Origin of the sequence: Deinococcus piscis, from assembly GCF_014653275.1 — a bacterium.
GTDB lineage: Bacteria > Deinococcota > Deinococci > Deinococcales > Deinococcaceae > Deinococcus > Deinococcus piscis.
This window is the reverse complement of record NZ_BNAL01000021.1, coordinates 1-57,671: the sequence shown is the minus strand read 5'-3', so window position 1 is coordinate 57,671 and position 57,671 is coordinate 1. Positions and strand designations below refer to the sequence as shown.

The window sequence follows — 57,671 nt, the reverse complement described above, 5'->3', positions numbered from 1 at the left end:
CGTCATGCACGCGGAGCTGGAACCGATGATTATCGGGCGGGGCTTCCGGGTCAAGGTGAATGCCAACATCGGCAATTCGGTGGTGCGGGCCAGCATCGTGGACGAGGTGGAAAAGCTGGTCTGGGCCACCCGCTGGGGAGCGGACACCGTCATGGACCTGTCTACCGGCCCGCAGATTCACCAGACGCGGGAATGGATTATTCGCAACAGCCCCGTGCCCATCGGTACGGTGCCGATTTATCAGGCACTGGAAAAGGTGGGCGGCGTGGCCGAGGAGCTGAGCTGGGACGTGTTCCGCGACACCCTGATCGAGCAGGCCGAGCAGGGCGTGGACTATTTCACCATTCACGCGGGCGTGCGGCTGGCCCATCTGCCGCTGACGGCGCGGCGGCGCACCGGTATCGTGTCGCGGGGCGGCTCTATCCTGGCGCGCTGGTGCCTGGCCCACCACCGCGAGAACTTCCTGCACACCCACTTCCGCGACATCTGCGAAATCATGCGCGAGTACGACATCACCTTCAGCCTGGGCGACGGCCTGCGCCCTGGCAGCATCGAGGACGCCAACGACGCCGCGCAGTTTGCCGAGCTGGGCACGCTGGGCGAGCTGACCCGCGTGGCCTGGGAAGAAGGCATTCAGACCATGATCGAAGGCCCCGGCCATGTGCCGCTGCACCTGATTGCCGAGAATATGACCCGCGAGCTGGAGGCCTGTCTGGAAGCGCCCTTTTATACGCTGGGACCGCTCACCACTGACATTGCGCCCGGCTATGACCACATCACCAGCGCGATTGGGGCGGCGCAAATCGCCTGGCACGGCACCGCGATGCTGTGCTACGTCACCCCCAAGGAGCACCTGGGCCTGCCGGACCGGAACGATGTGCGCGAAGGCGTGGTCACCTACAAGCTGGCCGCCCACGCCGCCGACCTTGCCAAAGGCTTTCCGGGCGCGCAGGTCCGTGACAACGCCGTCAGCAAGGCCCGCTTCGAGTTCAGATGGAATGACCAGTTCAACCTCGGTTTGGACCCGGAAAAGGCCCGCTCCTTCCACGACGAAACCCTGCCTGCCGAGGCCGCCAAGACCGCGCATTTCTGCTCGATGTGCGGCCCGCAGTTCTGCTCCATGAAGCTGAGCCAGGACCTCGCGGGCGACCTGCGGGCGTTCATGGAGGAGGGCTTGGCGGAGAAGGCGCAGGAGTTCCGGGCGGGCGGCAGTGAGCTTTACGTGCCCGCAGAGGCGGGAGCGGATGACTGAAGCCACGAGGCCGTTAGGCGTGCTCTACCTCGTCGCCACCCCGCGCCCCGAGCAGAGCGAAGCCGAGTTGCTGGCCCGCATCGGCGCGGCGCTAGACGGCGGAGTGGACACCCTGCAACTCCGCTGCAAGGCCGAAGACCCCCGCTACGGCGAAGCGCGGCCATACATTGCGCTGGCGGAAAAGGTGCGCGACCTGGCGCACAGGCGCGGCATTCCCTTTTTTGTGAATGACCGCGTGGACGTGGCGCTGGCCGCCGGTGCCGACGGCGTGCATCTGGGCCAAAACGACCTGCCGGGCCGCTGGGCACACGAAATCGCCCCGTCGCTGATGATAGGCCGCTCCACCCACGCTCCTGAGCAGGCCGCCGCCGCCCTGGCCGAAGCCCCCGCCTACTTCGCCTGCGGCCCGGTTCACGCTACGCCCACCAAGCCGGGCCGGGCTGCCGTGGGGCTGGACTATATCCGCGCCGTGGCCGCACTGAATCCCCCGCTGCCCTGGTACGCCATCGGTGGGATAGACACGCAGACCATTCACGCAGCGCTGGACGCGGGTGCGCGGCGGGTGGCCGTGGTGCGGGCTGTGCTGGACGCGGCGGACCCGGCGGCGGCGGCGGCGGAGCTGAGGAGCTGTCTAAGGGTCTGAGGGTCGAAAAGTCTAAGGGAACCTACTTAGACCCTTAGACCTTTCGACTCTTTGACCTCACAAGGAAAAATGCCATGACTGACAACTTACCTCCCCAAGCCACTTTCACTCTCAACGGCGAAGCCTACCCCCTCACCCCTGGCCTCACCCTGCTGGCGCTGGTGCATTCGCTGGAGCTGGACCCGGCGCGGGTGGCAGCGGCGGTGAACGATGACTTTTACGCCGCTGGACAGCTCTCAGACCGCCCCCTCTGCCCCGGCGACGTGGTGGATGTGGTGCGGATGATGGTCGGCGGGTAAGGCGCTGACGCGCTGTCTAAGGGTCTAGAAGTCTAAGGGTCGAAGCACCGTCCTCTTAAACCTTTCGACCTTTGGACCCTTCGACTGTTCAACTTCTGAAAGGAACGAAAATGCACAACGACTCCCTCACCATTGCCGGTAAGCCATTTTCCAGCCGCCTGATGCTGGGCACCGGCAAATACCCCGATTTCAGCGTGATGCGCGAGGCCATTGAGGCGAGCGGCGCGGAGATCGTCACCGTCTCCATTCGGCGGGTGGAGCTGAAGAGCGCGGGCCATGACGGCCTGTTGGACGCGCTGGACTGGGATCGCTACCAGCTGTTGCCCAACACGGCGGGCTGCCGCACCGCCGCTGAAGCTGTGCGCGTGGCGAAACTGGCGCGGGCCACCACTGGCACGAACTGGGTCAAGCTGGAAGTGATTCCCGATGCCCGCTACCTGCTGCCCGACTCCACCGGCACGCTGCGGGCCGCTGAAGAACTGGTAGATGAAGGCTTTACGGTGCTCCCCTACGTACAGCCCGACGCCGTGCTGGCGCGGCAGCTGGAAGCCGCTGGCTGCGCCACGGTGATGCCGCTGGCTTCCCCCATCGGCTCTGGGCGGGGCCTGCAAAACTCCGCGCTGATCGCCACCGTGCTGGACGGGGCCAGGGTCCCGATTGTGGTCGACGCGGGCCTGGGCGTGCCCAGTGAAGCCGCAGCCGCACTGGAAATGGGCGCAGACGCCGTGCTGGTCAACACCGCCGTGGCCGAGGCCCGCGACCCGGTGGCGATGGCGCAGGCCTTTGCGCTGGGTGTACGGGCAGGGCGAATGGCGTACCTGGCTGGACGGATGCAGGTGCGCGCGACATCCAGTCCGAGCAGCCCCGAAATGGGCGTGGTCCGCCTGCCCGACCCCGAGGTTCCAACATGACGGTCCCGACATGATTGCCATTGTGGGCGGCGGACTTATCGGAGCCAGCATCGCTTTTGAGCTTGCACGGGCAGGCGCAGACATTGTGGTGCTGGACGCGGGCAAACGCGGCGCAGCCTGGCGGGCGGGTGCGGGCATGCTGACCCCAACGGGCGAGCGCCTGCACGGCACCCCGCTAGACGAACTGGCAGAACACAGCCTGCGCCTGTGGCCCGACTTTGCCCGCAGCCTGGCGCGGGCCTCCGGGCTGGATGTGCCTTTTCGTAGCGGCATCGAGCATGTGAACTCTCCCTGTCTTAGACCTTTAGACCCTTCGACCCTCAGACCCCACGAAGCGACCACCCATCCCCCTACCGTCGTCCGGGCTGCGCTGCACAGGCTGGACGTGCGCCGTGCCGAGGTGCTAGAGCTGGAGCAGGTGCGTGGAGGCGTGCGACTCATCACCGACGCTGGCCCACTGACCGCCGAGCGCGTGGTCCTGGCTGCTGGAGCCTGGTCCGGGCGCTTTGGGCTGCCGGTCTTCCCGGTGCGCGGGCAGGCGCTGCTGCTGACCGGCTCCCCAGGACTACCGGCCCGCTACAGCGGCAAGCGGCGCGGCTTTCCGCTGTACGGCCTGCCGCGTCCCGACGGACACTACATCGGGGCTACGGTGCGCCCGCACTGCTGGGACCCGGCCCCCCGGCCCAGTGACGCCCGCTGGCTCCACCGGGCGGCCTGCGTCCTTTGGCCGGAAGCCGACACCCTGCGGCCCCAAACCGCCTTGGTTGGCCTGCGTCCGGGCACGGCGGACGACCTGCCCATCGTGGGCGCACTACCTGGCTGGGACCGGCGCGTGCTGGTCGCCACTGGGCACGGTAGACACGGCGCACTGCTGGCTCCCGCCACAGCGCAGCACATCGCCAAGGAGCTGTTATGACACGAAAACCTATCGCCCTGACCATCGCTGGCTCGGACTCGGGCGGCGGGGCGGGCCTTCAGGCCGACCTCAAGACCTTTCAGGCGTTCGGGGTGTTCGGTACCTCTGCGGTCACCCTCATCACTGCGCAAAATACATTGGGTGTGCAGCGTACCTTTCTCCTGCCGCCAGATGTGGTCGCCGCACAGATTCGCTCGGTCCTGGCCGACCTGCCCCCAGCCGCCATCAAAATCGGAGCGCTGGGCGGAGCCGACATCATCCGGGCGGTGGCCGCCGAGCTGCGCGGGGCAGAGGTGCCCATCATCCTTGACCCCGTGATGGTTGCCAAAGGAGGCGCGTCCCTGCTTGACCCCAGAGGGATGACCGCCCTGATGGATGACCTGCTGCCCCTCGCGGCACTCACCACCCCCAATCTGCCCGAAGCCGAGGCCCTGGGCGCAGCGCTGAGCGGGCGGAACGTGCTGCTCAAAGGAGGCCATGCGGCGGGCGACACGGTGGTGGACCGCCTGCACTGGCAGGGGCGCGAGTACCGGTTCACAGTGCCCCGCCAGCAGACCCACCACACCCACGGCACCGGCTGCACCCTCTCCAGCGCCATCGCTGCCGGGTTGGCGCTGGGACAGCCTATGCCGCAGGCGGTGGCCCAGGCGCAGGCATACGTGGCGCGGGCGATGGCCGCTGCCCCTGGGCTGGGGGGAGGGCACGGCCCGCTGGAGCACGGCGTCAGCGGCGTGGACTGAACGCAGGAGGTCCAGCTGTCAAGAGATAGGACAAAGGGTTCTGACCTATTCTGACCCTATGTCGCGAGGCCTGGTTGTTGCTCTCACACTCTGTGTCATGCTCAGCGGACCTGCTTCAGAAGTGATGCCTTTAGCCCGTCCATCTGTGACCTTGCCGCAGGAGGTTCCCTTGTCCATCTCAGTCACGTCCCTTCCTTCTCCGCTCGCTGAAGATGCTCCGCTCTCTGCTGTGCTGGAGCGCCTGGACGCTTGGTATGCCCAGTATGCGCCCGCTATCGCTGCCACACTGCGCCCCGGAGCGACCGAAGCCGAATTGGACGCTCTGGAAGCGCAGCTCGGGCAGGAACTTCCGTCAGATTTCCGTGCCCTGTACCGCTGGCACGACGGCCAAAACTGGTCGGTGGGCGGAGTCTTTGGGCTGGACTGGATGCCACTTGCGGAGGTAGGCAGCCAATGGCAAATGTGGGCTGACATTGCCCGCGAAAATAGCGACATGAACCTCTCCATTCACCCGCTGTCGTACCCGACCGGGGCCATCCGTGAGCAGTACGCTTCTGCCGTATGGGTGCCCTTCCTGCACGATGGAGGCGGCAACAATGTTGCCCTGGATCTGGGGCCAGACGTGGTGGGCCAGGCCGGGCAAGTGGTGACCACCGGGCGCGACGAGAATCACCGTTACGTGCTCGCCAGCAGCGTAGAAGGCTTCCTGCGCGAGTACCTCCGCCGCCTGGAAAGTGGGCAGGTTGTCGTGCAGGCACTGGACGGCTTTGAAGGCGAGATGTGGGACGTGACCCTGACTGACGCGGCGGGGCAAGCCCACGACGGCTACTATCAGCTGGGCAACCTCTTTCCCGGTTTTGGTGCCGCGCCCGCTACGCCCAGCAAGAACCCTCAGAGCGGCGGGATGCCCCTGTCCGAGGCGTTGCCCCGCCTGGAAGCCTTTTTGGCTGCGCATCACCCAGACTTGCTGACTGCACTGCCGCCAGGAGCAAGCGAAGCTGAGCTTAATGCCGCCGAAGCTCGTCTAGGAAAGCCGCTGCCCCCCGAAGTGCGCTTGTGGTACGCGCATCACCGCGACTGGGGCGAGTTGTTCGGACTGCGGTCCATCCCACTAGATGAGCTGGGCACAGCGGATCCGGCCACCTTTGGACCGCCAGACGCGCGGGGCACCGTAGAGCCGTTCAGTCCTTATTCCGATCCTAGCAGCGCTGCCAATTGGCTGCCGCTGTGGGAAGACGGCATGGGCGGTTATGTGGGCCTAAATCTGGCGAATTACGGCGATGTACGCACTTTTGGGGCCAGCGTCAGCCCGCGTCATCTCCTAAACGAGCGCTTGGACGGCTTGCTGCACCGCTACGTCCGCTTTGCCGAAGCGGGCCTGCTCATCCGTGACGGTTTCAGCCTACGTGTACCGGACGTGCAAGGCCAAACAGGCACGGGGGCCGCAGCGGCATTCCCCGGCTTCGGTGTGGCACCTGCTCAGCTGGACTTCAGCGCACCCTGACACCTTTGGTAGCGGGCTGCTTGCGAATCCAGGCCACAAATTTCTGTACACCCTCATGCTCACGCAGTGCGGCCAGCGAAGAGTATTGGTTTTCCAACTCCTGATTTGAAAAGGTGGTGTGCAGGTACTTGTGGCAAGCTAGGCACAACAGCGCTGTAGGGAGTGAGGCCACCTTCAGGCCACGCCGCCGCCCCTGCGAGCGCGGCACCAGATGGTGCTCGGTCAGATGCGGCACCTCGCGGCCGCACAGGGCGCATGCCTCTGGAAGCGCGGCGGGTGGGGGCCAGGCCGACCTACTCTGGCGACGTGCCATCCACGCCCTGACGCTGGGGCAAAGCCTGGATCCCAAGGCGCAACCGGCCCAGCAGATGGATCAGCTGCGCCTGCTCAGCTGGGCTCAGCGCCGACATGGTGCGCAGGTTGTGCTCTGCCAGTGGGCGGTCCATGTCGGCCAGCAGCTCCAGGCCCCGCGCCGTGATGTGCACGGGCACCAGGCGCTGGTCTTCACCCTCAGGGCGCGCATGGTCCCGCCTGACCAACTGGGCCTTTTCTAGTCGGGTCAACATCCGCGAGACATCGGGGGACACCCGGTCAATCAGTCGGCGGCGGATTTCGTTGCGGCCCAGCTGCTCACCGGCGCGGTGTGCCCCGCGCAAAATCCGCAGGATGTTGTACTGCGCTGGTGTAATCCCAAACTGCCGCACAAACTGATCAAACTCGGCCATGACAACAGAATGGGTCCGCAGCAGGCTTACCATCGCCTCTTCCGAAGTTTCTGGATATTCAACATTTTGCAGCAACTCTTCGTAAAGGGTCATGTCCGGCACACAGTGTAGAGGCTGTAGGAGCCCAGATTAGAGTTATAGGAGACGGTCCACTTTGGCGCGCCCCTGCTATGCATGCGGCCTCCGCGCCTGCTCCGGCAAGGCACCTCGCTCGCCCTCAGCGCCTTCAGCCACGATATGTTCCAGCATCGCCACCACGCCCCGGCGCATGGTGTCCAGCGGCAAAGTATAGGGTGCACGTTGCCCAGGCAACTTGGGCACATGGACAAACCCGTACTTGACATGCTGAAGGTCGCTGGACTGCGCCAGCAGATAGCCCAGCTCGTAGGTCACGTTGTTGCAGACAAAGGAGCCGGGGTCCTGAGACACCTCGGCAGGGACGCCGTAGGCCAGCGCTGCCGCCGCCAGCGCCTGAGGCGTACTCAGGGTGGTATGCCAGGCCAGGGGGCCGTCCGGTTCCAGCAGTTGCCGGGTCAGCTTGACCCCAGCATTGTCGGCAATGCTGACATCGGCCCAGTTGTAGCCCCGCGTTTCGGGGCATAGGCCAGGCCGCGAGCCGTCCATGCCCAGGCACAGCACGTGGGTGGCCCCCACTTCACGGATGGCGGCCAAGATGGCCTGCGTGGCGGCGCGGTACTGGGTCGGGATTTCGCGCCCCACTACGGCCACGCCCCCGATCTGGTCCGGCAAAGACTGAGCGATCAGACCAGCCGGATTCTCATCTTGTTGGTTGAACGGGTCAAAGCCCGTCACCAGGATTTTCATGCCCGCTGCTCCTGCCCGTTCAGGCTGCCGATCATCTCCCGAATCCGCAGCAGGTCCAGGCCCTGACGCACCGCCGCCGGGTCGCTGTCAGGCGAGACCCCAGCAGCGTCAGCCAGAGCATGCAGGGCCTGCGGCCACTCCTCATCGGTGGAGCGCTCGGCGGCCTCAAGCAGCGCCGCTGCCTGCCGGACATTCAGCTGGTAGATGTCCTCCGGTTGGCTGATGGTCCGTAGCCCAGCATCGGTCACTGCGCCCCCTTGCTGAGCCGCTTCCAGAACAAGCCCGAAATCACGTTGTAGTCCTGTCCGCCCACGCCCCGCAAATCATCCCGGTAAGCCTGGATACCGGCACCAATTGGCAGCACGATGTAGTAGCCTTCCTCGGCGGCGCGGCGGGCCACCTGAGCGTACAGTTCCCCGGCACGCTCCGGGTCGGTGGCTGCGGCTTTGCGGGCTTCGTCAATCCAGCTGTCTATCTGCGCGTCGTTGATATGACTCTTGAGGCCGTGGTAGCCAGCGCTGTGGTAAAAGGGCCGGAAATAGTTGTCTGGATCAGCGTAGCCTGATCCCCAGCTGGCGTAGGCCATCGGCTCAATGTTGGCCGCGCTGATCAGCTCACTCCACTGCTTCTCGATCAGGTTCACCTTGAACTTGGGGTTCATCGCCTCAATATTCATTTTGAGAATTTCGATGGCGGCCTGAATCTGGGGGCTGCCCTCGCGGTAAGCGGCATTCAGGGTAAAGCCTTTCTCCCAGGCTTCGCCGCCGTGCGCCTTCTCGCAGTGCTGGCGCGCTTCATCGAGGTTCAGGCCGGGATTGGCGAGCGTCTGGTCATAGCCCGCCAGTTGCGGCGGCATCAGGGTGTTGCGGCGCTCGGCTTTGCCCAGGAAAATCTGCTCCACATAGGTGTCATAGTCAAAAGCCTTCACGAAGCACAGCCGCATGTCCCGGTCCGCGAAGAAGTTGGCCGGAACCCCATCTCCCCAGGTGCCGCTGCCGATGTTCTGGCTCTTGGCCGTGTCCTGGTTGAGCGCCAAGGCATAAGCGACCAGGTTGGGCAGGTCGTCCACCACCTGAATGCCCGGCTGACCGGCCACCTGCGACTGAATCACTTCACGCGAACCGATTTCGGCAATGTCGGTGTCGCCTTTGAGCAGCGCCTGGATGCGGCTGGCCTGCTCCGGCACCTTGCGGCGCACGACGTTCTTGATGGCTGGCTCGCCTCCCCAGTAGTCCGGGAAGCTGACAAACGTGAGCGCGTCGTCCTCGGCGCTGACGATGCGGTAGGGGCCGGTGCCGCTGGCATCCTTGCTCAGCGGACTTTCCGACAGGTCTTTGGACACCCAGTCTTTCCAGGTGGCTTCGGTGCCGTCCCACTCGCCCAGGGCCACCGTATGTTTGCGGTCCACAATCGCCTGACCGGGATAGGTCAGCCGGGCCAGCAGGTAGGGCTCCGGCTGGGCCAGGTTGAGCACCAGTTCCTCGCCCTCGCATTCCACCGCTTGGTCAATCCGCTTCCAGGTGATGGAAGGGTCTTTTTCGGCGTTGTCGCGGGTGCCCAGTAACGGCTCGGAAATGTACCAGCTTCCACCGTCCGCAGCGTTGGTCACCAGATTGCGCTCGAAGGTGTACTCTGCGTCGGCGCAGCTGAACGGGTTGCCAGAGTGGAACTTGACCCCGGAGCGCAGCTTGAAGCGGTACTGTAGGCCGTCTTCCGACGTGGTCCAGCTTTCGGCCAGCAGCGGCTCGTATTCGGTCAGCGAGCCAGCGGGGTACGCCACCAACGTTTCGTAAGCATTCTGCACCAGGCGGCTACTTGTTCCATCAAAGACTGCGCCCGGATCAAGCGTGGGAATATCGGAGGCTTCCATGATGACCAGGGTGTCCCCACGCCCCGTAGCAGAGGTGGTGCCACTGGCCTGAGCCGAGGCTGCGCCGCTGGCCCCCGCCGGAGCCCCAGCGTCGGCACTGGCAGCTCCAGAGGCCGATACCCCGGACGCCGTCGCCCCAGAGTCGCCAGACGTTTTGGGCGCAGTGCAACCCGCGAGAAGTAAAGCAAGCGTAAGAAACATTCCGGTGCGCTGAGTCATATGTTGTCCTCCTGCGAAATATCGTTCACTATATGGCAATGATCAGAATATTGCCCAGGTGGCTACCGGTTGCAGTTCCGCCTATCAGGGAAAAGCACCCTGACATGCTCCACTTTCACGGGCAGCCACTTTTTTCTGACTCCCGTTGGTCGGGGTTCCGAAGTGGATAGCCACTTCTACACCCGGAATTTACTTAGCTCCGCAGTTCCTGTGGCTGGGACACCCACCGCGCCGGTCCGGTCCTCCTGATGGGCGCTCTCCCAAAGGCGGCGGTATGGAGTTGGCAGGGGCTCACCGACAGCGCCCAGGTGCGGCACCTGCTGGAGCAGTGGGAGCACGCGCCGCAGCCTCCACAGCAGATTGAGGTCTGGATTTCGGAAGGCCCCGAGGCACGCGCCGCTTTGCAGGCCGAAGTGCAGGCCCGCTGGCCAGAGTGCACTGTGCAGGTCTGGAACTGCTACAAGCCGCTGGTCAGCCGCCTGCTGGACTCCTGGGCGGCGTGGCAACAGCACCCGCCAGAGCGTCTGGAACTGCGGTATCCCACCGTGCCGCACGCCCACCCGGAACGGTTCTTGCTAGAGGCTTATCCCCTGGCCGCCTGGGCACGGCAGTGGGGCTGTGAGCTGATCACTGCACCCCACAGCCCCGCTGAGCCGGGCTATGTCCTGAACGTAGATGGAAACACGCTGGACATTCCAGTGCCGCTGCGTGAAGCTGCTGCCGTCACAGGTGAACCCGTGCAGCGCATGACCGGGCGGCTGCGTGTAGACGGGCTCACGCTGGATTTCCCCACCGCGCCTGAGCAGCTCTGGGAGGCTTATCTCGGCTGGCTGGCAGAGCAGGCGTGGCCCGAGCGCCCTCCTTATTTCGGCTGCCTACAGCCGGTGGCCCACTTCCCATTCTCGCGTGAGTCCCTGCACCACGGTCACGAGGCGCTGGACCTGGGAGAAGCGCTGAGTGAGGAACTGTATTTCGGCACTCAGGAATTCTTCGAGCAGCGGCAGCCTGGTGCCCCAACGCAGCGCACTTTGCAACTGGGGCAAGTGGTCCCGCTGGTCCTGAGCAGCGACCAGGTGCAGCTGGAGGTACTGAACAGCGGTCCCGCCCTTGCCGCTTCTGCCTCACACAGCCCGGCTGCCGCCACACCAGACCTCACGGCGCTGGACCGGCCCCTCTCCCCTGCCGAAGCTCTGGCCTGGCAGGAGCGGCTCCGGCCAGAGCGTGCCCCGCGTGACCTTAGTGTGCAGGGGCGGCCAGTGGTGACTTTTCTGCAGCCCAGCGAGCAACCTGGCGGACTACTGGTCACTGCCGGGCAGCACGCCAACGAAGCCACAGGTGTGGTGGCGGCGCTCCGGGCCGTGGCCGAGCTGGAAGGCCACCCTCTGCTCACAGTCATTCCGCAGGAAAATCCGGATGGATACGCCCTGTTCAGCTGGCTGCAGGAGGCTCAGCACCCCGAGCATATGCATCACGCGGCACGCTACACCGCCCTGGGCGACGATCTGGAATACCGCTGTGATGCCCCCTGGTACGAACGAGCGGCACGCAGGCGGGCACTGGCCCAGTTTGCCCCACAGCTGCACGTCAACCTGCACGGCTACCCGTCGCACGAGTGGACCCGGCCCATGAACGGGTATGTTCCCCAGGGCTTTGAAGCGTGGACCCTGCCCAAAGGCTTTTGTCTGATTTTCCGGGCGCAGCCTGGGCAAGAGGAGCTGGCCGAAGCCCTGGCGGACACCGTAACCGCCGACCTCGCGCAGTGGCCAGAGCTGACCGCCTTCAACGCCGCGCAGTGTCAGGTCTACGAAGCCCACACCAGTGCGCGGCCCTACCGCATGATTCACGGCACACCCTGCCTGTTTGCCGTGCGCGAAAGCCTGAGCTGTCCCCTCGAACTTGTGACCGAATTCCCCGACGAAACCGTGACCGGAGCAGACTTCCGGCTGGGGCAGCAGGCCCAGCTGGAAGTCATCCGCTCGGCCCTGCGCTGGGTGGAGAGGCACACCTTCAGGTAAATAGTGGGGTCTTAGGCTGGTGACCACAGCGGGCCAACGCCAAGCTGAGCCAGCACCTCCAGGCTCAGTTCAAAGCGGCAGGTTTTCTGGGGATCAACCACCTGGCTGATCTGCAGATGCCCCGCCGCGCTCATCAGCCCGATTGCCTCAGCGCGGCTCAGTCCAGCCTCTTGCTGCAACAGGGCGCTCATGTGTTTGGCAGCCCGCTGGGCGGCCTCATCAAGCGTCACGGCGCTGGCAATGGTGTACAGATGCTGCGGTGTCTGCACCAGCGGCAAGGGCCAGCGGCACTGCGGCACCACACTCACCCGGACGGTCACTTTGCCCGGCACTTCCAGCCCGCAAACACTGACTTCGCCGTCTCCCATAGCGGCGTGCAGGTCGCCCAGAGCCAGGAGCCCGCCCTCCACATTCACCGGCAAAAAGAGGGTATGACCGGCGCAGATTACCGTGGTGTCCATGTTGCCTCCATGATCGTCCGGGGTGCCGTTGGGCACCGGCTCGCCAGCAGGAGCGGTGCCGATCACGCCGATCATGGGCCTGACAGGAAGCTTGACCCGGCCCAGAGAAACTTGCCCATCCTGCACCGCAAACAGAGAGACGCTCGACTCTTCCAGGGCGTCGCCTTCAACCCCCAGGCCGGGGCCAGTCACCATCACGGCGCGGTCCCCCACCTCAATACTCAGAATCTCAATGGCAAGCGCATCCCCCGGCTGAGCGCCCTCAATAAAGACCGGCCCAGTGGCAGGATTGACCCGGTCCCAGTTCAGCCCGGTGTAGTCGGCGGGCTGCTGGATCTGATCCTCAAAGCAGTCGCGGGTATGAAAGATCAGGGTGCTGCCGCCTGGAGCGCGTAGGGCCGGTTCGTGACGGCGGTCCATGCTGTAGATCAGCCGGTCATTGGGAATTTCAAATACGGTCATGACACCTCCTGGGGCGCCTGAACAGCCTCGCCTGACACTGGCTTAGCCACATTTCCTAGCGGCATTTCCTGGCCGCACTGTCTAGCGGCGAGGTATGGAAGCACAGCAGCAGTTCAGGTGTCTGAACTATAAAGGCCAGAACGCCGCTCCCCTCACTCCATCACAAAGCAGTTGCGCCCCAGCGCCTTGGCGCGGTACAGCCGCTCGTCCGCTCGCTGGAGCACTTCTTCGGGGGTTTGTCCCTCGGAGAAGGTGGCGGCCCCGATACTGACGGTCACGCCCGGCAGGTTGCTGGTGGCCGGTCTGGGTTGGCGCGCCAGGTGCAGTAGACGCTCGATACTTTGTTGCCGCACATGACCGGGAATATCCAGCATCAGGATCATGAACTCCTCGCCTCCCCAGCGACCAACCAAGTCTGGGTCCTGCACGCCATGAATCAGCCGCTGGGCCACATGCCGCAGGACCTGGTCGCCCGCCGCGTGACCGAAACGGTCATTCAGCTGCTTGAAATGATCGATATCTACCATCAGGAGCATGCCCGAGGGTGCCGGCTGCGACATCACTGCCCTGAACCGCTCCTCGATACTTCTGCGGCTGGCTGCGCCTGTCAGGGCATCTGTCGAAAGTTGATCCCGCAGCAGCCAGTTCTGCCAGCGCTCCTCAATGATCAGGCGGCTATAAACAGTGCTGAAGTAGATCACCAGCAGTGTAATCCCCATCATGGAGATGGCCAGCAGATCAAACTGGCCAGAGGCAAGAGCCACGATGACAAACAGGGCAAAAAACCCCGCTAGGCCCCGGACCGCCAGTGGTAGGGGGAGCAGGTTCAGCATCAGCAAGGCCAGGATCAGCAACTCAAGGCTCAGCAGGATGCCTGGAGGAAGCCTCTGCCAGAGGGTCTGTAGCATATCGCCCAGCAGGCGAAAAGCCAGCGCAATAATAGCCAGCAGATGAATATGGTCCGCCTGCGTATTGCCCCTGCGGTTGAGCCACCAGATGTAAAGCATGACCAGTGTGGTGGCGCTGCCCAGCAGCAGCTGGAACAAGTCACCCTCTAACCCGAACCGCACGCCGGCCAGCAGATTGAGAGCGGCGGCACCGATAGCGAGCCGTTCAATCCAGTTCCGGTACTGTTCGTCAGTCGGGTGCTCGAAGGATGCGCTGAGCTGCACCCCTCGACTTTACGCCCGCCACTGTCTCGAAAACTCTACAAATGCCCTCAGACGGCCCCTGAGTCGCCGCTGAGTCATCAGTGGGTCGCCACCAGGCAGTTGCCCTACTGCACGTCCTATTGCGGCAGTGACCAGTCCACCGGTGCCTCGCCCGCTTCCTCCAAGGCCTGGTTCACCGCACTGAAAGGCCGGGTGCCTGCGAAATGCCGCACGCTCAGCGGGCTAGGGTGCCCACTTTCGATCACGGTGTGCTGCGGGGCCGTCACAAGTTTTTTCTTTTTGCGGGCGTACGCTCCCCACAGCACGAAGACCACTCGCTCCTCTTTGTCGTTCAGGGCGCGGATCACGGCGTCAGTGAAGTCCTCCCAGCCCTGGCCCGCGTGGCTGTTGGGCTCGGCCTCACGCACGGTCAGCACAGCGTTGAGCAGCAGCACCCCACGCTCGGCCCAGGCTTCCAGGTTGCCATGGCGGGGCGCAGTCACACCCACATCTTCATGCAGCTCCTGGTAGATGTTGCGTAAGGACGGCGGCACCCGCACACCCCGGCGCACGCTAAAGGCCAGCCCGTGCGCCTGCCCCGCCCCGTGATAAGGGTCCTGTCCCAGAATCAGCACTTTGGCGTCACGGTAAGGGGTGAGCCGCAGGGCCGTGAACACGTCCTCAGGCGGCGGGTACACGGCAGCCGTCTGCCGCTCGTGCGCCACGAATTCCAGCAGGCGGTGAAAGGAGGGCCGGCTGACGGCGTCCGCCAGCACCGCGCCCCAATCCTGAGGCAGTTCTACGGCAGGCTGGGCAGCAGGCGGGTCGAACAGGTTGGGTTGGTCAGACATGGGGTGCCTCCTTGGGGGCCGGGAGCGGCGTGAATGTTCGGCTGGCGGACGCTCAGGCCGGGGCGGGAGGCCGCGCTTCTCCCGCTCAGCACGAATCACGGCCTTTTTGCGGCTGCCGTGCAGGGCGTAGATTCTGCGTGCCTCGGCGGCGAACAGCGGGGTGGCCCGCACGGCCTGCAAGCGGCGGTGGGCTTCACGGGCCGGGGCATGCTCGTCCACCACAGGATAGGGATAATCGCGCCCCAACCGCAGGCCCAGGCCGCACGCCGTCAGCGGGGGCAGTTCCCAGGGCCGCCAGATATGCGGGGCGGGCACACCCTCAAGCTCCGGCACCCAGCGGCGGATAAATTCGCCGTCAGGGTCCTGGTCGCGGGCCTGGCGGGTAGGCGAATAGATGCGGCTGCGGTTGATGCCTACTGTGCCGCTCTGCATCTGCATCTGTGACCAGTGAATACCCGGCTCGTTGTCCAGCCACTGCCGCGCCAGAAACAGCCCAGGACTGCGCCAGTGCAGCCACAGGTGCTGCGCGGCAAAGCTGACCAGCATGGCCCGCATCCGGAAGTTCAGCCAGCCGGTAGCCCGCAGCATCCGCATACAGGCGTCAATGAGTGGGTAGCCGGTCTGGCCTGCACACCAGCGCTGAAAATGCTCTTCATTCCAGTGCGGTTCACGCAGGCCGTCATACGCCCGGTTGAGGTTCTCAAACTCCATACGCGGCTCGGATTCCAGGCGCTGGGTGAAGTGGTCGCGCCAGTGCAGTCGGCTCTCGAAGGACCGCAGCGAGCGCTCCCAGCGGGCGTCCTTTTCGGCCACAGCACGCGCCAACCCCTGGCGGGTCGCCAGCAGCACGGTCCGTGCCGAGACGGTCCCGAACGCCAGCGGCGCACTCAGCCGGGAGCAGGCGTCCTCGGCGGTCAGCGGGCTGCTCATCGCCCACATGTAGTCACGTCCCCGGCGCTGAAGGAACGATTCCAGCACGTCGTGGGCCGCCGTTTCGCCGCCCTGTGGAATGACTTTGCGGCTGGGCTTCACTCCCAGCGCAGCGTGATCCATCACGCCCACGCTGCCCAGCGCACTCTGCACACCCCGCAGCGTGGGCACCGGCAGGGGCGGAGCCCCCATGCGCTCTTCCCAGGCGTCGGCCCAGCCGTCACGGTTCACCATCCGCCGGATCACGCCCTGCTGCGGCGGCTCGTAAAAGGGAATGCCCTTTGAGCGCGCCCAGGCATGGACCCGCAAGTCACGGGCAAAGCTCACACCATTCCCGGTTTCCTGATGCGCCCACAGGCTCCCGATAGGCACCTCGCGGCTGAGTGCGTCCAGCACGGCAACTGCTTCGCCACGCCGAATCACCAGCGGCGCTCCCAGCTCGGCCAGGCGGGCCGACAGGTCACGCAGGCACTCGTGCAAATAGGTCAGATGGTGCCCGCTGAACTCCTCATGTTCCAGCTGCTCGGGCTCGTAAATGTACAGCGGCAGCACCGGCCCCCGCTCTGCCGCCCGGCTGAGGGCAGCATGGTCGGACACCCGCAGGTCTTTTTTGAACCAGACAACGGCCAGCGGCTGCATCCGGTCAGTCTGAGGCAAGGCCGCAGCGCCGGGGTGAAGCGGGCGTTGCGGCAACTTTCAGAAGGCGGCGGCCTCCGCCTGCGCCCTAGCCCAGCGAACCGAACTTGTTTTCGGGGATAATGCGGGCCAGTTCGCTGCGAATCTGACCGAAGTCGCCGGAGCGGGCTGCCGCTTCCAGGCCCGCGATGTCACGGTCTAGCGTTTCAGGGTCCACCTGCTCCAACCGGGCACTGAAAATCTCAGCGTGGGTGGTGGCGTCGGTGCCCTCAGAGGAAGTCAGCAGCTCCTCGTACAGCTTTTCGCCGGGCCGCACGCCGCTGTACACCACTTCAATGTCCTGCGCGCCACTCAGGCGAATCACGTCGCGGGCCAGGTCCGAGATGTTGACCGGGTTGCCCATGTTCAGCACGTAGACTTTGCCGTTTTCGGCGAGGCCCCCAGCTTGCAGCACCAGCCGCGCCGCTTCGGGAATCGTCATAAAGTAGCGGGTCATCTCTGGGTGGGTCACCGTGACCGGGCCGCCCTGCCGAATCTGGTGCATGAAGGTGGGCACCACGCTGCCCCGGCTGCCCAGCACATTGCCAAAGCGCACCGACACGAACGCCTGCCCCGGCTTGGCCCGCGCCGCTCCCGCCGAGACAGTCTTTTCGGCCATGCGCTTGCTGGCTCCCATCACACTGGTGGGGTTCACGGCCTTGTCGGTGGAGACATTGACCAGCCGCTCCACGCCGTATTTCAGGCCCATCTCTACCACATTGCGGGTGCCGATCACGTTGTTCAGAATCGCTTCGGAAGGGGCGGCTTCCATCAGCGGAACGTGCTTGTGGGCCGCCGCGTGAAACACCACCTGCGGACGGGTTTCACGGAAGACCTGTTCTACCCGGTCACGGTCCCGCACGTCACCGATGAGTGCAACCTGCGGCAGCTCTGGAGCCAAGCGGCGTAGCTCCTGCTGCACGGCAAAAATGCTGCCTTCCCCCCGGCCCATCAGGACAATCCGGCCAGGACCGAACTGCAGAATCTGGCGCACAATTTCCGAGCCGATGCTGCCGCCAGCGCCCGTGACCAGCACGGTGCGGTCCCGCAGGTAGCCAGCAATCTCGGCGGTATTCAGCTGGACCGGGGGCCGCCGCAACAAGTCTTCGAGATTCACGTCCCGAATCTGGCCCAGAGACACGTTGCCCGACAGAATTTCAAAGACACCCGGAATGATACGGTAGCTGACGCCAGTATCTTTGGCGAGGTCCACCACCCGGCGCACGAAGGTGCCCGCCGCCGAGGGCACCGCAATCAGAATTTCTTCTACCCCTTCGCGCCGGACCACTTCTGGCAGGCTGGACACGCCGCCAAAGACTGGCAGGCCCACCAGCGAGGTGCCGCGCTTGTCAGGGTCATCATCCACAAAGCCCACCGGGTGCAGCTGCGCTTCGGGGTGCCGCAGCATCTCGCGGGCAATCAGGCTGCCGGCGTCGCCCGCGCCCACAATCAGCACCCGCCGCTGGTCCGTGCGGCTCCCACGGGGCACCCGCTCATGCAGCACGCGGGCCAGCAGGCGCACCCCACTGAGCAGCAGCAGCCCTAGCCCGCCGGTCAGCAGCGGCACACTGCGCGGCAGGTCCAAAAAGCCGTACAGCAAGAAGGCCGCGGCCAACCCCAGCACGGTCGCCAGCACGACCGCCCGCAGCAGCAGCAGCAGGTCCGGCACCCCGATACGCCGCCAGGTCTGACGGTACAGCCCGTAATAACTGCTCAGCGCCCCCATAATCAGCGCACTAAGCAGGAAATAAGCCAGCACGCCTTCACTCAGCGCCGTGCTGCTCAGTCCTCCGGTCAGCGCACTCGGCTTGCGGTACAGATAAGCCAGCACGGCGGCCAGCGTCCACAGGCCCAGGTCAATGGCGAACTTCTGCAACTGGTGTGAGCGAACCGTCTCGTGCGGGGTCTGATCTGGCAGCGAAGATGGGGGAAGCATTTCAGAAGGCTGCGACATCACACGGCTCCCTTAGCGGGTCGCCTCTTCCAGCACCGCGCAGATGATGTCGGCCATTGCCTCCATATCGGCCCCGCTCAGCGTGGGATGCACCAGAAACATCAGCGCGGTCTCGCCCAGTTCGCGGGCCACCGGCAAGCGCTCCTGCGGACCGTAGCCAGCGTGCGTGAAGGCCCGCTCCAGGTAAATCTCGGAGCAAGAACCGCTGAACGCGGGCACGCCGCGTGCCACGATCTCATTCATGATGCGGTCACGGTCCCAGCCTTCCCGCAGCGCTTCTGGCTGCACGAACGCGTAGTACTTGTAGTACGAGTGGTAGATCTCTTCTGGGGGCAGGGTCAGGCGAATGCTGGCGTACTCGCCCAGGCGGCGGTTCAGAACAGACGCATTCTCGCGGCGCTGCTTGATCCACTCGGGCAGCTTGCGCAGCTGCAACCGGCCAATCACCGCCTGCATTTCCAACATGCGCCAGTTGGTGCCGAACGACTCGTGCAACCAGCGGAAGCCAGGCGGGTGGTCGCGGTGATAGACCGCGTCGTAGCTTTTGCCGTGGTCTTTAAACGCCCAGGCTTTTTTCCAGACGTCCTCACCGGCCAGCTCATCATGGAAGGCCAGCAGGCCACCCTCACCGCCAGTGGTCATGATCTTGTCCTGGCAAAAGGAAAACGCTCCCGCGTGCCCGATGCTGCCCACGGGACGGCCCTTGTAGAAAGCGCCGTGTGCCTGGGCACAGTCCTCAATCACGATCAGGTCGTGTTCGCGGGCCAGTTCCATAATTGGGTCCATGTCGCAGGGCCAGCCGGCCAGGTGGACCGCGATGATGGCGCGGGTGCGCTCATTGATCAGCGGGCGGATGGTGTCGGCGGTGATGTTCTGGGTCACTGGGTCCACGTCGGCAATCACCGGCACACAGCCGCGCATCACGGCTGCACTGGCCGAAGCGATGAACGTGCGCGTGGTGGTAATGACCTCTCCCTCGCTGATGCCAAACGCTTCTAGGGCCAGTTCCAGCGCCAGGGTACCGTTGTGCAGAGCAATCGTGTGCCTAACGCCCAGATATTCGGCGTACTCGCGCTCGAATTCGCGGGCCTCGGTCCCGGTCCAGTAGTTGACCCGCCCCGAAACCAGAACGTCCATCACCGCCTGGCGTTCATCCTCAGGAAAGACGGGCCAGCCGGGCCAGGTCTGTGCCCCCCCCTGCCGAGACACCTCGCTTGCGCTCACCTTATTCATCACGGGTCTCAGCATACTGTGTTTTTCCTGACGGGCTTCTGCTTTTTTCTGACTGTTTTCCGAAATGCACTGTGCTTCCCAAAAATGCACTGTGCTTCCCGGAAATACGCTGTGCCGAGAGCAGTGCGGCTGGCTGACCGGCTGAAAAATCCACTCTCTGCAGCAGAGCGCGTGGCACCAGCGCCCCGCTATAGTGCGGCTCGTGACTGCCGCACCCTCCGCACAGACGTCATCCGGCTCCCCAGTACTGGCGGCCTGGCTCGCGTTGCTGCCCCCCGTGCTGGGGCTGGGGCTGCTGGGGCTGGCCGGGTGGCCTGGCCTGCGCCGGCTTCCAGCAGCAGCGCTGTGGGTGCTGGGCTTTTATGCCCTCAGCCAAATGGTACCGGCCCTGCTCGCCCCTGACCCCGGCCTGGCCCTGGCCGGTGCCACTGTCAGAACTGGACTGATGGGCGGCCTGATTGGCCTGGGGGCTTGGCTGGGAAGTGGGCGTGGGCTGGCCCCACTGGGGCTGGGGCTGCTGGCGGTCTATGCCACGGCCCTGTACGGCGCAGTCAGTCATCCACAGGACATTTACATCACACGTCTGACCCACCCGTACATGACATCAACCACACTGGGGCTGGCCGGCACCCTGGGAGTGTGGCTGGCGCTGTTCAGCTCCCACGAACCAGGCACGGACCCCGCAGGAGAGCAGCCTTCTGCACCCGCATTCCCCTGGCTGGCGTGGCTGTCCGCCCCAGCGTGGCGTCTGTTGTTGGGCCTGAGCGGTGCCCTGATCATTCTGGCTTCAGGGAGCCGGGGGGCGCTGCTGGCGGCCATCATCGGCGCAGCGGCAGGAAGTGTGCAGCAGCGCAGCCGCCTGGGGGCCGCTGCCATTGCCCTGCTCGGCGCTCTGGGCGCGGCTGGCGTGTGGCTGGGTGAGCGGCTCGGGATCAGTGCCCTGGCCCGGTTCAGCGACACCTCTTCCAGTGGACGCGACCTGGTCTGGGGCACTACAGCCGAAGTCATCCAGACTTATCCCCTGGGCGGCGTGGGCAGCTACGGCCTGGGGCGCTTTCTTCAGTTGCCGCAGCCCTGCCAGCTTTGGCCCGATGCCAGCGGCGTCGCTCCCCCCTGCCCAGATTGGATGAGCGACCTGACCGCCCGGATAGGCAGCCCCTGGCTCATCGCCCACAACGGCTTTTTGCAGCAGCTGGCCGAAACCGGGCCGCTGGGCACGGCAGGCCTGATGACCCTGCTGGGACTGGTCATCTATGCCGCCTGGCACAGCCGTGAGGCCCTGCTGATAGCGGTGGTCGCTGGCCTGCTGGTCGCCACCGTCAACGACAATCTGCTGCTGGTGCCCAGTCCTTTTTTTGCAGAGGTCTTCTGGCTGGCGGCTGGGGCGGCCCTTTACCGTCTGGGGCGTGAACCTGCCGCTTTTGCCTCCCCTGCACCACTTCGGGTGGGCCTGCTAGGGGCAGGAGCCGCAGCCCTGCTGGCCTTCCCCGTCTGGGCAACTCCTCAGATGACCCAGGCCGCCGCACCTCCAGAGGCCCCCCGGCTGATGTTTCTGGACGCTCCAGCGACAATCGCTCCAGACAGCTCCAGCAAGACCTACGCAGTAACGGCCCAGTTTCAGGGGCCGGACGGCAGCTACCGGGCGGTCCTGAGCAGCTGCCAGGACACCTGCGTGCCAGTCAGCAGCGCAGTGGTCCGCATCAAAGCTGGACAATCGGACTTTGTTGACCTGCCTGCGCGGCTTCGCCCGGATGCCCGCCAAACCCTGAGCCTGCGGCTGTATGCCGCTGCGGGCAGATCGAATGCGCCTTTGCTGGGAGAGCACCGCTGGGAGGTGAGTCAGTGAACTCTGGTCCACTCCACCCAGAAGGGGTCCAGCCTGCTTCAGCTGCCCGCCTGTCAAAGCCGGGGCAGTTGCTCTGGACTGCCTTGCTGCCCCTGCTGGTTTGTGGTGGGCTGAGTGCTCTGGTGCTGCGGCCCCAGACGGGACAAGTGCCCGAACTGTACACCGCGCCCAGCCTGGAGGGCTGCGCTCAGGCGGGTCAGCCGATTGCCTTTGAGCCCGGCTATCCCGACGATGGAGCCACCGCCACCCTGCGCGAAGACGGTTTCCACCTGCTGGGGCGCTCGTGGTTGCGGGCACAGGCCTGTGGGCCAGGCACCCTCACGGTGACCGGCGACGGCGACCAGGCGGGCGACGAGCCGCCCAGGCTCGAGATCAGCCTGGGCGGCAAGCAGCTGGCCAGTGAAGCTTTCGCGCAGCCGCGCACGGTAGAGGTTGCTGTCCCAGAAGCTGGAGAACTGACTTTGGCCTATCTGAACGACTACTACCAGTCGGAGTACCGGCTTGTGGGCATGGAAAATATCAACCTTCAAGGACCGTCCTGTGCGCCACCAATCACCGTAGCCCCCGAACAAGCAGGACAGTGGGACGCCGAGCTTGGCAGTGCCCACGTGGTCTACGAAGCGCCGCTGGTGTTCAATCTTTGTGGCGACGGCACCCTGGAAATGAAGCTCTGGGGGATGGACGCTGACGGTCAGTTCCCGCAGGTACGGTTTGAACAAGGCGGACAAGTCCTGTATGAGGGGCAGCCGTCTGGCGAGCGGCAACTGATCCGCCTACCCGTCAAGGCGGGCAAGCTCGCTGCACAGCTGCTCAATCCTTATATCAAGCAGACTGAAGACCGCAACCTGTACCTCCGCCGCGTCGAATTCACACCCAAGGCTCCATAAGGGAGCAGCAGTGAGACACAGCGGATGACAGAGCGTGACCCAGCCGGGCGGTTAGAGCCACGCTCAGCCTGCGCTGCGCAACCAGGTCTCCAACTGCGAAATAAGCTCAGCCACACTGCGGGCTTCTGCCTGAGGCCGCGCTTCTTCAGAAGCTGGCTCCAGAAGTTCCCGAACTTGCCCAGGCAGCCGCAGGCGAACAGTGTGCCAACCCAGCGCGCGCGGGGCGATAAAGTCTTTCAGGACATTGTCGCCTATGTAAATCAGCTGCGGTCCCTGGAGGCCACTGACCTGCTGCATCAGTTCATAGGCCCGCCGGTGGGGTTTCCAGAATTCCCGGCCAAGTTGATCGGTCAAGATCAGATGGTCGAAGAGTGATTCCAGCTCTAAGACATTGACCTTATTTTGCTGTCCAATCAGGGCACCGTCACTGATCAGGCCCAGAAACACCCCCGCATCCCGCCACTTTTGCAGCTGCTCACGCCACACTTGGTCCAATTCCAGGGTGGGCATGTGCGAACGGTAGACCTCCACCAATTGCTGCACAGTCAGGCCCTCAGTGGCCTGAGGAAACTCTTCGAGCAAATGATCAAAGGCGCGGCCATCCCCGAACTGCTGAACGTAGCTGTGCAGCTTCTGGGCGTAGAGGGCCGCCTGCTCCGGTTCAGGAGACAAGTGGCTCCCTACGGCCCCAAAGCCACTTGTCACATACTGCTGTTCCAAATAAAGAGTGTCATCCAGATCAAAGATCAGGCCTTTTTTCCAACTCATCCGTCTGCACTCACCATTTGGGTTCCCGGGTAAAAATTTCGGTGTTGGCCCGCGTCATGTACAGTCCGACCTCATACTGGCCCAGGCGGGGCAAGATTCGCTCTCCAGCCAACTCCTGCAACAGCCATTCCGGGTATGCGCCTCCGGCAGCATGACCCAGCGGATAGCCTCCGCCGAAGCGGGGGTTGATTTCCAGCAGGATGTATTCCGAACCCGTATCAAAGGCCTGGAGCGTGATGGCTCCGCGTCCGCCCAGCTTCGCAGCCGCCACCAAGACCGTATTCAAGAACGCGGTCAGGCGCTCCTCGCCAGGCAAGGTGACTCCCTGAATGGATTCTCCACCCAGCGTCCTGATACGCGCTCTGGGCACGAAGTGAACCGGCGTGCCGTCCTGCCCAATAAACGCGTCAATGGTGATTTCTTTGCCGACAATTTCTTCTTGCACAATGGCATTGGGCACCTGCTGAAGCATGTCCAGAAGGTTGCTGCGCTGCACACTATAGGTATGCATGCTGGCACTGCCGTCCCGGGGTTTCAAAAACAGTTTATCGGGGAGGTCCTGCGCCGTAGACAGCGGTCCAGACACCTGCTCCGGCAGCCATGACCTCGGCACCCTGATGCCCTGCTCAGCAAATTCCTGAGCTGTTAGCCACTTGTCCCCCGTAATCTGGACAAATTGAGCACTGGAAATATGCACCCGGCAGCCCAGAGCGCGGAACTGTTCTTGCGCCTCAGCCAACACCGGCAATTCGGTATCAATGGTAGGCACCAGCAAGTTCACGGCGTGACGCTCCACCAGCTTCAGCAGCTCGGGAATATATTCAGGAGCGGTGACTCGGGGCACCCGGACCGCCTGATCAGCGAGATACAGAGCGGGAGCCAGCGGGTCCATGTCGGCGGCAATGACCCGCCCGCCCAGCGGCTGGACCGCCGTACGGAAGAGGTTGACCAAAGAAGTGCGCCGACCCGCACTACTGACCAGGACATTCATATGTTCCCCTTAAATTCCGGCATCGTCGCGTGATCTCCCGCACTGATGCCGTCACGCGCCAGCACTTTTTGCAGGGTCATCAGCAGGATGCGCAGGTCAAGGCGCAGTCCAGCATGGTCGACATACCAACTGTCGTACTTGAATTTCTGCTCCCAGGAGATGGCATTGCGGCCATTCACCTGCGCCCAACCCGTGATTCCGGGCCGCACCGCGTGCCTGCGGGCCTGCTCTTCAGAGTACAGCGGAATGTACTCGCTCAGCAGCGGGCGGGGACCGACCAGGCTCATATCGCCGCGCAGCACATTGAACAGTTCTGGGAGCTCATCCAGAGAGGTGGAGCGCAGAAAGCGGCCAAAAGGTGTCAGGCGGACGCTGTCTGGCAACAGTTTGCCGTCCGGACCGCGCTCGTCTGTCATGCTGCGGAACTTGTACATGGTAAAGGTGTCACCGTACTGGCCTGGACGCTGCTGGCTGAACAGCACGGGGCTTCCCAGTTTGGTGCGGACCAGGGCGGCCAGCGCCAGCATGGGCACCCCCAGCGCAGCCAGACCCAGGGCGGAGGCAGCGACATCCAGCACCCGTTTCAGCGGCAGGTACGGCGTGCTGCCCGCAGCAGCCTGCTCTAGCACCCGCGCAAAGTGGGCCGCACCCACCCGCAGCGAGAGGTGTTCTTCGTAGTACCGTGCCCCACTCACCCCCATCTCTGCACGCTGCTGGGCCGACAAGCCCATCAGCTCGCGCACCGCGGCGGCCAGCGCCTGACTGTCCTGCGGAGTGAAGGTCACCCCAGCGCCAGCGTCCTTGACCATCTGCGCGGCGTCTCCACGCACGCCCATCAGCAGGGGCTTGCCGGCCCGCAGATTGGCCTGCGTCTTGCCGGGAATGGTGATGGCAAACAGCGGATCATCCTTCAGATGCACCAGCAGAGCGTCAGCCAGAGCGAGAATCTCCCCTATCTCGCTCGGTGGGCGGCGCGGCAGAAATTCAACATTGGGCAAGTTCAGCTCGCGGGCACGCGCCTGCAACCGGTCCTGCTCCACACCGCCGCCGATCATCACGAAGCGGGTGTTTTCATCACGCAATTCCTGGGCGGCGTCCAGCACCGTATCCAGCGCCTGCGCCTTGCCCATATTGCCCGCAAAGACCACGTTGAACTTGTCCGCGAAGCCAAGCTCACGGGCACGCTCTGGCGTGGGCGGGGTCAGGTCCGTCTTGTCCTCGTTGGTCCAGTTGGGAATCACACTGATTTTGTGCTCAGGCACGCCGCGTTCGGCCAGCCGCTGCCGGAATCCGGGCGAGAGCACCGCAATGTGGGCCGCTTGCCGGTACACCATGTCCATCGCCCTACTCACCCCGCGCAGCACGGCAGCATTTTCCATCATGCCGGTTGCAGCCAGGGTATCGGGCCACAAATCCTGGATGTCATAGACGAAAGGCACGCCCTTGAGCGCCCGCAGCACCACAGCAGGCAGCGCCACCGTCGCAGGTGGATGATACACATACGCCACGTCCGGGCGGCGCATCAGCAGTGCGCCCAGCGTGGCCGACGCGGCGTACGACAGGTAGTTGGCAGCCCGCTTGACCCCGGAACCGTCATGGCTGGGATACAGCGGGACACGCAGCACCGGCACACCACTGACCACCTCGCGCTGCCAGGGACGCACGCGGTAACCGGGATAGACCTTGCCGCCCGGATAGTTGGGAAAGCCCGTCAGCACCTCCACTTCGTGCCCCAGCCGCTGCAATTCACGGGCGAACAGCACGCCTTTGAAGGTCGGCTCCGGGTCAAACCACTGCGAGATGATCAGGATGCGCACGGCTCAGTTCACATCCTTGCGCCACACCACCCGGTTCACGTAGTCGGTGTAGCTGTGCAAAATCCGCACGACCTTGTCTGAAACGTTGGGCATCGAGTAGTCGGCCACCCGCCGCAGCAAGCGCTCTTCACCGCGGGGCTGATCTTCCAGGATGCTCAGGGCCTGCATGATGCGTTCAGGGCTGAGGCCCACCATCATCACGCTGGCTTCTTCCATGCCTTCGGGACGCTCGTGGGCCTCGCGGATGTTCAGGGCGGGGAAGTTCAGAATGCTCGACTCTTCGGTGATGGTCCCCGAATCCGACAGCACCGTCCGGGCGTGCATTTGCAAGTGGTTGTAGTCGTGGAATCCCAGCGGCTTCATCAGTTCCACCAGCGGGTGAAACTTGGCTCCAGTCGCGTCAAAGCGCTTCTGGGTGCGGGGGTGGGTCGAGACGATCACGCGCTGGCCGTAGCGCTCAGCAATGCTGTTGAGCGACTCGACCAAGCCCGCCAGGTTGCGGTCGGAATCAATATTTTCCTCGCGGTGAGCGCTCACCAGGAAGTACTCGCCCGCCGTGAGTTCCAGGCGCTCCAGCACGTCCGACGCCTCAATCTGGGGCATGTAGTGACCCAACACTTCGAACATCGGGCTGCCGGTCTTGATGATGCGGTCCGGCGGCAGGCCTTCGCGCAGCAGATACTCGCGGGCAATATCGCTGTAGGTCAGGTTGATGTCGGCGGTATGGTCCACGATGCGGCGGTTGGTCTCCTCCGGCACGCGCTGGTCAAAGCAGCGGTTGCCCGCTTCCATGTGGAAAATCGGAATCTTGCGGCGCTTGGCTGGAATGGCCGACAGGCAGGAGTTGGTGTCGCCCAGAATCAGCACAGCGTCGGGCTGCTCTTCGGCCAGCACCGCGTCCACCTTGATCAGAATGTTGCCGATGGTTTCGGCAGCCGTGCCCACAGCGGCGTCCAGGAAGTGGTCAGGCTTCTTGACTCCCAGATCACGGAAAAAGATTTCGTTCAGCTCGTAATCGTAGTTCTGGCCGGTATGCACCAACACGTGCTCGGTGTACTGATCAAGCCGCGCCAGCACCCGCGACAGACGGATGATTTCCGGGCGGGTGCCCACCACACTCATGACCTTCAGTTTTTTCGGAGTCTTTGCTTCGCTCATTGGGGTTCCACCATTTCCATAACCTGATCGGGGTTTGCGGGATCGAACAGTTCATTGGTCCAGAACATCGTCAGCAGGGTCTCTGTGCCCACATTGGTGATGTTGTGGGTGTGAAGGGTCGGAATATCCACGTAAGAAGGCTGCTCGCCCGACACGCGGAACACCTGCACCTCATCACCAAAGATGTGCCGCAGGCGAATCTCAGCTTCTCCGCCCGACACCAAGAAGCGCTCTACTTTGCGCGTATGAAAGTGATTGCCACGGGTGATGCCCGGATGAGTAGTGGACATAAACGTCTGCCCACCGCTTGGGCTCTTGATCGCTTCAAAGAGGCTGCCGCGTGGGTCGGTATGCAGCTTCAGCGGGACCGGATAGTGCGCCGGGTACAGGTAGGAGCGGTACATATTGAACAGATCGCGCCGGAAAGGAGCGCTGATGTCGGGAATGATGTGCTCGGCGTAGGTGCGGCGCATCTCTCTCAGGGTGTCCAGCAACTCCTGCACGGTCAGCCGGGTGCCTTCGACCCGCACGGTGCCGGTCTGGCCGTCCTGAACCATCTGCCACATTCGCCGCGACACTTCCTGAGCGTGAATCTGCTCAATAGGCGCGTCACTGTCCACAGCTGGCTCCTCACCAGCCGCCAGCTGATGGCAGAACGTAGCCACCACCGAGTTGTAAAAGGGCTTGCCGCCCTCTCCAAACACACCGGGCAGGATGACGTTGGTAAAGCGGCCCCCGCTGCGCTGGGCCCAGGCCTCCAGCAGGTCCGCCGCCTGGCGCTTGGACTGACCATAAGGGGTGTCCCGCTCCACATGGGTTGAGGAAGAAAACAGCACATGCGGCTGACCGCCCACCTCTTCCAGAGCGGCAATCAGTTGCTCGGTCAGGGCCACGTTGGTCTGCGCCACCTCCTGCTCATCGCCCCGGTTCATACCGGCCAGATGAACAACCACATCGCAGCCACGCAGCGCACTACTCAGGTCACTGGCGAACTCCGCACGCCCGATAGGCTGCACTTCCACATCTTCAAAAGCCCGCAGGTAAGCGCGCAGGTGCGTGCCCAGCATCCCCTGTGCGCCCGTGACGGCAACCTTCACCGCGCTCTCCAGGCGGCCAGTTCCTGCTGCACCGCAGGCAGCGTCAGCAGCAGCTGCTCGACCTGCTGCACGTTCAGCCGTTCGGTGTTGTGAGAGTGGTAGTCCTCCAGAGCGATCTCCTCGCGGTTGCCTTCACTGAAGTACTTGGCGTAATTGAGGTCACGCACATCCATGCGGACTCGCAGGTACTCGCCCATGTCTTCGCTCTGGGCAATCTCGCCGGAGGTCGCCAGGACCTCAAACAGCTTCTCGGCGTGCCGGGTGCCAATCACGTCAATTGGCACATCGGCCTCGAATAGGTTGACCAGCGCCTGCGCCAGGTCGGCCACGGTGCTGGCCGGGGCCTTCCTCACGAAAATGTCTCCCTGCTGGGCGTGCTCAAAGGCAAACAGCACCAGATCAATCGCGCTGCGCAGCGACAGCAAGAAGCGGGTCATGTTGGGGTCGGTCACGGTCAGCGGCTTGCCCGCCTTGATCTGCTCAATAAACAGCGGAATCACCGAGCCACGCGAGTACATCACGTTGCCGTAGCGCACGCTGGAAATGGTGGTGGCCCCTTCCACATCCACCAGGCGGCGGGCTGCGGCTGTGGCGACTTTCTCCATCAGGCCTTTGCTCATGCCCATGGCATTGACCGGCTGCACGGCCTTGTCGGTGCTCAGGCACACCAGCGAGCCGACACCATGATCAATGGCCGACTCGATGACGTTGTGCGAGCCCACGACATTGGTCAGCACGGCCTGCATGGGGAAAAATTCGCAGCTGGGCACCTGCTTGAGCGCCGCCGCGTGAAAGGCCAGGTCCACACCCGCCATCGCCTGATCCACCGAAGCGCGGTCACGAATATCCCCGATATAGAACTTGACTTTGGGGTTTTTCATGCGAACCCGCATGTGCTCCTGCTTCAGCTCGTCGCGGCTAAAGATACGGATTTCCCGGACATCAGTGTCTTTGATCAGTTGCAGCAACTCATTCCCGAACGACCCGGTTCCCCCGGTGATCAGGACTGTTTTGCCAGCTATGTTCTGTAGGTTGGTCATGAGTGAATCCCTCCGATTTCACCATATCTCACTATGCTCATTCTTGTTTTATTGTTTCACACGCCTAGGCGCGGCGCACCCGCAGTTTGTAGGTCCGTGTGAGCAGCCAGGCACAGGTGATGAGAAGAAAAGCCGCCAGCGAATCAAGCGCGATTCCGACCTGGTTGTTGGCCGACAGGAACAGCGACATCGTGGTCATGAAGCTGAACACCGCCGTGGCCAGCAAAGACCCGCGCAACACGGCGTCTTTCCACGACAGGGCCGTGACCCAGCCCACCAGGAACATCACGAACGGCACCAGCCAGAAGCTGATATCACTGGCCCAAGACGTGTAGGCGGTAGACCAGCGGGTTCCGTTGTCCCAGCCACGGCGGTCAATCTTGTTGAGGTAGCTGCGGTCCAGGTAGTCCTCACCCATCACCACATCCGAAAGCGGCTTGAGCGCCGGAGCATTCCCAAAGGGGAAGGTGGTGTTGAAGTCTTCTTGCAGGGCCAGACTCATGCCGTAGTAGCCGTGCGACATGTACGAAGAGGTCATGCCGTACATGTAGCCCAGCGGCGTATCGGTGCCGCGCGCACAGACGCCCGCTTCCACCAGACACACCGCCGTGTTGCCGCCCATGCGGGTTAGCTTGCGCTGCGAGAACAGGCTCAGGAAGCCGACCAGCGTAACCACCGCAACCCCGATAAACAGCAGGCTGCGGGCCAACTGCATCAGGCTGACGCGGCCCGTCAGCGAGCGGTAGTAATTGACGGCCATGGCCGTGAGAAAAATCACTGCGATGTCGAAAATCTCTTTGTCGGTGCCCCGAAAGACCGAAAACAGCACCCAGAACAGGTAGACAGCCAGCAAAGCGCCCTTTTCTGCCGTCTTCAGCCGCTTGAAGTTCATGGTGGCGTAGATCAGCGCCAGGGTAATCAGGGGCTGCGCAGCGATCTTGAGCAGGCCAAAAGGTGCATTGAGGAGGCGGCTAGATGTCTCGCCAAAGTGCAGGGTGTCGTAGTAGTTTTTCTGCTGGTCGCCGAAGATGCGGGCGGTATTCCAGAAAAATTCGCCCGTATACACATAGATAGAAGTTGCAAAAATCAGTGCGCCCAGAGGCAGCAAAATACGCAGGTGACGGACGACCCACTGGCTAACTTCCTGAGCCGAACGCCCCGCCTTACGCTGCACACCGAAGACGTATCCAGCGGTATAGAACACCAGAAATGTCCCCAGCAAGCCCGACATCAGCCCGGTGTTGTGGACCGGCCAATTGAAGGGACCATACAAAAACAGCAGATAGGTACAGAGATTGAACAACACGAACACCAGATAGGGCAAAAAGAGCTTGCCCAGATTGCTCTGCACGTCTGCCTGCCCCCGGCCTGTGGCCTGCGTTGCCGAGCCGGGTAGGGGAGCAAAGGAGGTTCGGCGCAGCTGGGTCACGGCTGGGCCTTGGCAGGCTGCGCCGCCCAGTCTTCAAGTTGCTTGGCAATGCGGTCCGCCGTCATATGGGCATAGTAGTACTCATGCCCCCGGCGGCCCCACTCGGCACGCTCAGGGCTGCCGATCATCTCGCTGATGACCGCCGCAATCTGCTGCGGGTCTTCGCTGTGCAGCTTGCGGCCCGCCCGCGCTGTGTCCTGCACGAAACTGCCAAAGTCCGAGCTGGCTTCGGTGATGGCCAGCACTGGCAGGGCCACCCGGAAATAGTCAATGACCTTGGAGGGAAACGAATCGGTCTTGGCGCCCGGGTCAGTAATGATCAGTCCCAGCCAGGCCCCCGCGATATCGCGCTGATACTGTTCGCGGCTCACCTGGCCCATCAGCCGGACATTGCTCAGGCTGCGTTCACGAATCAGGGCTTTTAGTGCGGGCTGCAAAGGGCCACGCCCATAAATCCTTAGCTCGATGTCATCCGGTAGGAACTCGGCGGCCTTCACCAGCGCTTCAATGTTGCGGCCCGCTGACAGTTGCCCGCCAAATACGCAGTATTTCTGAGGGTCCAGCTCACGCAGCGGCAACTGCTCACCGCCGCCCCAGATCGGGAGCAGGCGCAGCTTGGCATCATCCTTCCAGCCAAACACACGTTTAAACGATTCGCGGTTGCCTGGCGACATCAGGGCCACCACATCCAGCTGCCGCAACAGGTGCAGCTCAGCCGCGTGCAAGCCCTGTTCCACCGGCCCACGCGGTATCAGGCCCATCTCGACTTGATGGTACGGAAAAAAGTCCCAGTACACGCCCACCTTGAACCGTGCCTTGAGGCGGTGCAGGGCCAGCAGCGGATAAGCCACAAACAGCGGGGAATAATAGATGGCCAGATCGTACTGCTTGTCCAGGGCCTGCTTGAACGAGAGATATTTCAGGGGAGCCAAAGCCCACTTGCGGGCCATTGCTACCATTCCCTTACCTCTAGGCATGGTGCGGTCTACATAGAGCGTTTGCCGCTCACGGTACTTGACTTTGGGTTCGGCTTCCGCTTCCCAGTCCAGATACAGCACCGTAACGTGATGCCCCCGCGCGCTCAGCGCGTCGGCCAGCTCGTTGGTGAGATAGGGCGAAGACCCGGTTTCGTCGTACTTGGCGACCACCATGGCGATATTCATTGCGTCCTCCCTTTGAAATAGAGACCGGCGGCCACGGCCAGCCCCAGCGCAGCGCTCAGCAGCAGCGCCCAGTACAGGCCCTGCAATGAAGCTCCCAGAGAAGTCTGGGTGACCAGCACCAGCAGCAGCGCGGCCTGCGCCAACTCTACGGCGATATATGACTTGAACCGCCGCTGCACAATAAAGGTGTACATCATGACCACTGTCAGCACCTTGAGGCTGTCCACCCCGACCTGCCACAAGACGAACTCACGCCCCCACAGATACTCAGAAGTGAACAGCAGCCGCACAGCCAGGTCATAAAAGAGATAAAACAGCGCGCCCACAGCGGCCATTGCCCCCAGATTGAGCAGGGCCGCTTGGCGCATGAGCGGCCATTCGTCGCTGGCTGTATGCAGGCGCTGCATAAAAAAATGAGTGAAGTAGATGGCGAACATCTGCATGTACACGTCCGACAGCCGGGTCAGTACCTGCCACATGGCCACAGTGTCCCAGCCAGCACTGGCGGCCAGCTGACTGCGGCTCAGCACCAACGCCGTAGGCAAGAACAAGATGGCCGAGAACATGGCGGCAGAGTCGCCCAACTTGCGGCGCACCGATGACCAGGACAGGCCCGGCCACGCGAGCGGCAAGGGGCGGGCCACGAACATGACCGCCGCCGGGGTCAGCAAGAACAGCAGGTAGCCCAGGCTGAGGCCCACCAGGTCGCGGCCAAAGGCCACACACACAGCGAACGCGGCCACACCGGCCAGCACACCATATGCCTGAAGGGCTGCGCTGCGCCGCTGCTGCCCACTGCCACTGAGATAAGACAGCGCAGAGATGTAAAAGGAAAAGCCAGGGATGCTCAGGGCCAGCAAAATCACCGGCAGTGTCAGCCGTTCGGTGCCCAGCCAGGCACCGCCGAACAGAGGGTACAGCCCCAAAAAGACCGCTGCCGCCACGCCGGAAAACAGCAACATGGTCCAGAAGTAGTCCTGCCCGGTGGCCTGCTTGGCACTGTCCTCCGCCGCCGAGACGTCGCGGACAATGGCATTGTTGAGGCCTGCTGAGGACAGCATGTTGATGATGGCCGAGACAGCGACAAACTGCCCAAAGATACCGAACTCCTCCGGGGTAAGCACTGTCGCCGCCACCTTATTGATCAGCAGCACACCTGCGATCTTGAAGAAATTGGCGGAGATCAGAGCGAGAAAAGGGTGGTTCAGTATCTTAAGCACTGGGCGCGCTTCCGCAGGTCATGGCTTCTAGCCTTCAGCTCGGCTTCTGGGGCTGTAGCTATAGGAATAAGAGTAGCTGCTTTCCGAGCTCTGGCTCTGCTTATTGATGACGAAGCCCAGCAACTTGAGGCCAGCGCGCTCGGCGCGGCGCACAGAGTTGCGCACTGCCCGCAGGTCGGTCTGCCCGGCTTCGGTCACCAGCACCACCCCATCTGCCACCTTTCCGATCACCAGACCGTCGGCCAGGGCCAGCAGCGGAGCGCTGTCAATCAGCACCAGATCGTAGTGGGAGCGCCACAGCTGGATGGCCTCAGACAGCTGGCCTGCGTTCAGCGCACCGAGGCTGTCCTGCATCCCCTGCCCCGCTGGAAGCAGGTGGACATTTTCAGCGGCAGCCAGCACCTGAACATTATGAGGGTCGCGCAGCGCACTGGGCGTATCCTGCGCGCCGCCACTTCCCGTCAGAGACAGCCAGGTGGCAGGCGCACCGTTCATATATTTTTGCCACACCTGCGCCTGCGTTCCACGGCGCAGGTCAGCGTCTATGATCAGCACTTTCTTGCCCGTGCTGCCCAGCGCATCGGCCAGGGTGGCCGTGACACTTGATTTGCCCTCACCAGGAGCTGAGCTGGTCACCATGACCACGGGATGCTCGGTGCCTTGCAGTGCCGAGAGCAGGTTCACCCGCAAAAAGCCGATGGCTTCGTACAGACCGGCCTGTCTGGCGGCGCGGACCAGCCCACCCATCACGAGGTCACGCTGGCGCAGTTTGGGCAGGCTGGCAAGCGTCGGCAGGCCCAGGTCCAGCAGGTCATCTTCGCTGCGTACCTTGCGGTCAGCCACCGCCCTCAGGGTCGCCAGGCCCAGACCCAGCAGCAGACCTACGATGCCCGCCAGCAGCGCATTTCTTAGCGGCTTGGGCTCCACGGGCGACAGGGGCACGATGGCCTCAGAGAGCGGCTGTAACACTCCCGAAATCGACTGCTCCAAAATGCCGACCTGCGTGAGACTTTGCTGCAAAGCCTGCTGGCGGGACACCAGCAGTGCCCTTTCGGGAGTGCCAGCACGCGCCGCCCTGAGCTCCGCAGCGACCTGATTCAGCTGCCCCTCAAAGCCCTGCTGCGCCTGACGCACGCTCGCCAGCGCCCGGTCTTTGTCCCATTCCAGCAGCGACTGGGCCGCCAGATTGGTCAGGGCCTGCGCGGCTTGTGGCGTGTTGGCACGGCCCGAAACTGTGTAGATTCCGTTGCCATACAGGTCCAGCCGCGACGTGAGCCGCACCGTTTCTAGGTTGCGCTCGGCCAACTCCGTCTTGAGATCTTGAACCAAGCGCTGCTGCTCCGGTGCAGGGATAGCAGGACTCCCAGCAATCTTGTCGGTGAGCGGTCCCATCACCGATGTGCTTTGCAGGGCTTCGGCAACGGCACCCTCAGGCAGCGGTGGGGCCTTGACAAGCGCCTCTCCCAGAACACCATCCGCCGCCTGAGCCGAACCGCCCGTCACCAGCAACGACGCCTGGGCCTCATAGACCTCTGGCTGGGACTGGGACCAGAAATAGGCCAAGCCTGCCAGCGCGAGGCTCAGGGCAAGAATCCAGGGAAGTGCACGCCTCAGGCGGTGCCATAGGGTAGTGAGATCTAGTTCCTGTTCATGAGATTGAGTCACAAGTTACCTGTCTACCTTTCAAAACCTCCACCCTTAGCGGATGAGGTGTGCTGTTGGACATCATACGAAAAGATTATGACAAGGCACCCATTGTTGTCTGAGGGCGGTCTGCGGCAGTGCACTGGTATCCAGAGGCCAGGGGCCGGGCCAAACAAAAACTGCAAACGGACCCGGGCGGAATCCGTTCGCAGTCTGCCAGAACGCCTGGCCTACTCCTGCTGACTGCACGTGGTTTTACTGCACGTGGTTTTACTGCACGTGGTTTTACTGCACTTAGTTGCTGATGCGCTTCAGTGCGGGGCGGCCCCAGAAGCGGTGCTGGGACAGGGTCTGGACAAACTCCTCCATGTTGGGGGCGTCAGCACTGAGGATGCCCAGCGCCTTCATCTCGCTCAGGTCCTTGCCGACCAGGGCCGCCAGGTCGGAACCTTGCAGCAGCTGCTGTCCCTCACCATAAGCCGCGATGGGCTTGCCGTGCTTGTACGCTTCGAGCAGGTAAGCATGGGCGTCGCCGTCTTCCAGCAGCGCAGCCACACTCTCAGCACCACCAGGCACGATCACCGCGTCAAACAGGACCATGTGGGAGTTGCTGATGGTTTTCTTGGCCTCAGCGCCGCCGTCCAGCATGCCCAGGTGCTGACCCAGGACTTCGCCCTTGGCCTGCTCGGTTTCCAGAGCCTGCTTGATCTGGTCCACCTGAGCTCCGTCTACCCCATCGGCGGCCAGAATTGCCACCACCCGGTTCCGAATACCTTTGGGCGGCTGGGCTTCCATGCTCAGGCCCTGAGACTTGGTCAGGCCGCCTGAAGCGGTGGGCTGAGCTTCAGCTTTCGCCAGCAGCTCCATTTCTTCGGCGCAGTCGGCAGTGCCGCCCGGCTTGACCACTTCATCAGCGCGGGGAGCTTCGCCCAGGGCCACGGCCACTTGCGAGGCCAGCAGCGGGTGAATCTGCTCCAGATGGTCCAGCATCGCCACGCGTACATGACGGGTCTCTACCTTGCTCAACTCGAATTGCAGCGCTTTGCAGAGGTGCTCGCGCTCAATGGGTTCCAGTGAGTTCCAGAACAGCCGCGCCTGACCGTAGTGGTCGCTGAAGCTTTCGGCTCGCCTGCGCAGCTTCTCGCCGCTGATCTGCTCGGGGTAGCTCACGAAACCGCCCTGCTCACGGGGCACTTCCTGCGGGGAACCGCCATCCAGCGACGCGGGGTGATACGACACGCGGCCAGGATTGATGACGTGGCGCATGAAGCCGTCACGCTGGTTGTTGGCCACCGGGGCCAGGGGGCGGTTGATCGGCAGGTGCTGCCAGTTGGGACCGCCCAGACGAATCAGCTGGGTGTCCAGGTAGGAAAAGAGGCGGCCCTGCATCAGCGGATCACTGGTAAAGTCCATGCCCTGCACCAGGTTGGTGGGCTTGTAGCCGACCTGCTCAGTCTCAGCAAAGAAATTGTCGGGGTTGCGGTTCAGCACCATGCGGCCAATCACTTTGAGGGGCACCAGCTCTTCGGGGACAATCTTGGTGGCGTCCAGAATGTCGAAATCCCAGCCGTCGGCCTCTTCCTGCGTGAACAGCTGCACGGCCAGGTCCCACTCCAGGGTGCCGCCCTGGTCAATGGTTTCCCACATGGCGCGGCGCTGGAAGTCGGGGTCCTTGCCCATGATCTTCTGCGATTCGTCCCACACCAGCGAATGCACGCCGTTCACCGGCTTCCAGTGGTACTTGACGAAGGTGCTCTGGCCCTGGGCATTGATCAGGCGGAAGGTGTGAACGCCAAAGCCCTCCATGGTGTCGAAGTAGCGCGGCAGGGTGCGGTCCGACATCTGCCACATGATCATGTGCATGGCTTCGGGAGTCAGGCTGATGAAGTCCCAGAAAGTATCGTGGGCGCTGGCGGCCTGTGGCATCTCGTGGTGCGGCTCAGGCTTGACAGCGTGGACGAGGTCAGGAAACTTGATGGCGTCCTGAATAAAGAACACCGGGATGTTGTTGCCCACGATGTCCCAGTTGCCTTCGTCGGTATAAAAGCGCACGGCGAACCCGCGCACATCGCGGGGGGTATCCGCCGAGCCACGAAAGCCCGCTACGGTAGAGAACCGAGTAAAGACCGGGGTTTGCTTGCCCACCTCGGTCAGCACTTTGGCCGTGGTGTACTGCTCCAGTGACTCGGTCAGCTCGAAGTAACCGTGGGCCGCCGAACCGCGTGCATGCACGATGCGCTCAGGAATCCGCTCGTGATCAAAGTGGTGAATCTTCTCGCGCAGCAGATGGTCTTCCAGCAGGGTTGGGCCGCGGACGCCAGCTTTGAGAGAATTGAGATCATCGCTGATGGCATGGCCGAAGTTGTCGGTCAAGCGGTCCTTCTCGCTGTGCGGCGCAGTATCACGGGCAAGGTCCTGGGTCTTGCCCGTCTCGTGGTGATGGCCCAACTGCTCGGACTTCTTATCGGATTTAGACGGTTTAGATGGTTTAGGCATGCGTGACTCGCTTTCAGGGAAGAAGAAAGAAGGCGGCAGCCCCTTCTGCAACAGAGTGTCCGGTTTAGGGCACCCAACCCGACTGAGAAAAACCTCACAGGGACGCAGAAAATGGGCTGTGAAACTGACCGCCTTCAGCCTAGCCAATAGGTCCGAGCAGGCGTGAAAAGACGTTAAGAGTGAGCAGAGAGTTGCTGCCCTACCGCTCCCTAGCGCGGAAATCTGCTGGGGTCAGCGGTATTTGAGGGCCTGCATCAGCTCTTCTACAATCTCGGCGGTGTCGCCGCGCTCGCCAGCGGTGGCCACATGGGCCTGCAGATGTCCACGCAGCACCACGTTGCCCGCACCGTCCAGCGCGCCCTGTACAGCCTTGATCTGGCGCAGGACATCTACGCAGTACACCTCCGGCTCGTCCAGCATCCTGACGATGCTCTGAAGGTGACCCTGCGCCACGCTGAGGCGGCGGCGGGCGGCCAGACGCTCGGCTTCAGGCATGCAAAGTGGGCCAGCCGCACAGTGAGCGTGCTCCGGCCCAGACACTGAATCCGTGACCGAATCAGCCACGCGGAGTCGCCACGTAGCCTTCTTCGGCCACCGCCGCGAGCATGGCTGCCTGCTCAGCGTTGCCCTGCACCGTCGCCTTGCCTTCTTCGAGGCTGACCGTGACCACATCTACGCCCGGCACACTGCGCAGCGCCTTTTCGACTGCCGAGACACAGTGCCCACAGCTCATGCCTGCAATGTCCAGCTCGGTCACCATCTGATTGTTCTGAATCTGAGTCATGGGGTCAGCATAATCCAGCGCAGGGGATCAGGAAAAGAAGGCGATGAAGATGGGTTTAATACTCTACCCTCCCCAGGGGGGTAGGATAAAGCCATGACAGCAAAAGAACTGCGGTTTGCGGTAGAAGGGATGACCTGCGCCGCGTGCAGCAGCCGGGTGGAGCGTGCCCTGAACAAAGTGCCAGGCGTAGAGACAGCCAGTGTGAACCTCGCCACCGAGGCGGCCAGTGTGCGCTATGACCCTGCCACCGTAGCGCCTGAGCAGCTGATTCGGGCGGTGCAGGACGCTGGCTATGGCGTCGGCACTGCGACTGCCGATTTTGGCGTGACGGGCATGACCTGCGCCGCCTGCGTGGGCCGGGTAGAGCGGGCACTGAAAAAAACGCCGGGTGTCCTAGATGCCAGCGTGAACCTCGCCACCGAGCGGGCAAGTGTGCGCTACTCGCCCACCATGCTGACCCCAGAGGACCTGTATAGCGCTGTTGAAGCCGCTGGCTACGGAGCCGAGCGGCCACCGCTGGACCACTTGCCCGGCGCTGAAGGAGCCACCGCGCCGAGTCCGCAGCAACAAGCCAGCGCCGGGCTTAGGCGCGACCTGCTGCTGAGTGCGGCTTTTGCCGTGCCGCTCTTTCTGATCAGTATGGGGCCGATGCTGTATCCGCCGCTGCACCACTGGCTGCTGGGTACGGTGGGCGAGGGCGCACTGAACTGGATCATGCTGGCCCTGGCCCTGCCGGTACAGTTCTGGGTGGGGCAGCGCTTTTACCGCTCCGGGTGGGCTGCGCTGCGCCACGGCAGCCCCGACATGAACACGCTGGTAATGATCGGGACCACCGCCGCTTTTGCCTATTCGGCGCTGGTCACGCTGTTCCCCGGCCTGCTGCCGCCCGCTGCCCAGCATGTGTACTTTGAGGCGAGCGGTGTGGTGATCACCCTGGTGCTGCTGGGCAAGTACCTGGAAAGCCTCGCCAAGAGCCGCTCCAGTGGAGCCATGCGGGCCCTGCTGGAACTGCGTCCGCCCGAAGCCTGGCTGCTGGAAGGAGGAACGGTGCAGCGCGTCCCCGCCGAAAGTGTGCGCCGGGGACAGCAGGTGCAGGTCCGCACCGGCGAGCAAGTGCCGGTAGACGGCGTGATCGTGAGCGGGGAATCGTACCTGGACGAGAGCATGCTGACCGGCGAGAGCGTGCCGGTCTCCAAAGGCCCCGGCGATGAGGTGACTGGCGGCACACTGAACGGCTCTGGTCTGCTGACAGTAGAAGCGACCCGCGTGGGCGCAGACTCAGCGCTGGCGCAGATTGTCGCTCTGGTCGAACAGGCGCAGAGCGAGAAGCCCCCGATTCAGGGGCTGGCAGACCGGGTGGTCAGCGTCTTTGTGCCGGTGGTGCTGGTGATTGCCGCTCTGACCTTTGGGGCCTGGCTGCTGTGGGGCGGCGAGGCGGCGGTGTCTCAGGCGCTGATTCACGCCGTGGCCGTGCTGATTATCGCCTGTCCCTGTGCGATGGGCCTGGCCACCCCAGTCAGCGTGATGGTGGGCAGTGGCAAAGCGGCTGAACTGGGCGTGCTGTTCGGTGGAGGCCGGGCCCTGGAAGAACTGCACCGGGTGGATGTGGTCGCGCTGGACAAGACCGGTACGCTCACCGCTGGGCAGCCCTCTCTCACGGCGCTGCACCTTTCCCCTACCGCCGGGCTGGATGACACTCAGGTGCTGGCTCTGGCGGCGAGTGCCGAGACCGGCAGTGACCACCCGCTGGCCCACGCCCTGCTCAGTGCCGCCCAGGAGCGCAGTCTGACCCTGACCCCGGCTGCCCGTGTCAAGACAGAAGCGGGGTACGGCATCGAGGCCGAGGTGGCTGGACACACGGTTCAGCTGGGCGCAGCGCGCTACATGGAGCGGCTGGGGCTGCCCATGGATGCCTGGACCGCAGCACTTGATGAGCTGGGCAGCCAGGCGGCTACCCCGGTCTTTGTGGCGGTGGACGGGAGTATAGCCGCGCTGCTGGGCGTCAGCGACCCCCTCAAACCCGGCAGCCGTGAGGCCGTCGCGCAGCTGCACCGCCAGGGCTACCGGGTGATGATGGTCACGGGTGACAGCTGGGCCACCGCCCGCGCTATCGCTGAGCAGGTGGGCCTGGACCCCCAGAGCGAGGTGCGCGCCGAAGTGCTGCCCGCCGACAAGGCCGCCGTGATTGAAGAGTTGCAGACCCAGGGGCTGAAGGTGGCGATGGTGGGCGACGGCATCAACGACGCTCCGGCTCTGGCCCGCGCTGACGTGGGCGTGGCTCTGGGCACCGGCACCGACGTGGCCGCCCAGACCGCCGACGTGCTGCTGATGTCCGGCGACCTGCGCGGCGTGCCCAACGCAGCCGCCCTCAGCGCCGCCACACTCCGCAACATTCGCATGAATCTGTTCTGGGCTTTTGCCTACAACGTCCTGCTGATTCCGGTGGCCGCCGGACTCTTCACCCGCTGGGGCCTGAGTCTCTCGCCGGTTCTGGCCGCCGCAGCAATGGGCCTGAGCAGCGTCTTTGTCATGAGCAATGCGCTGCGGCTGCGGGGCTTTAGAGCACCTCTGGGCCACCCGGAATCCGCAGGAGCGGGCCTAACGCCAGCCCTTTCACGTTGAAAGTTCGCCAGCGTCCTTGCGGCGTTTCATGCGGGCGGTGAGGCGCAAAAAGCGTGTCAGCTGCAAAATCGCTGCCGCCAAGAGACCCACCAGCAGGCCGTACCACAGGCCCCGGGGCCCCATCTCCAGCACAAAGGCCAACACGTAACCCACCGGCATTCCCAGCACCCAGAAGCTGGTCAGTGACAGCAGCAGCGGCACGCGGGTGTCTTGCAGGCCCCGCAAAGAGGCATTGGCACTGACCTGTACTCCATCCACCACCTGAAACAGCGCGGCAATGGACAGCAGGCTGACTGTGGTGGCCATCAGGGCCGCATTGGCCGGATCACCTGTATTGACGAAGATGCCGATAAACTGCTTTGGCATCAGGGTTTCGAGTAGGGCAAACAGCAGCATCACCCCTGCCGCCAGCCCAATTCCCAGCAGGCCCGCCCGCCGCGCCAGCCGGGGCCGACCCGCACCCGCCGCCAGCGCCACCCGGATGCTGGTGGCCGTGGCCAGTCCCAGCGGAATCATGAACAGGGCCGTAATAATCTGAAAGGCCACGTTGTGCGCGGCCAGGGCCTGATTGCCAAAATTGCCCATCAGCAGCGACACCACACTGAACATGGCGGCTTCTGCCCCCAGGGTCAGGCCAATAGGCCAGCCCAGTGTAAAGAGGCTGCGCACTTCTGGCCCCATCGCAGTGCTTGATGCCAGCGGCTCTGTGCGGCGCAGCACCTGCGGCAGCAAGGTCAGGAACATGACCCAGGCCGCCAGCGCTGAGGCCGTCGCCGCTCCGGCCAGTCCCAGTGACAGCAGCGGTCCCCAGCCAAACGCCAGGGCCGGTGACACCAGAGCCACGGTCAGCACGCCCAGGGCGGCCACCCGCGTGACCACCGCCGGTTGCCCGGTGGCTTCCATCGCCCCCCGCAGCGCCGTAAACAGCAGCACTGCTGGCATGCCGAGCGCGTAGATTCGCAGGTAGCTGGCGACCAGGGCCGTGTCCAGCTCGGGCGGAGCAAAACGCCACAGCTGCGTAGACAGCAGATAGGTGAACGGGAGCATCACCCCAGCAAGCAGCAGTGCCAGCCGGAAACCGGCATGTAGGGCGCGGGTGACGCCTTGCCGGTCACCCGCACCATACGCCGCTGCGGCGCGGGGAGCCACCGCCAGCATCACGCCACTCAGCGCCACGAAAAACAGGTAATAGATGGCGCTGCCATACGCCGCTGCTGCCAATTCTCCCTGGCCGAGTCGGCCAATCACTGCGGTGCTGACCAGGGTCAGGGCATTCGCCGCAAACTGCGAAAGCACCACTGGCCCCGCCAGGCGCACCAGGGCACGCAGCTCGGTGCCGGTATCGTCGGAGGGCTGCGGCGTGGCAGGGTCGGCGCTGGGAATGGCGGAGTGGTCTTCAGGCAACGACATTGGCGGGCAGTCTAAACCATTTGCCCAGCCCAGCCGAGCACCACCGCAAATTGGCTTGCCACGCATCCAAGATGAATCTACTCTGAGAGAAACCACTTCACTTCTCAGGAGACCCTATGAAAAAGACTGCTCTGCTGCTGGCTTCCCTCGCCCTGAGTCTGACTCCCGCCGCTCAGGCCGCAGAACGCGTCCCCGGCACCTGGACCTACTACTCGGCGTCCAGCGACCCTATTACTGATGTGAACACAGGCATGGTGATCGTGGATGAGGTGAACGACCTGACCGGGCGAACCAGTCTGACATTCAAGTGTGCAGATGGTTCTGAACCTGGACTGTGGAGCGTTCTCGATAGTAAGAACCCTCTGTTGGACCCTGAAAATTTGCTTCTGCCTACTGCTACTGTGCGCGTTGGCTCCAGTGCGCCGCAGTTCATCTACGGTGACGCTCTGTACCCCACCACTTTGCATGGTGAAACCCATCCCTCCGCCGTCGGCTTCCCTGAAGGCATCACCCGTGAAATGGCCGCTGGCCTGTTCCGGGGCGAGCGGGTCGTGATTCGGCTGGACCGCGACCCCAGCGTGGGCCGCCAGACCCTGACCTACACTTTCCCAGCCGACGGCTTCAAGGTGGCCTGGAACGCTGTGAACCGCTGTCAGCAAGGCCAGGGAACGCCTGCCGCCGCGCCAGTGGGCCGCGTGTCCGCCCCGGGAGGCACTCGCAGCGGGGAAGCGCCCAAGTTTACGCAGTGGTACTTCACCACCTGCACCGATACTGCCAGTGGTGCCGTCCGCACGCAATTGCGCGCCGGTCAGACCCACCGCTGCCAACTGGTGATTGAGACGGTGCCCAACGGGGCCAAACCAGTGAGCGCGACGTTTACCTATGAGCTGGAATATGTAGAGGCTGGCCGCAGCGGCAAGTTGCAGCTGAACACCCGCGATGTCTGGCAGGCCGGCGGTAGCGGCCCGATTCTGCACCGCACCGAGGGCAACCGCCTGATCTTCAACCTGCCGCTCAATGTCCGCGCCCGCCCCGAACGCCGCTATACCTCAATCAACGTGACGGCCAACCTCAGCTTCGACAACGGCAGCAGCAAAAAGGTGTACGAGAAGCTGCCAGTCCTTCCCTGAGCAGCGGCCCAAGCCAAAGCCGCCGGGTGCATTCCGGCGGCTTTGGCTTGCAGCCATGCCCAGATGTTGGCTACAAGCGTTTAGCCCTGCACTTTGGGAAGGAGGCCAGCTTGCGTCAGCAGCGGAATCAGGATGATGGCGACCCCGGCGGCCAGCGACAGCCAGACTGCCAGCGGGCCGCCAGGCAACCGCGCCTCAGTGGGCCGCTGACGGTGGGCCCGCAGCACCAGCAGCCCCGGCAACAGCACGGTATACAGCACCGCCAGCAGGCCAGCGTACCCCAGCAGCGCCACAAATCCCTGGGGGTAGAGGGTCGCCAGGACGGTAGGCGGCACGAAGGTCAGCAGGCCCAGCCAGAGCCAGCTGCCCCGCGCCGGAAGGCGGGCACCCAGCACATCGCGCAGCGAGTGCAGCAGCGCCAGCCCGACCCCCAGCACTGAAGTGGTCAGGGCCAACCCGGAAAATGCCCGCACGCCCTGGCTAAGTGCAGCGCTCCCAGTGGCCTGACCGACTGCAGCGCTGAGCTGCTCCAGGTCACCCACTCGCAGCAGCTCAGCCTGCGGAATCAGGCCATGAATGGCGAGCTGCCACAGCAGGTAGACCGCCAGCGGCAGCCCGGTTCCCCACAGGATGGCGCGGCGCAGTTCGCGCTGCTTTCCCCCCAGATACTCGGTCACGCTCGGCATCACGGCATGAAAGCCAAATGCCGTGAAAAAGACCGGCAAGGCCGAAAAATAAAGGGCCGTTTGCTGCGGTGCCGTCAGGAGCAGCTGGGGAGCAGTGCGCGGCAACACCACCGCCAGAATCAGCCCAAAGACCGCCAGCTTGAGGACGAACAAAACCCGCGTCAGCCCATCAACGCTGCGGGTGCCCAGCAGCACAGCCGCCGCCACCAGCAGCGCATACAGGACGCTGCCGCCAGCACTACCCAGAGGCATCAGGCCACTGAGCAGGCTGCCGCCCCCACTGACATAGGCCGCTGAAATCGCGTACATGAACAGCAGCAGGATGACGGTCACGGCCCACTTCCCAGCCGGACCGAAGTAGTGCCCCGCCAGACTGGCCAGCCCCTCATGCGGCGAGTGGTGACGGTAGACCTCGGCAAATTGCAGCGCTGTGTACGCGGAAAGTGCCCACATGCTGAGCAGGGCCAGCGTGGTCAGGCCAAAACCCATGCCTGCTGAGGTCAGGGGCATGGCCAGCATCCCCGCTCCGATGGTGGTTCCAGCAATAATCAGGGCACTGCCCAAGGTACGGCCCGCCTGCGGCGTCTGTGCGAAATGTTCAGTCATGACAGTGTGGCTCCCTTGCGCTCAGCCTCTCGTCTCCGAACTGCGCGGGTTCGGCGATGAGAGGCCACACTAAAGAACCTGCGCCCAGCAAGTCAATCACCTGCACCGCCGCTCAGCTGGACTGGGCCCCGAACTTTCCACCGCCGACGGGGAGTCCAGGGAAATGTGGCCCTGGACTCAGGACCATGCGGGCGGGGCTGCGGAGTCAGCGCCGCCCCAAACGACCTGCCTAGTTCAGCCTGCCCGATTCAGCCTGATTGGGCTACGGGCCAGCGCACCTCTGAGACCACTTCAGCACCCGTGCGGGCCAGCTGATAGAGAAACAGAGAGTGATACAGGTCGGCAGGATGGTCAGGAGCGTCCCAGGTCTGGGCACAGTTGGCGGGCAGCACGATTCGCTGACCCAGGCCCCGGTGCTGTGAGCGCGTCAGCAAGTGCAGGCCCAGGCTATACAGGCACAGGTCGGTCACGTCCCCGATCACGATCAGGGTCTGCGGCGCAGTGCTTTCCAGCCAGCGCTCCAGTTCCGGCGTGTGGTGACTGGCAATGGAGTTCTTATAAAAGTAGGAAAATTTGCCCGCTGCCGGCAGGTCCAGCAACTCAGTCACCCACTCGGCTTCAGAGGTGCCCTGCACGCAGTGAGGCGGATAGGCCCGGAACTCCTCAGCATCTGCCGGGTGGGCGTCGGCCATCATGCCGATATGGGCGGCAGGCAACCCAGCTTCTAGCCCCTGCGCAATCAGGCGGGCGCTGGGCCCGATGATGCCTTCTACGCGGGGGCTGGCCAGGGCACCCTCACGCGCAAAGCCATTGAGAATGTCCACCGCCACCACCGCCACGGAGGCCAGGTCCGTACTGCCGAGGTCCAGCACCGGGCGCTCGGCCAGCCAGCGGCTCACTTCATCTAGATGGGACTGCACAGGTTGGGTCATAGACCCAGTGTAGTCATAGGCGCAGCGTAGAGCGCAGCAGACGGCGTGTCGCCCAGAGGCCACTCCGGTTCGGTGTAGCTTTTCGCCCGGCCCAGAGGGGATATTCGCAGCCCCAAACAGCATACCCGGACCCCTGAATTCGCTGCAGGCACACGCCGCTGTCTCCCTCGTCTCTGCCGCACCATCTGGCCTGTCTCCGCCGTGTCCCCTGCCGGAAACTAGAGTCATACCAAAGGAGAAAAAGACATGAAAAAAATCATTGCTCTCGTTATTACCGCCCTAGCCTGTACCGCCCCTCACGCTGCTGCCGAAGCTGCCGTAGCCGTACAACAAAGCGGGCGTCCGATTGATCAGCTTGATCTGCCTAAGCCGCCCGTTCCAGACCGCCCACCGGCTCAGCCACCCGCTCAGCCACACCCCTAAGCCTGACTGAAGTACCGAAGCGCAACGGAGATCATTTTGGAAAAGTACACGGCGACGCTGAGGGAATACTACTTGGCGCAAATCAATGAAGTGCTGCTCCGGAATGGGTACTGCGATACCAACATCAGTTTTGAACAAGTGCAGCAGCAACACTCAGAAATCACGAGATTTTCAAGCACACTCCGTGGGCCCGACAGAATCAAGATGTTTTCCTCTCTGGAGGGCCTCAGCAATCTTCAAAGTCAGTCAAATTAGGTCATACTCTTGAGGCTTACCCAAGTCTTCACTGACCATCATTCTCAAATATTTTTTGTAATAAATTCTCGCTTTATCGGATTTTTCCAATTTTTTGAGTCTTTCTATTAATCCTTCATAGTACATAGGATTCATGGAGTCAAGTCTGACCAAGGCCTCTAAGCCCAGTGTATTTGATTCATCTTCATTAGAAATCCAGAGCGCTGCCTCTTCTATCAAATCTTGTATTTCCAACCTTAATTCCTCGGCCCATTCCTCCCCAATACTTTCCAAGAAGCGGTTGGTACAGTGCTCCAAGAGAGCAGCCACCGCTTCTTGGTCTTTTTGTTCTACGGCTTGTCGCAGTTCTCCATAGTCCGTTTGCCAGACCATGCTGCTGCCCAGCTGATACACCCCTTGGCGGAATGGCAACGGGTCTTCCGCTGTATTTAGAATCTGGCTCAGCTGGTGGCGCAAACGGCGAACGATGACTTTGAAGTAGTCAATGTTCTTGGGATCGGCGTCACCATCCCACATGGCGTCAACCAGCATGTCACGGGAGGACGCGCCCCGCGTTGCCAGCAGGATCAGCAGTTCACGTCCGCGCTTGTGCGAGAGGGTGTGCTCTTCGCCGCCAAAGCTCAGGGAGAAGTGGTCGCCCATAATCTTGAGGTGGCCTCCCTGCGGCTCACGGGCCTGAGGGATACGGACAGGCGCAGGCTGGGCTTTCCCGCCACCCAGGCCCCCCAGCACCTGTGCCAGCTGCGGCATGTAGGGCATATCCGCTTGGAGCAGACTGATCCCTCCCAATTTGGCGCTCAGTTCACGGACACATTGCACGCTGGCTCCCTCCCGGCCCTCTTGCAGCTCGGCTTCCGCCAACAAAGCCTGAGCCCGCAGCAGCTCTGCCCCATCAAGGCGGTCTACGGCCTGCTCTAGAGATTGCCGCGCCTGCTCCGTTTCGCCGCTAAGCAGGAGCATCATGCCCCGCCAAAGCAGACCATAATCACTCTCTCCAACCGCGGGCCAAGGGTCAGTCTGAGGGCTCCAAGTACCCAAACGGAGGTCCACTTCATACCGTTTGAGCGATGCCCGCTCATAAATATCTTGCCGTTTCGGCTGGGTCTGAAGGGCCAGAGTTTCGAGTGTCTGGGCCGCTTCTGTCAGTTCCAGGTTCCACAAGTGCAGGTCGGCGACCAGCTCAAGCAGGTGAGCCTGCTCCCACTGAAAGGCATGGGGATGACCCCCAATCACCTGCTGCACCTCGCGGTAGGCCGCCCAAGCTTCTTCGTAGCGTCCCTGAAGTACCAGGCCGTTCATCACTTCCCAGGACACCAGCGCCATACCGTGCAGCGCCCCCGCATCCCGGTACAGCTGAAAAGCCTGCCGGCCATAGTCCACTGCCGCCTCAGGTTGCCAGGCCACCGCCGCGATAATCGCCGCAAAGTGGTACAGCTGGGCCAGTGCCACGGGGTCATCCGACTGAATACGCTGAATTCCCGCTTGTGCCTGCACCCAGGCCTGCTCGATGTCGCCCCCAAGCCACAGCGCACGCAGCTGAGCATTGTGAAGGCGAATGGTCCAGTCATAGCCAGAGAGCAGCGGACGTTCCAGTCCTTGCTGCGCCCTTTGGAGGGCCACCGCGTAGTTCCCCTGATCGGTTTCCCACTCGGCCAAAGCTTTGGCAACTGCAGGGTTGTCGTGGCCGCTTTGGCTCAAACGCTCAACCATTTCGGCAACTTCCGCCGTGCGGTGCAGGCGGCTATAGATGCTCATCATCAGTCCCTGAATCTGGGGCGGCAACTCCTGCCAGGCATACGGCTCCAGGAGCTCCGCCGCCACCGCATGTTCCGAACGCTGGGTCAGGTCAAACAGGAGCTGATAAAGCACGCGGTGTTCTTCTGCACAGGCCCCAGCTTTTCTGTAGGCGTCCAGGGCACTGTACAAGTCTTGTTCGGCTTCCAGCAGTCGCCCTGTTGCCGCGAAGAGGGCGGGGGCAACTGGCGTCTTTGCCAGGTCTTTCTTGAGCTCCTTGAGGAGCAGGCGGTGCGGCTTGTAGTCTCCTTGGCCCAGGGGAGCCAGGGGCAGTCCTATGCGGGCGGCGTACTCCAGCCAACCGGGAGGCAGGTCCGCGCCTATTTGCCGCGCACGTTCTTCGCTCCAGATGGACAGAGGGCCGACCTGGTTGAACCGGTCCCGCCATTCACCCGGCAGCTGCTCTATCAGGCCCCGAATCAGTTCCGCCGGGGACAGGTATTCCTTGGCCTGAGCACTGACCAGCGCCATGCCCGCTGGCCAGCCTTCCAGAGAGTCGTGCAGCTGCTCATGCTCTTTTTCGAGTCCTCTGGCGGAGAGATAGGCCGTGGACTCCTGCGGCGTAAAGGCCAACTGGCTGGCTCCCAGGATCATCAGCTCGTCTCTGAAAGCCAGGCGGCTGAGGTTCACAGGCAGTCCTTCATAGCCGCCCAGCAGGAGTTGGTGTCCTTCAGGCAAACACTCTAGGAAGGTTTCCAGCCACTCGCCGCTCGTTTTGGAGAGGTACTGCGCCTGATCCAGAATGATTCGCAGGTTGTCAGGCGTATCTACCAGGTCCTCAGCCAGTGCAACGGCCATGTCCTGGCTGTAGGCGGCGTCCTGAAGCGTGCGCTCAAATCTGCTGAGCTTCAGATCCGGCAAGGTGGTTTGCAAGCTGAAGGCCAGGGCGCGGGCCAGGATCAGGGGGTCAGCCATTTCGCCCGATAGCGAAAGCCAGCTGCAACTGCGCTGTGATACGCGGGCATATTGCGCCAGCAAGATGGTCTTGCCATACCCAGACGGAGCCATCAGGGCAATCAGCTTGGCTTCGCTGGCCTGCTCCAACGTGGACAGTAGAGGTAAACGTGAGAGCTCGTGTCGCAGAGGACGCGGCACACGCACGCCCAGACGCCACCGTTGAGTATGTTCCATGATTCCTCCCCAGATGTGCCCAGCATATCGCGCTGTCCCTGAGATGTTTTGGGGGGGCATGAACGTGTCTCTAGGCCGTCTCTGAGCGGGGGCTACTCTGCTGGCCAAGTCAACACTCTTGGAGGGCTCATTATGCTGACACAACTTGGACTTACCACCTCCTCTTCGTGGGTCGCCAAAGTGGCGCGGCCTTTGTTGAGGACAGGCCGCATCGGGGGGCTGATTCTGCTGGCCACCCTGCCCTACAACCGCTTCGACGACCTGGCGTTTACTGGTCTTCAGGCCCTGGTCTGCTTGGCCCTCTTCCTGCCGGTGCTTGTCTTTGTCCATGAGCTGGGCCACGCCGCCGCCGCACGTCAAGCAGGCGCACGTGTCAGGGGAATGAGCATTGGCCCATTCAAGGTTGATCTGCGCGGCGGGGCAAAAGCTTATCTCAGCAGCTACCGCCCCGACGGTGGACAGGTCATTCTCTCGCTGGAAGACCGCGCCATTGAGGCGCAGGCCATGCGCTCTATTTCCCTGGCCGGTCCCCTGGTGAACCTGACCCTGGCGGCTGCCTCTTATCTGGCGCTTACGCTCAGCACCCCAGCTTGGCCTGCGGCCTTGCTGGCTGCCCTCTTTGTCTTTAGTGCCGCCAATGCCGCCATCGGGCTGCTGAACCTGGTCCCGACTTTTGAACGGGGGCTGTTTTTCACTGACGGCGACTCCATTCTCAAATTCAGCGGCGCTGAGCGGGACACCAGCGCCCTGGCCATCGGTGTTTTCAGCAATCTGATGGCGGACGGCGAGCTCTCGCCCGCAGTCCTGGCGAGGGTCAAAGCCCAGGCGCTGGGCCGCGACGTAAACAGCTACCTGTTCGCGCTGGCGCTTTATCAGAGCAGCCAGGGCCAGGGCGACCTGCGCCAAGCGGCCTACTACGCCAGCCAGATGGTGCAGGCGTCGGCAGAATTACCCGAAGCCCAGCAGGACCTGGCCCACGCGTACGCTGCCCTGGCCCGCCCGAACCTGACGGGGCCGCAGCTCCAAGCCGTCATGCACCGCTGCACCAAAGCTGGAACGCGCCTTCTCAAAGCCCAGGGCACCTGGCAGCTGCTTCAGATGCGCTTGGCGCAGCAGCTGGGGCAGGCGGGCGAAGCCGAGCACTACCGGCGCGAAGGCCTGCGGCAAGCACAGAACTACCAACGCTCCACCCTGTCCAAGATCAATGCCTACGAACTCAGCGCCCTCAGCGCACCTGCGTAAATTTGCTCCATTCATTCTTTTCATTCTTTGAGCTCAGTTTCATTTTTTAAGCCCGATTCAAATTCTATGTAGACCCGATTCAAGCCCGATTCAACCTCAATTCGAAAGCCATGAGGAGACCCTATGCACACCACGATTGAACTTGGCCTTGCCCCAGCCGTCATGCTCCGCACGCCCCTGTTTCCGGTCAATTATCTAGAAGCATTTCTCTCTGATACCGCAGACCGCACCGCCCAACTCGAACAGCTGCGCGAGGACACCGCCTTTATGGAAGCGCTGACCATCGCCTCGCCCACGCTCGCAGGCGAACTGAGGCTCCTGGACAGCAGCTTTGCCGAAAAGCGCCGCGACAGCCTGTTCATGGGAGTCACCCGCTACCTCTTTCGGGCGACGACGCGCTGCACCCCATTTGGCCTGTTTGCGGGCGTAAGCCACCTGCCTCTGGGCGAGAGCACAGCCGTGAGCATCGCCGGTCAGGCCGAGCACACCAAGACGCTGCGCATCGACGCCCAGGAAGTCTGGAAGATGGTGAAATCCTTTGAGGACTTGGCTGCGCCAGCAGAGCAGCTCACGGTGTACAGCAATCCCACCGCTTACCGCGTCAGCGGACGCCTGCGCCTGCCGTACCAGGACACCTATGGCCAAGGCCGTGAAAGCCAGCAGCTGTCCATCCGGACCACGCCCGTGGTCGAACGCATTTTGGAACTGGCCCAGGCCCCAGTGCCCCTCGCGCACTTGATTGATCAGCTGGCGAGCGAATACCCGGATGTCCCACGGGAAAACATCAAAGTTTTTACGCTGCACCTCTTCAAAGAGCAGCTGCTTTTGAGCGATCTGCGCCCGCCCCTGACAGAGACCGACCCCCTGGCGTACCTCAGGAACCATGCGCAGGGCGCGCCAGCAGACCAGGTCCGCAAGATGGATGACCTGCTCGAAAAAACCCGCCTGTATAGCAGTTCACCCATCGGCGGCGGCGAGCAGCACCTGCGGGACATTCTCAGCGCCCTGGAATTTGCCGAGGGGCAAGCTCAGCAGCATCTGCAGGTGGACACCCGGCTCAAGGCAGCGGGTTCCTTTAGTCAGCAGGACTACAGCGAGATCAAAGAAGCCATCACCGCTTTGTGCCGTATCCTGCCCTCGCCTGCCCAGACACGCCTTTCGGCCTACGCCGACGACTTTTTGACCCGCTATGGCAACCGCGAAGTGCCGCTGCTGGAGATGCTTGATCCTCAGTACGGCCTGGGCGCACCTGCGGGCTACCACAACCCCGCCTCACCGCGCACCTTTAGGCCGCACACCGAACGCACGCACCTGTTCAAGGTGCTGGCCGCAGCGGGCGAGGGCGGCGCCGTAGACCTTCAGCAGCTCTTCCCCGAAGACCCCAGTGAGGCGGTGCCGCTCCCAGAGAGCGTGGACGTGTTTATGCGGTACGGCTACGCTGGCGGCCAGGAACTGCTCGTTATTGACGGCATCAGTGGTCCAGGGGCCAACACCTTCGGGCGCTTCACGCACATCGAACCCGAGCTGCACCGTCACTGGCAGGCGCGGGCGGCAGCGGAAGAAGCAGCGGACCATCTCATTGTCAGCGACCTGGTCTACGCCGAAAGCGCGGGCCATGCCAACAATGTTGCCATTCACGCACCGATTTATCAGCATCAGACGGCGGTGGCCTGCACGCCCGGCGTGCCTTTTGAGCAGCATGTGCCGCTGAACGACATCATGGTGGGGGTACAAGGAGGAAAGTTCTATCTGCGCTCACGGAGCCGGGGTGTCCAGCTGCTGTTCCGCACGCCTCATGTGCTCAACCCTGAGCTGGCCCCGAACCCTGTGCGGTTCCTTCAGGAAGTCAGCCAGTCCTACGCATCCCACCCGCCTTACTGGAGCTGGGAAGAAGCCGAAGAGCTCCGTAGCCTGCCGCGCGTCACCTATGGCCGGGTGGTGATTTCTCCCGCCCGCTGGCAGCTGAGCAAAGACATCAAAGAATCCCCAGACTTTGGCGCAGCCTTGCAGGAGGAGCGCCAGAGCCGCAACATCCCGCGCTTTGTGCACGCCGGAAGCGGAGACAATCAGCTGCTGCTGGACCTCGACAATGACCTCTGCGTGCAGTTGCTGGCCCAAATTGTCCGCAAGGAGTCGGCCACCTTGTCCGAAGCCCTGGTCACCTTCGGCCAGTTCTCTGTCCACTCACCGCAGGGCCAGCATGCCGCCCAGTACATCATTTCGTTTGATCTGGGGCGCCCTGAGCTGCCAGCTGTTCCTACCGGCTTTGCCGAAACCCCTGCTGACGCTGAACGCTGGGTGCTGCCCTTCCAGGGAGCCGTCTACCTCAAGCTGTACGGTCCCCAGGACATGCAGGACGATGTGATTGCTGCCCTGCGCGCCCGAATGCTGACCACGCAGGAGTTCCCGCTTGGCTTGCCGCAGGACGACTGGTTCTTTATTCGGTACGCGGACCCCGAGCATCATCTGCGCTGGCGCATATTGGGTGAAGGCGAAGCATTCACGCGCCTGGCTTATATCCTCTTGGAAGAGGTCGCGGCCCTGCATGCGGCTGGCCTGCTGACCCGCGTGGAGATTGCCAGTTACGAAAGAGAACTGGAGCGCTACGGCGGCGAGTCCGGCATCCGGCTCAATGAGCAGATTTTTGCGGCGGACAGTGCCTGGCTGGTGGAGTGCCTCTCGCGTGGCCTCCCCACAGGTGATCAGCGGATTCCCTACATCGCGGCCACGCTCGACGTGCTGCTGCACAGCCTGAGCTACGGAGCCAGGGAACGGCAGTGGGTGCTCGAAACTGCCTGCGAAGGCTACCGCGCTGAATTCGTGCCCAGCTCAATGAGTGCCGAGCAACTGGAGAAATTGCTCAGCGAGGACGTCCGCCGGTTCCGCAAGCTGCTGTGGCAAGAGTTGGCGCTCTTCTATCCCAGTGACGGCTCCGCTGGCGCATACGGCGTGGAGCGTCTCCGGGAGCGCCTGGCTCCCCTGGTGCCTACCCTGCACCAGCAGTACGACCCGGCCACGGCCCCCGACAAAGCAGCGGTGCTGCTGACCAGCCTGACGCATATGCACGCCAACCGCGCACAACTGGACCGCTTGCAGGAGTTCCGGGCACTGCACCTGCTGCTGAAATCGCACCAGGGCTTCAAGCACCACCTGCCCCAAGGCATTCATCCGCTCAGCTTCTCGGCCCAGTGGGCCGGCCACTCAGGCGTCCAGCCGGAGGTACACGCATGAGAACACTCGCTATCGTTGGACATCAGGCCCAGGCCCTTCACCCTCACCTGAACGTCAAACCCCTGACCATCAAAGATATTGACCTTCAGTGCGCCTTGGTGCCCATGCCTGCGGCGCAGCCACGCCCTGACCAACTGCGGGGGCGGCAGGTGCTGGTGAGGACAGAAGCCTTCTCCTGCAATTACCGCGACCAGGGCCTACTGCTGGAAGCCTATCTGGGCAATCCGGACACTTGCCTTTGGCCCATCGGCTCCGAGTTCTGCGGCACCGTGCAGGCCACGGGACCAGAGGTCCAGGGACTGAAACCAGGGGACCGGGTGCTTGGCAACAACGCCTATATTGGCAACCAATTCGTGCAGGCCCAGAGCCTAGGCGTGGTCACCAACAACGCCTCTTTGGAGTACCAGATTTATCCCCAGGAGCAGCTGCTGCGGGTGCCAGACTGCATGGACTCGCTGACCGCTGCGGGCTTTTCGCTCGGCGCTCAGACAGCTTACTCGATGGTCCGCAAGGCGCGGCTTCAGCGGGGAGACCATGTGCTGATCATGTCCGCCACTTCGAACACGTCGCTGTTCATCCTGGGGGCGCTCCACGCCCGGGGCATCGAAATGACGCTCTGCTCCTCCTCCACCAAGGCCGCCGAGATTGCCGCGCAGTACGGAGCCGCCTTCATTCCAGTCAGCGACCACACCGAAGAAAGGCTACGCAGCAGGGCCCAGGAAATTGGGGGCTTCTGCGCTGTTCTGGACCCGTTTATGGATATGAATGCGGGTATTGCCTTGCCTGCGCTGCGGCCCGGGGGGCGCTACGTGACCTGCGGATTTCTGAACCAGGTCAAGCACGACTACGACTATCAGGCCCCGCACCGAACCCTGCTGTACGACCTCATTGGGCAGGGCATCGTGAACAATATCGAGCTGCACTTCAACTGCCTGGGCGAAACCCGGGACCTGGAAGCGGCACTGGACGATTACCGCCAGGGAAAACTGACCATCTTGATTGACAGCGTTTTTGGCGAAGGTCAGGAAAAATTCTTTCTGGAGCGCACTTTCGAGAACCGTGAGCGGCTCGGCAAAGTGATCTTCCATTACGGGGGGCAAGCATGACACTTTTGACCTCACTGCGCCAGCAGCTTCAGCTCTATGCCAGGACGCTTCAGCTTGTCTGGGCCGCCAATTCAAGGATGAGCTTCTGGGTGATCCTGCTCACGCTGCTGCGCGCCCTGGCACCGGTGGTCAACCTGTACGTGGCCAAAATGCTGCTGGACACCGTCGCTGCGGTGTTGCAGGGCACCGCCGCCGGAGACCCCTGGACCATGCTGGTGTCTGCGTTGGGCTTGCAGGTCGTCGCCCTGGGCGGATTCGCGCTGGTCAGCCATATCTCGCAGGCCGCGACAGAGCTGCTGGCCGAAGATCTGAAGCAACACTGCACCCGCCTGATTCTGCACAAGGCGACCCGCCTGGAAGTGCCGCAATTTGAAGATGCTGACGTTCACAACAGCATCAAGCGCGCCCTGAGTGATGTGGGCATGCGCCCGCTGAGTGCCATGGTGCAGGCGATTACGCTGATCCAGACCCTCATTACTCTGCTCACATTGACGGCCATTTTGCTCAAACTGGGCGGCACCATCGCCCTGCTGCTGCTGGCGGCGGCAGTGCCTTTGGCCTGGGTGTCGTTCTATTACAACAAGTCGTCCCTGGATGTGGATGTGGCCTTTACCGAAAGTGCGCGGATGCAGGGCTATCTGGCTGCGGTGATGACCTCAGACCAGGCCGTCAAGGAACTGCGAATCTTCCCGATGGCAAACCACCTGATGCAGCGCTGGCAGGAGCATTACGGCCGGTACAGACAAGCGCTCACAGCGCTGATCAGGAACCGGACGGCGGCGCACAGCATTACGGCCACCTTGTCCACCCTGTTCACGGGGGGAGCCACCCTGCTCATTCTCAAGCGGGTGGTGGAGCAGAGCATTACCGTGGGGGACTTTATGTTCCTGACAGGCGGCATTACCCAGCTGCAAGCCCAGTTCACCGCGCTGGCCAACTTTTTCGCCAAATCGCACGAGAACCTGCTGTATATGGAGCAGTTCTTCGCCTTCACCGACCTGGAGTACCGCGACCCCGATCAAGGCGAGCTGTGGCAAGGAGAGATTCACGACATCGAATTTGACCGTGTCTCCTTTACCTACCCCCTGACGGACCGGCGTGTGCTCAGCGACATCTCTTTCCGGGCCACCAGAGGCGAAGTGGTAGCCATCGTGGGCGAGAACGGCGCGGGCAAATCCACCCTGATCAAGCTGCTGACCTGCCTGTACAGCCCGACCTCAGGCACCATCCGCTTCAACGGCAAAGACATCAGCCGCTACAGCCGCTCCAGCCTTCAGCACCACATCAGCGCCATCTTCCAAGATTTCGGCCAGTATCACCTGGCAGCGTCCGAGAACATCACCGCCGGGTCGCCTGTCAACGCTGCAAACCTGGAGCTGTCCAGCCGTATCTCTGGCGCCAACCTCTTTCTCGAAAAGCTGCCCAAGCAGTTCAGCAATATGCTGGGCCGCACCTTTACCGACGGCGTCCAGCTGTCTGGAGGACAGTGGCAGCGCATCGCTCTGGCCCGGATGTACTACAAGAAAGCGTCTCTCTACATCCTCGATGAGCCTACGTCCGCCCTGGATTCACATGCCGAAGAGAACATCATCACCGGCATGGAACAGCACAAGAGCGGCAAAATCTCTATCCTCATCACGCACCGCATGAATACGGCCTCCCGCGCCGATCAGATCATCGTGCTGGAGCAGGGCCACATCATCGAGCGCGGGCAGCACGCCGAGCTGATGCGTTCCGGGGCCACCTACGCCGAGATGTACAACATCCAGGCCATGAGCTTTTCTCTCCCGGCCCAGCCCAGTTCGCTGGCCGCCACGGCCTGAAGGTTCCCCTGCCCTGAGCGGGCCACCTGTCCCAGCACAGCCTTCCTAGAACGGTCTCCCAGACCTAGAACGAAAACCCAGTAGCCAGTAGAGCGTGGCCGTGACTGTCAGAGTCCACCACGCTCTACTGGGCTTTGTTTCTTGGTTGCCTGATTGGCTCAGGCTGTGCCAGTTTGTGCCGCGCTAGAGGCACGTTCAGAGCGAATCCCCTACCGTGTCCACTCTGCCGGACGGGCAATCCTAAGCCGTAAACTGGTCCGTATCGCAACCCAGACAGCTTGAATGTCAGACGGCTCATGGCCCCACCTGTCTGGTAGGCTTCGGCCCAAAGAAAGGACGGTTACCTCTGTGAATACCCTCATTCCACCCGAAAATGTCCTGCTGCTGGGAGCTTTTGTGATGATTGCGGCGACAGCGGCCATCTTGCTGGAGCAAAAGGCGAGCTGGGCGGCCCGGATTCCTGGAGCGGTCATCGCCCTGCTCATTGCCCTTGCCGCCTCCAATCTGGGCCTGGTCCCAACCAGCTCTCCGGTGTATGACGCCGTCTGGTCCTACGTCGTCCCCCTAGCGATTCCGCTGCTGCTGTTCCAGATTGACCTGCATTCCGTCTTCCGGGAAAGCCGCCGCCTGCTGGGGCTATTTCTGATCAGCTCGGTGGGGACAGCGCTGGGAGCCATCCTGGGCTATCTGCTGCTGCGCGGTGCCATTCCCGAACTCGACAAGATTGCAGCGACCATTGCCGCTTCCTATACCGGGGGAGGAGTCAACTTTGCGGCCATGACGGCCCGCCTCAACCCTTCCGAGGCCATGGTGGCGTCCACCATCGTGGCCGACAACCTGATGATGGCGCTGTATTTCGTCATTCTGATCACGCTGGCGGCGTCCGGCTGGGTCCGGCGGCGCTGGGGCAGTCCCTATCAGGACGCAGTGGACCAGCGGGCCGCTGAGGGAACAGCCCTCAGTCCAGCCGCCGACTACTGGAAGCCGAAGGAGATTTCGCTGGCTGATATTGCCACCTCCTTGGCCGCTGGTATAGCCCTGGTGGCTGTCGCCTTTGGCCTGTCGGATGTCCTCAAAGGCGTCTTCGGTGAGCCGCAGGGGGTGGCCGCCACCCTGCTGGCCAGTCTGGTCACCGACCGCTACTTGCTGCTGACCACCCTGACCTTTTTGGCCGTGCTGCTGTTCCCCAAGCAGCTCAAGTCGCTCCACGGCAGTCAGGAGCTGGGGACCTATTTCATCTCAGTAGGTGACAACTTCACTTCCAGCCCCTCCTGGTGGGCAAAAAGGCTGGGTCAGCAGGTCTA

Annotated in this window: 44 protein-coding genes (1 of these 44 running past the window's edge); 17 read left to right on the top strand and 27 right to left on the bottom strand. The window is 63.0% G+C overall.

Features of this window, described 5'->3' with window-relative positions; genetic code table 11:
- From thiC to IE158_RS08950, 7 genes are all read left to right on the top strand, one after another.
- On the top strand, nt 1-1,252 hold the 3' portion of the coding sequence (gene thiC, locus IE158_RS08980) for a phosphomethylpyrimidine synthase ThiC (RefSeq protein WP_229839026.1). Its footprint begins 527 nt before the window's first position; only the last 1,252 of its 1,779 coding nucleotides appear in the window; its start codon lies off the left edge, out of view; it ends in the stop codon at nt 1,250-1,252.
- The gene (gene thiE, locus IE158_RS08975) at nt 1,245-1,895 is read left to right on the top strand and encodes a thiamine phosphate synthase (RefSeq protein ID WP_189643322.1); all 651 of its coding nucleotides are present in this window, start codon (nt 1,245-1,247) and stop codon (nt 1,893-1,895) included. The genes thiC and thiE overlap by 8 nt, the downstream gene beginning before the upstream one ends.
- A gap of 74 nt (nt 1,896-1,969) precedes the next feature.
- Nucleotides 1,970-2,194 (top strand): sulfur carrier protein ThiS, encoded by a 225-nt coding sequence (gene thiS, locus IE158_RS08970; RefSeq protein ID WP_189643321.1) that lies wholly within the window; start codon nt 1,970-1,972, stop codon nt 2,192-2,194.
- A 110-nt stretch (nt 2,195-2,304) separates the two neighbouring features.
- Complete coding sequence (locus tag IE158_RS08965) at nt 2,305-3,105, top strand: thiazole synthase (protein WP_189643320.1); 801 nt, start codon at nt 2,305-2,307, stop codon at nt 3,103-3,105.
- 10 nt (nt 3,106-3,115) lie between these two features.
- Nucleotides 3,116-4,021, top strand: a complete 906-nt coding sequence (locus IE158_RS08960) for an NAD(P)/FAD-dependent oxidoreductase (RefSeq protein WP_189643319.1) — start codon at nt 3,116-3,118, stop codon at nt 4,019-4,021.
- Nucleotides 4,018-4,761: a bifunctional hydroxymethylpyrimidine kinase/phosphomethylpyrimidine kinase gene (thiD, locus tag IE158_RS08955; RefSeq protein ID WP_189643318.1), complete on the top strand. Its 744-nt coding sequence runs from the start codon at nt 4,018-4,020 to the stop codon at nt 4,759-4,761. Before IE158_RS08960 ends, thiD begins: the two co-directional genes overlap by 4 nt.
- Nucleotides 4,762-4,930: 169 nt before the next feature.
- Nucleotides 4,931-6,265, top strand: a complete 1,335-nt coding sequence (locus IE158_RS08950; protein WP_189643317.1) for an SMI1/KNR4 family protein — start codon at nt 4,931-4,933, stop codon at nt 6,263-6,265.
- Here IE158_RS08950 and IE158_RS08945 read toward each other — a convergent pair.
- From IE158_RS08945 to IE158_RS08925, 5 genes are all read right to left on the bottom strand, one after another.
- Nucleotides 6,252-6,500, bottom strand: a complete 249-nt coding sequence (locus IE158_RS08945; RefSeq protein WP_373295838.1) for an HNH endonuclease — start codon at nt 6,498-6,500, stop codon at nt 6,252-6,254. The two genes, IE158_RS08950 and IE158_RS08945, sit on opposite strands and share 14 nt — an antisense overlap.
- Before the next feature lie 58 nt (nt 6,501-6,558).
- On the bottom strand, nt 6,559-7,083 hold the full coding sequence (locus tag IE158_RS08940) for a MarR family winged helix-turn-helix transcriptional regulator (RefSeq protein ID WP_189643315.1): 525 nt from the start codon (nt 7,081-7,083) through the stop codon (nt 6,559-6,561).
- Between the two features lie 75 nt (nt 7,084-7,158).
- Nucleotides 7,159-7,815: a pyroglutamyl-peptidase I gene (locus IE158_RS08935; protein ID WP_189643314.1), complete on the bottom strand. Its 657-nt coding sequence runs from the start codon at nt 7,813-7,815 to the stop codon at nt 7,159-7,161.
- A complete protein-coding gene (locus tag IE158_RS08930) occupies nt 7,812-8,063 on the bottom strand; it encodes a hypothetical protein (protein ID WP_189643313.1) in 252 nt (83 codons plus the stop codon). Before IE158_RS08930 ends, IE158_RS08935 begins: the two co-directional genes overlap by 4 nt.
- Nucleotides 8,060-9,904, bottom strand: coding sequence for an ABC transporter substrate-binding protein (locus IE158_RS08925; protein ID WP_229839025.1), 1,845 nt, complete (start codon nt 9,902-9,904; stop codon nt 8,060-8,062). The genes IE158_RS08930 and IE158_RS08925 overlap by 4 nt, the downstream gene beginning before the upstream one ends.
- Before the next feature lie 248 nt (nt 9,905-10,152).
- On the opposite strand from IE158_RS08925, the gene IE158_RS08920 reads away from it, so the two are divergent.
- On the top strand, nt 10,153-11,919 hold the full coding sequence (locus IE158_RS08920; protein WP_189643312.1) for a M14 family metallopeptidase: 1,767 nt from the start codon (nt 10,153-10,155) through the stop codon (nt 11,917-11,919).
- Between the two features lie 11 nt (nt 11,920-11,930).
- Here the strand turns inward: IE158_RS08920 and IE158_RS08915 are convergent, their stop codons facing one another.
- The 5 genes from IE158_RS08915 to IE158_RS08895 form a co-directional block, all read right to left on the bottom strand.
- Nucleotides 11,931-12,842, bottom strand: a complete 912-nt coding sequence (locus IE158_RS08915; RefSeq protein ID WP_189643311.1) for an acetamidase/formamidase family protein — start codon at nt 12,840-12,842, stop codon at nt 11,931-11,933.
- Between the two features lie 152 nt (nt 12,843-12,994).
- A complete protein-coding gene (locus tag IE158_RS08910) occupies nt 12,995-14,014 on the bottom strand; it encodes a GGDEF domain-containing protein (protein ID WP_189643310.1) in 1,020 nt (339 codons plus the stop codon).
- A 116-nt stretch (nt 14,015-14,130) separates the two neighbouring features.
- On the bottom strand, nt 14,131-16,431 hold the full coding sequence (gene ung, locus IE158_RS08905; protein ID WP_229839024.1) for a uracil-DNA glycosylase: 2,301 nt from the start codon (nt 16,429-16,431) through the stop codon (nt 14,131-14,133).
- A 67-nt stretch (nt 16,432-16,498) separates the two neighbouring features.
- On the bottom strand, nt 16,499-18,403 hold the full coding sequence (locus IE158_RS08900; RefSeq protein ID WP_229839023.1) for a polysaccharide biosynthesis protein: 1,905 nt from the start codon (nt 18,401-18,403) through the stop codon (nt 16,499-16,501).
- 12 nt (nt 18,404-18,415) lie between these two features.
- On the bottom strand, nt 18,416-19,636 hold the full coding sequence (locus tag IE158_RS08895; protein WP_229839022.1) for a DegT/DnrJ/EryC1/StrS family aminotransferase: 1,221 nt from the start codon (nt 19,634-19,636) through the stop codon (nt 18,416-18,418).
- A gap of 202 nt (nt 19,637-19,838) precedes the next feature.
- Here IE158_RS08895 and IE158_RS08890 point away from each other — a divergent pair, with 202 nt between their 5' ends.
- Nucleotides 19,839-21,482: an O-antigen ligase family protein gene (locus tag IE158_RS08890; RefSeq protein ID WP_229839021.1), complete on the top strand. Its 1,644-nt coding sequence runs from the start codon at nt 19,839-19,841 to the stop codon at nt 21,480-21,482.
- Entirely contained in the window at nt 21,479-22,369 is an 891-nt protein-coding gene (locus IE158_RS08885; protein WP_189643308.1) for a hypothetical protein, read from the top strand. Before IE158_RS08890 ends, IE158_RS08885 begins: the two co-directional genes overlap by 4 nt.
- A 63-nt stretch (nt 22,370-22,432) precedes the next feature.
- Here IE158_RS08885 and IE158_RS08880 read toward each other — a convergent pair whose 3' ends face one another.
- The 13 genes from IE158_RS08880 to IE158_RS08820 form a co-directional block, all read right to left on the bottom strand.
- The gene (locus IE158_RS08880; protein WP_189643307.1) at nt 22,433-23,137 is read right to left on the bottom strand and encodes an HAD family hydrolase; all 705 of its coding nucleotides are present in this window, start codon (nt 23,135-23,137) and stop codon (nt 22,433-22,435) included.
- A 10-nt stretch (nt 23,138-23,147) separates the two neighbouring features.
- The gene (locus IE158_RS08875; RefSeq protein WP_189643306.1) at nt 23,148-24,128 is read right to left on the bottom strand and encodes an ATP-grasp domain-containing protein; all 981 of its coding nucleotides are present in this window, start codon (nt 24,126-24,128) and stop codon (nt 23,148-23,150) included.
- Nucleotides 24,125-25,945, bottom strand: a complete 1,821-nt coding sequence (locus IE158_RS13735; protein ID WP_308430683.1) for a sugar transferase — start codon at nt 25,943-25,945, stop codon at nt 24,125-24,127. The genes IE158_RS08875 and IE158_RS13735 overlap by 4 nt, the downstream gene beginning before the upstream one ends.
- 3 nt (nt 25,946-25,948) lie before the next feature.
- Nucleotides 25,949-27,103 carry a non-hydrolyzing UDP-N-acetylglucosamine 2-epimerase gene (wecB, locus tag IE158_RS08865; protein WP_189643305.1) on the bottom strand — a complete coding sequence of 385 codons (1,155 nt, stop codon included), beginning with the start codon at nt 27,101-27,103 and terminating at the stop codon, nt 25,949-25,951.
- Nucleotides 27,100-28,200 (bottom strand): polysaccharide biosynthesis C-terminal domain-containing protein, encoded by a 1,101-nt coding sequence (locus IE158_RS08860; RefSeq protein WP_189643304.1) that lies wholly within the window; start codon nt 28,198-28,200, stop codon nt 27,100-27,102. Before IE158_RS08860 ends, wecB begins: the two co-directional genes overlap by 4 nt.
- Nucleotides 28,197-29,240, bottom strand: coding sequence for a polysaccharide biosynthesis protein (locus tag IE158_RS08855; RefSeq protein ID WP_189643303.1), 1,044 nt, complete (start codon nt 29,238-29,240; stop codon nt 28,197-28,199). The genes IE158_RS08860 and IE158_RS08855 overlap by 4 nt, the downstream gene beginning before the upstream one ends.
- A 64-nt stretch (nt 29,241-29,304) precedes the next feature.
- Entirely contained in the window at nt 29,305-30,669 is a 1,365-nt protein-coding gene (locus tag IE158_RS08850) for a hypothetical protein (RefSeq protein WP_189643302.1), read from the bottom strand.
- The gene (locus IE158_RS08845) at nt 30,666-31,832 is read right to left on the bottom strand and encodes a glycosyltransferase family 4 protein (protein ID WP_189643301.1); all 1,167 of its coding nucleotides are present in this window, start codon (nt 31,830-31,832) and stop codon (nt 30,666-30,668) included. The genes IE158_RS08850 and IE158_RS08845 overlap by 4 nt, the downstream gene beginning before the upstream one ends.
- On the bottom strand, nt 31,829-32,986 hold the full coding sequence (locus IE158_RS08840; RefSeq protein WP_229839020.1) for an oligosaccharide flippase family protein: 1,158 nt from the start codon (nt 32,984-32,986) through the stop codon (nt 31,829-31,831). Before IE158_RS08840 ends, IE158_RS08845 begins: the two co-directional genes overlap by 4 nt.
- Before the next feature lie 93 nt (nt 32,987-33,079).
- Complete coding sequence (locus tag IE158_RS08835; RefSeq protein ID WP_189643299.1) at nt 33,080-34,717, bottom strand: tyrosine-protein kinase domain-containing protein; 1,638 nt, start codon at nt 34,715-34,717, stop codon at nt 33,080-33,082.
- Between the two features lie 273 nt (nt 34,718-34,990).
- Nucleotides 34,991-37,192, bottom strand: coding sequence for a catalase (locus tag IE158_RS08830; protein WP_229839019.1), 2,202 nt, complete (start codon nt 37,190-37,192; stop codon nt 34,991-34,993).
- 231 nt (nt 37,193-37,423) lie between these two features.
- Nucleotides 37,424-37,687 carry a metal-sensitive transcriptional regulator gene (locus IE158_RS08825; RefSeq protein ID WP_189643298.1) on the bottom strand — a complete coding sequence of 88 codons (264 nt, stop codon included), beginning with the start codon at nt 37,685-37,687 and terminating at the stop codon, nt 37,424-37,426.
- Nucleotides 37,688-37,748: 61 nt separating this feature from the next.
- Entirely contained in the window at nt 37,749-37,976 is a 228-nt protein-coding gene (locus tag IE158_RS08820; RefSeq protein ID WP_229839018.1) for a CopZ family metallochaperone, read from the bottom strand.
- 93 nt (nt 37,977-38,069) lie between these two features.
- Here IE158_RS08820 and IE158_RS08815 point away from each other — a divergent pair, with 93 nt between their 5' ends.
- Nucleotides 38,070-40,598, top strand: a complete 2,529-nt coding sequence (locus IE158_RS08815) for a heavy metal translocating P-type ATPase (protein WP_189643297.1) — start codon at nt 38,070-38,072, stop codon at nt 40,596-40,598.
- On the opposite strand, the gene IE158_RS08810 is transcribed toward IE158_RS08815, so the two are convergent.
- Nucleotides 40,590-42,008, bottom strand: a complete 1,419-nt coding sequence (locus IE158_RS08810) for an MATE family efflux transporter (RefSeq protein WP_189643296.1) — start codon at nt 42,006-42,008, stop codon at nt 40,590-40,592. The two genes, IE158_RS08815 and IE158_RS08810, sit on opposite strands and share 9 nt — an antisense overlap.
- A 116-nt stretch (nt 42,009-42,124) precedes the next feature.
- Here IE158_RS08810 and IE158_RS08805 point away from each other — a divergent pair, with 116 nt between their 5' ends.
- Nucleotides 42,125-43,138 (top strand): hypothetical protein, encoded by a 1,014-nt coding sequence (locus IE158_RS08805; RefSeq protein WP_189643295.1) that lies wholly within the window; start codon nt 42,125-42,127, stop codon nt 43,136-43,138.
- 80 nt (nt 43,139-43,218) lie between these two features.
- Here IE158_RS08805 and IE158_RS08800 read toward each other — a convergent pair whose 3' ends face one another.
- The 3 genes from IE158_RS08800 to IE158_RS08790 form a co-directional block, all read right to left on the bottom strand.
- Entirely contained in the window at nt 43,219-44,430 is a 1,212-nt protein-coding gene (locus IE158_RS08800; RefSeq protein WP_189643294.1) for an aromatic amino acid transport family protein, read from the bottom strand.
- A gap of 248 nt (nt 44,431-44,678) precedes the next feature.
- Entirely contained in the window at nt 44,679-45,362 is a 684-nt protein-coding gene (locus IE158_RS08795; protein ID WP_189643293.1) for a cysteine hydrolase family protein, read from the bottom strand.
- A 669-nt stretch (nt 45,363-46,031) separates the two neighbouring features.
- Nucleotides 46,032-48,965, bottom strand: coding sequence for an AAA family ATPase (locus tag IE158_RS08790; protein WP_189643292.1), 2,934 nt, complete (start codon nt 48,963-48,965; stop codon nt 46,032-46,034).
- Between the two features lie 132 nt (nt 48,966-49,097).
- On the opposite strand from IE158_RS08790, the gene IE158_RS08785 reads away from it, so the two are divergent.
- The 5 genes from IE158_RS08785 to IE158_RS08765 form a co-directional block, all read left to right on the top strand.
- Complete coding sequence (locus IE158_RS08785) at nt 49,098-50,207, top strand: site-2 protease family protein (protein ID WP_189643291.1); 1,110 nt, start codon at nt 49,098-49,100, stop codon at nt 50,205-50,207.
- A gap of 123 nt (nt 50,208-50,330) precedes the next feature.
- Complete coding sequence (locus IE158_RS08780) at nt 50,331-53,438, top strand: lantibiotic dehydratase (protein WP_189643290.1); 3,108 nt, start codon at nt 50,331-50,333, stop codon at nt 53,436-53,438.
- Nucleotides 53,435-54,544: a quinone oxidoreductase family protein gene (locus IE158_RS08775; RefSeq protein ID WP_189643289.1), complete on the top strand. Its 1,110-nt coding sequence runs from the start codon at nt 53,435-53,437 to the stop codon at nt 54,542-54,544. Before IE158_RS08780 ends, IE158_RS08775 begins: the two co-directional genes overlap by 4 nt.
- Entirely contained in the window at nt 54,541-56,367 is a 1,827-nt protein-coding gene (locus IE158_RS08770) for an ABC transporter ATP-binding protein (protein ID WP_189643288.1), read from the top strand. The genes IE158_RS08775 and IE158_RS08770 overlap by 4 nt, the downstream gene beginning before the upstream one ends.
- A 348-nt stretch (nt 56,368-56,715) precedes the next feature.
- Nucleotides 56,716-57,671 (top strand): DUF819 family protein (locus IE158_RS08765; protein ID WP_229839017.1); only part of this gene is annotated, 956 nt, incomplete at its 3' end.

Excerpts from the sequence above, each read along its gene's own strand:
- IE158_RS08880 (WP_189643307.1), bottom strand. The coding sequence starts at position 23,137 with ATGAGTTGGAAAAAAGGCCTGATCTTTGATCTGGATGACACTCTTTAT.
- IE158_RS08920 (WP_189643312.1), top strand. The coding sequence starts at position 10,153 with ATGGGCGCTCTCCCAAAGGCGGCGGTATGGAGTTGGCAGGGGCTCACC.
- IE158_RS08935 (WP_189643314.1), bottom strand. The coding sequence starts at position 7,815 with ATGAAAATCCTGGTGACGGGCTTTGACCCGTTCAACCAACAAGATGAG.
- IE158_RS08915 (WP_189643311.1), bottom strand. The coding sequence starts at position 12,842 with ATGACCGTATTTGAAATTCCCAATGACCGGCTGATCTACAGCATGGAC.
- IE158_RS08925 (WP_229839025.1), bottom strand. The coding sequence starts at position 9,904 with ATGACTCAGCGCACCGGAATGTTTCTTACGCTTGCTTTACTTCTCGCG.
- thiS (WP_189643321.1), top strand. The coding sequence starts at position 1,970 with ATGACTGACAACTTACCTCCCCAAGCCACTTTCACTCTCAACGGCGAA.
- wecB (WP_189643305.1), bottom strand. The coding sequence starts at position 27,103 with ATGAGCGAAGCAAAGACTCCGAAAAAACTGAAGGTCATGAGTGTGGTG.
- thiD (WP_189643318.1), top strand. The coding sequence starts at position 4,018 with ATGACACGAAAACCTATCGCCCTGACCATCGCTGGCTCGGACTCGGGC.
- IE158_RS08825 (WP_189643298.1), bottom strand. The coding sequence starts at position 37,687 with ATGCCTGAAGCCGAGCGTCTGGCCGCCCGCCGCCGCCTCAGCGTGGCG.
- IE158_RS08790 (WP_189643292.1), bottom strand. The coding sequence starts at position 48,965 with ATGGAACATACTCAACGGTGGCGTCTGGGCGTGCGTGTGCCGCGTCCT.
- IE158_RS08845 (WP_189643301.1), bottom strand. The coding sequence starts at position 31,832 with ATGAATATCGCCATGGTGGTCGCCAAGTACGACGAAACCGGGTCTTCG.
- IE158_RS08795 (WP_189643293.1), bottom strand. The coding sequence starts at position 45,362 with ATGACCCAACCTGTGCAGTCCCATCTAGATGAAGTGAGCCGCTGGCTG.
- IE158_RS08805 (WP_189643295.1), top strand. The coding sequence starts at position 42,125 with ATGAAAAAGACTGCTCTGCTGCTGGCTTCCCTCGCCCTGAGTCTGACT.
- IE158_RS08775 (WP_189643289.1), top strand. The coding sequence starts at position 53,435 with ATGAGAACACTCGCTATCGTTGGACATCAGGCCCAGGCCCTTCACCCT.
- IE158_RS08960 (WP_189643319.1), top strand. The coding sequence starts at position 3,116 with ATGATTGCCATTGTGGGCGGCGGACTTATCGGAGCCAGCATCGCTTTT.
- IE158_RS08895 (WP_229839022.1), bottom strand. The coding sequence starts at position 19,636 with ATGAATAAGGTGAGCGCAAGCGAGGTGTCTCGGCAGGGGGGGGCACAG.
- IE158_RS08830 (WP_229839019.1), bottom strand. The coding sequence starts at position 37,192 with ATGCCTAAACCATCTAAACCGTCTAAATCCGATAAGAAGTCCGAGCAG.
- IE158_RS08900 (WP_229839023.1), bottom strand. The coding sequence starts at position 18,403 with ATGTCGCAGCCTTCTGAAATGCTTCCCCCATCTTCGCTGCCAGATCAG.
- IE158_RS08785 (WP_189643291.1), top strand. The coding sequence starts at position 49,098 with ATGCTGACACAACTTGGACTTACCACCTCCTCTTCGTGGGTCGCCAAA.
- IE158_RS08815 (WP_189643297.1), top strand. The coding sequence starts at position 38,070 with ATGACAGCAAAAGAACTGCGGTTTGCGGTAGAAGGGATGACCTGCGCC.
- thiE (WP_189643322.1), top strand. The coding sequence starts at position 1,245 with ATGACTGAAGCCACGAGGCCGTTAGGCGTGCTCTACCTCGTCGCCACC.
- IE158_RS08855 (WP_189643303.1), bottom strand. The coding sequence starts at position 29,240 with ATGACCAACCTACAGAACATAGCTGGCAAAACAGTCCTGATCACCGGG.
- IE158_RS08810 (WP_189643296.1), bottom strand. The coding sequence starts at position 42,008 with ATGTCGTTGCCTGAAGACCACTCCGCCATTCCCAGCGCCGACCCTGCC.
- IE158_RS08965 (WP_189643320.1), top strand. The coding sequence starts at position 2,305 with ATGCACAACGACTCCCTCACCATTGCCGGTAAGCCATTTTCCAGCCGC.
- IE158_RS08820 (WP_229839018.1), bottom strand. The coding sequence starts at position 37,976 with ATGACTCAGATTCAGAACAATCAGATGGTGACCGAGCTGGACATTGCA.
- IE158_RS08875 (WP_189643306.1), bottom strand. The coding sequence starts at position 24,128 with ATGAATGTCCTGGTCAGTAGTGCGGGTCGGCGCACTTCTTTGGTCAAC.
- IE158_RS08780 (WP_189643290.1), top strand. The coding sequence starts at position 50,331 with ATGCACACCACGATTGAACTTGGCCTTGCCCCAGCCGTCATGCTCCGC.
- IE158_RS08770 (WP_189643288.1), top strand. The coding sequence starts at position 54,541 with ATGACACTTTTGACCTCACTGCGCCAGCAGCTTCAGCTCTATGCCAGG.
- IE158_RS08800 (WP_189643294.1), bottom strand. The coding sequence starts at position 44,430 with ATGACTGAACATTTCGCACAGACGCCGCAGGCGGGCCGTACCTTGGGC.
- IE158_RS08940 (WP_189643315.1), bottom strand. The coding sequence starts at position 7,083 with ATGACCCTTTACGAAGAGTTGCTGCAAAATGTTGAATATCCAGAAACT.